Source organism: Pseudomonas sp. TE36184 (assembly GCF_054060055.1).
This window is the reverse complement of record NZ_JBSSCU010000001.1, coordinates 2,060,777-2,116,841: the sequence shown is the minus strand read 5'-3', so window position 1 is coordinate 2,116,841 and position 56,065 is coordinate 2,060,777. Positions and strand designations below refer to the sequence as shown.

Here is a 56,065-nt window from a genome sequence, read left to right as displayed (position 1 = left end):
TTTTTGTCCGTGGTCAGGCAGTGGTCTTCGTGGGCCTGAGGCATTCGATGGAGCGGTCAACCGTGGTTTTGGCGATTTCCAGCAAATGCCACACCGCCAGAATCTTCGCCCGCTCCGGTTTCTCCAGCAGCTCCCCGCAATCCAGCGCCGTCGCCGAAGCGCTGTCCAGCAGACTGGCGGTGTAGAGCAGGGCGTCTTCGAAGCTCAGGTCTTCGTTGACGGCGTGGAAACCTTGGGTGGGCAGGTAATGGTCGATGGCCCGGTTGAAAGCGGCGCGGTCTTTGGCGGGGTCGTGGGGTGGGTCGGGTAGGGCTTTGGTCATGGTGAAACTCCTGTCTGATCAAGGAGACGGCACTCTTCGCGACTAAACGAAGGTGGCGGCTGTACGCAGGTTAGTCGACCGGTCAGAACAGGAACCCGGCGCGCCCGAAGGCGCCCTGCGCACAGCCACCATTGAGCTTCATGGGACCATGCGCCTGTTCTGAATCCGGGCGACTAAACCCGATCACTGATTTGGCAGTGACGGACCGCAGACTAGCCATCGATTCCAACAGGCACAAGGCGGCGCAGATTGTCTAGGAAACGTCCTGCAATTTAAAGCGACCCGACTTGCTGGCCCTTTAAAAACCATGACCAAATGCCACTAACTCCAATCAAATGCGGTCCATGTGGGAGGGGGCTTGCCCCCGATGACGGAGTGGCAGTCACTGCATGAGTGCCTGAACCACCGCTATCGGGAGCAAGCTCCCTCCCACATTTTTTGTGCGTGGTCAGGCAGTGGTCTTCGTGGGCCTGAGGCATTCGATGGAGCGGTCAACCGTGGTTTTGGCGATTTCCAGCAAATGCCACACCGCGAGGATCTTCGCCCGCTCCGGTTTCTCCAGCAGCTCCCCGCAATCCAGCGCCGTCGCCGAAGCGCTGTCCAGCAGACTGGCGGTGTAGAGCAGGGCGTCTTCGAAGCTCAGGTCCTCGTTGACGGCGTGGAAACCTTGGGTGGGCAGGTAATGGTCGATGGCGCGGTTGAAGGCAGCGCGGTCTTTGGTGGGATCGATGGGTGGGTCGGGTAGGGCTTTGGTCATGGTGTAATTCCGTGATGGATTGAGATTCGCCACCCCGCCGCGACTAAACGTAGGGTGGCGGCTGTACGCAGGTTAGTCGACCGGTCATCACGAAAATCCGGCGCACCCGAAGGCGCCCTGCGCACAGCCACCATAAAAACTGATGGAAGACCGTGCACGTGATGAGAGGTCGGGCGACTAAACCCGATCACTGATTTGGCAGTGACGGACCGCAGACTAGCCATCGATTCCAACAGGCACAAGGCGGCGCAGATTGTCTAGGAAACGTCCTGCAATTTAAAGCGACCCGACTTGCTGGCCCTTTAAAAACCATGACCAGATGCCACTAACTCCAATGAAATGCGGTCCATGTGGGAGGGGGCTTGCCCCCGATGACGGAGTGGCAGTCACTGCATGAGTGCCTGAACCACCGCTATCGGGAGCAAGCTCCCTCCCACATTTTTTGTGCGTGGTCAGGCAGTGGTCTTCGTGGGCCTGAGGCATTCGATGGAGCGGTCAACCGTGGTTTTGGCGATTTCCAGCAAATGCCACACCGCGAGGATCTTCGCCCGCTCCGGTTTCTCCAGCAGCTCCCCGCAATCCAGCGCCGTCGCCGAAGCGCTGTCCAGCAGACTGGCGGTGTAGAGCAGGGCGTCTTCGAAGCTCAGGTCTTCGTTGACGGCGTGGAAACCTTGGGTGGGCAGGTAATGGTCGATGGCGCGGTTGAAGGCAGCGCGGTCTTTGGTGGGATCGATGGGTGGGTCGGGTAGGGCTTTGGTCATGGTGTAATTCCGTGATGGATTGAGATTCGCCACCCCGCCGCGACTAAACGTAGGGTGGCGGCTGTACGCAGGTTAGTCGACCGGTCATCACGAAAATCCGGCGCACCCGAAGGCGCCCTGCGCACAGCCACCATAAAAACTGATGGAAGACCGTGCACGTGATGAGAGGTCGGGCGACTAAACCCGATCACTGATTTGGCAGTGACGGACCGCAGACTAGCCATCGATTCCAACAGGCACAAGGCGGCGCAGATTGTCTAGGAAACGTCCTGCAATTTAAAGCGACCCGACTTGCTGGCCCTTTAAAAACCATGACCAGATGCCACTAACTCCAATGAAATGCGGTCCATGTGGGAGGGGGCTTGCCCCCGATGACGGAGTGGCAGTCACTGCATGAGTGCCTGAACCACCGCTATCGGGAGCAAGCTCCCTCCCACATTTTTTGTGCGTGGTCAGGCAGTGGTCTTCGTGGGCCTGAGGCATTCGATGGAGCGGTCAACCGTGGTTTTGGCGATTTCCAGCAAATGCCACACCGCGAGGATCTTCGCCCGCTCCGGTTTCTCCAGCAGCTCCCCGCAATCCAGCGCCGTCGCCGAAGCGCTGTCCAGCAGACTGGCGGTGTAGAGCAGGGCGTCTTCGAAGCTCAGGTCCTCGTTGACGGCGTGGAAACCTTGGGTGGGCAGGTAATGGTCGATGGCGCGGTTGAAGGCAGCGCGGTCTTTGGTGGGATCGATGGGTGGGTCGGGTAGGACTTTATTCATGGTGTAACTCCGAATTTTGAGTAAGGAGCCGAACCGGTCGCGACTAAACGAAGGTGGCGGCTGTACGCAGGTTAGTCGACCGGCCAAAATCGGAAACTCCGGCGCACCCAAAGGCGCCCTGCGCACAGCCACCATAAACTGCATGGACCATTGCGCCGAATTTGGAGTCCGGGCGACTAAACCCGATCACTGATGAGCAGTGACGGACCGCAGACTAGCCATCGATTCCAACAGGCACAAGGCGGCGCAGATTGTCTAGGAAACGTCCTGCAATTTAAAGCGACCCGGCTTGCTGGCCCTTTAAAAACCATGACCAAATGCCACTAACGAACACGTGATGGTTTCTATCTGTAGGAAAGATCTGCCATGACGGAACTTGATGGCAGCGCTGACGACTTTTCGCTTTTTCAGGGTGTAGTGGGCCGAGTTAAATATCGACGCCAACTAACCTCCGTAAAGGATTGCGATGAACATAAACGTCAGTAATTTTCGCCAAGCAGTATCTAAAGTCAGACGTTCCGCAGGTTTGGTCGATGAGTTGCGGGGCGCACAAACTGAACTTCGGGAGCCGCAGCCGATGCCTATCAGTAATCCTGAGGTTCTTGCTCTGATTTACACCGGAGCTAATGTAATAGTTGATTCCTCTTTTTTTTCGGCTTTGCAACGTAATAGTCAGGCTATAGCGGCACGAGACTACAAGACCAAAATCACTTTCAGAAACGCAACAATGATTGACCATTTGGAACGGTTGGCTCAGTCGAAGAGTGCGCCCGGTGCTGTGTATTTCGACTTTTCTTGAGCTTTGTCCTGATGTGGCTTTCAAAGCCCAAGATTGAGAACAAGAGGTCAGACAGAGTGAACCAAACAATCGCAGCCCTTTGGCTTGCTACGCGAACCGTAACGTCCGCGTTTGTCTGAGTAATAGCCCTCTGCGCGGATGCGATTACGTAAATCTGAGCGCTTAGTCAGCTCCAACGCTTCCTCATCGAACACCTCCAGAAAAAGCCGAGCCCTCATGGACAACGCCAACATAGCCATCACCCTGGTCTTGATCTCCGCCTTCATGCACGCCACTTGGAATGCCGTTGTCCGTGCCGGCAGCAGCCGTTTCATGACCTTGGCCATGGTCGATGGCACCGCATTAGTGATCTGCCTGGCGGCGCTGCCGTTGGTCAACGTACCGAGCCTGGAGGTGTGGGGCTATGTGCTGATTTCTGTGATGCTCAATACGGTCTATCGATTGTTCCTAATCAAGGCTTATGAAACAGGCGACTTCGGCCAGGTCTACCCGGTGATGCGTGGCGTGCCGCCGGTGTTGGTTGCGGTGTTTTCCTACTTCCTTTTGCATGAACAGCTGTCGTCCCCGTCGATGGCGGGAGTGCTGCTGATTTGCGCGGGGATCATCAGCCTGACGTTTGTGCGCAGGATGACCGCGCAGATGTTCAAACCAATTCTGATGGCCGTGTGTGCGGGGGTGTTCATCGCGTCCTACACGGTGGTGGATGCCAAAGGTGTAAGAGCCAGTGAGACGGTGCTGCAGTACATCATTTACCTCACGCTGTTCCAGAGCATTCCGATTCCGATGCTGGCGTTTTTCAAGACGCGATCAGCACTCACCCAGGCTGTGCGCGACCACTGGCGGGTAGGTGCAATGGGCGGTGTTTTTTACTTGGCGTCCTACGGTTTGGTCCTGTTTGCGTTGTCGCTGGACGCAGTGGCCAAGGTCTCAGCCCTGCGGGAAACCAGTGTTATTATCGGCGCCATCATTGCTGCGCTGTTCTTCCGGGAGCAGTTCGGCTGGCGACGGATGCTTTCGGCATTCGTCATTGTCTGTGGGATCATCCTGATCAAAGTGAGCACCTGATGGCCCAGCGCCCGCCACCCACTCCCATGCTTCAAGCCTTCGTCAGCGCCGCGCAAACGGGCAGTTTTGCGCGTGCTGCGTTCGAGTTGAACCTCACCGCCAGTGCCATCAGCCATCAAATTGCGGGCCTGGAAGAATGGTGGGGGGTGCAGTTGTTCGAGCGGCATTCGCGGGGGGTCAAACTCACGACAGCGGGGCAGGCCTTGTTGCCAGTGACCGATGGTTTTTTCAAAGAACTGGATACGGTGCTGCATTCGCTCAACCCGAGTAGATCCCAGCCACTTTACCTTTCATGCACCTCCTCTCTTTGTGCAACCTGGCTGATTCCCAGAATGCATGGTGCTCACGCCGAAGCGGCATTCAACCTTGATCTGGTGTTGACCAGCGCGGACATAAGCAGCGCCAGCTTAAGTGCTCACCCGTTCGATGTCGCGGTGGTGATGGGGTATGGCGACTACCCGGATCATCATGCCGAACTGCTGATGCGCGATGCGGTGTTCCCTGTGTGCTCGCCGGAATTCAAACGTGTGAATGGTGATATTGCGCTGGAGGAAATAGCGCGGTACCCGCTGATTCATCGCGTCGACGATCAGGTATGCCCAGGGTGGGAGAGCTGGTTTGCATTTCAAGGGCTAGAGGCACCGCCGTATCACCATGGGCCGCGCTTTCCAGATTCCAGCCTGGCCATCAGTTTGGCAGTGAAAGGCGGTGGGATTGCGCTGGGCAGGACGGCACTGGTGTATGACCAATTGAAAGACGGTGAATTGGTTGCGTTGGAGGCCCCCTTAATGATGTCGCCTGCTGCGTACTACATCATTTGTCGAAACGGACGACAATCAGAGCCCGATATCGCCCGTTTGCTTGATTGGCTCAAGGCCCAAGCGCATCAGTTTATGGGGGAGGTGCAGCGTTCCGGTAAATGACTCACCGGCGACCTGCCCGCGTACTCGCATCCACCCACACCGCCCCTCCCACATGGGAGAGTGGGGTTTATCGCCGACCCGCCCGCGTACTCACATCCACCCACACCGCCAGCACCAAAATGCTGCCCTTCACAATCATCTGCCAGTAACTGTCCACATCCAGCATCGACATGCCGTTATCCAGGCTGGTAATCACCAGCGCCCCGAGCAGCGCGCCATACACCGTGCCCGAGCCGCCGCGCATGGAGGTGCCGCCGATAAAGCAGGCGGCGATGGCGTCGAGTTCACCCATGTTGCCTGCCGACGGTGAACCGGCGGCGAGGCGTGCGGTGTTGACCAGGCCGGCGAGGGCGCACATCACGCCCATGATGCCGAAGATCCACAGTTTGACGGCCTGCACGTTGATGCCCGACAGGCGCGTGGCTTCCATGTTGCTGCCCACCGCATACACGCGGCGGCCGAATACGGTCTGGCTGGTGACGTAGCTGAACACGCCGAGCAACACCAGCAACAGCAGCACCGGCACCGGGATGCCGTCGTAGCTGTTGAGGATGGTGACGAACCCGGCCAGCACCGCGCCGATCACCGCCACGCGCAGCACGTCGCGAGTCAATGAGTGTGAGGCCAAGCCATGCAGTGCACGGTTGCGCCGTTGTTTCCAGGTCAAAAACAGGGTCAGGGCAAACAGCAAAATCCCGAGGCCGATGCCCACCGCATGCGGCAGATAGCCCTGGCCCACGTACACCAGCGACGGCGACACCGGCGCGATGGTGGTGCCGCCGGTGATGCCCAGCAGAATCCCGCGAAACGCCAGCATGCCGCCCAAACCGACGATAAACGACGGGATGCGCAGGTACGCGGTCATGTAGCCGTTGGCCAAACCGATCATCAACCCGCACAGCGCCACCAGGCTCAGGTTGGCCAGCAGCGGCAGGTGATAGACCACGTCCAGAATCGCCGCGAGCCCGCCCAACAAGCCGAGCATCGAGCCCACCGACAAATCGATCTCGCCGCTGATGATCACCAGCACCATGCCGCAGGCCAGAATCCCGGTGATCGACATCTGCCGCAGCAGGTTGGACAGGTTGCGCGGGGTGAGGAAGCCGCCCTCGGTCTGCCAGCTGAAAAACAGCCAGATGAACGCCACGGCGATCACCAACGCGAGCATTTTGTAGCGGGTAAACAGCTGTTTGAGCTGATTCATCTAAGCGGTCTTCCGATCATTATTATTTTGGCTGAGCGCAGCGGCGAGGACCTGTTCCTGGGTGAGGCCTTCGTTGATGAAATCCCCGCGCAACTGGCCGTCGCCGATCACCAGCACGCGGTTGGACACGCCGAGCACCTCGGCCAGTTCCGAGGAGACCATGATGATCGCCACGCCTTCGGCCGCCAGCGCGCCCATCAGTTTGTAAATCTCATACTTGGCGCCCACATCCACCCCGCGCGTGGGCTCGTCGAGGATCAGCACCTTGGGCTTGGCCATGAGCATTTTCGCCAGCACGGCCTTTTGCTGATTGCCGCCGGACAGGCTGGTGATCGGCAAAAACGGGCTGGCGGTCTTGAGGTGCATGCGCGCGATCTGCCGGTCGATGCTGCCCAGTTCGGCCTCGGCGTCGATGCGCGTCAGGTGCGCGTAGGTGTCGAGTACCGCCAGGGTGATGTTCTGGCCCACGCCCAGGTCGGGAATGATGCCCTGGCGCTTGCGGTCCTCGGGCACCATGCACAGCCCGGCGCGGATCGATTTGAGCGGCGTGCGCGTGTCGATCAGTTGGCCATCGAGCCAGACTTCGGCGCTGTAGCGGCCGGGGTAGGCGCCGAACAAGGCCGAGACCAGCTCCGTGCGCCCGGCGCCGACCAGCCCGGCAATGCCGAGGATTTCCCCGCGCCTGAGTACGAAGGAGATGTCGTCCACGCGTTTGCGCTTGGGGTTGTCGACGTCGTAGCAGGTGACATGGCGCGCTTCGAACATCACCTCACCGATCTCATGCGGCTCGGTGGGGTAGAGGTTGCTCATTTCGCGCCCGACCATCTGCGTGATGATCCGGGGGATATCCATGTCGGCCATGGCGCTGGTCGCGATGTGCTGGCCGTCGCGGATCACCGTGATGGTGTCGCACACCGCCGCCACTTCATCGAGCTTGTGGGAGATGTACACGCAGGCCACGCCCTTGGCCTTGAGGCCCTTGATGATCTCCAGCAGCACCTCGATTTCCGAGCGGGTCAGGGCCGAGGAGGGCTCGTCGAGGATCAGCAGGCGCGCCTGTTTATTCAGGGCCTTGGCGATTTCCACCAGTTGCTGGTAGCCGCCGCCATACTGCGACACCGGCAGCGCGACGTTCATGTCCGGCACCTTCAGCTCGCGCATCAACGCTTCGGCGCGGTGCAGCATCGCCGGGTAGTTCATGCGCCCGCCGGGCAGGGTCAGCTCGTGACCCATGAAGATGTTCTCGGCCACCGACAGGTCCGGCACCAGGGTCAGTTCCTGGTGAATGATGACGATGCCGGCCGCCTCGGTTTCGCTGATCGACTGGGCCCTGAGCGGCTGGCCATCCCAGAGGAATTTCGCCGTCCCAGGTGCCATGGGGATAGACCGCCGACAGCACCTTCATCAAGGTGGATTTACCGGCACCGTTCTCGCCGCACAGGCCGACACATTCCCCCGGCCGTACCTTGATATCGATGCCGTTGAGCGCGTTGACACCGCCAAAGCGTTTGACGATGCCGTTCATTTGCAGCAGGTAGTGCGACATGGCGATGGCTCACACAAAAGGCCGAAGAAACGCGGTTTCCCGTAGGAGCGAGCTTGCTCGCGAAGAACCCTCAGGCAACGCGCACATCCAGGATGCCCGCGTCATCGTTGACGTTTTTCGCGGGCAAGCCCGCTCCTACAGGCCGATCTGCTCTTTGGTGTAGAAGCCGTCCTTCTCCAACAGGTCGATATTGGCCTTGGTCAGCGGGGTCGGGGTGAGCAGGATGGTGTCGACTTTCTTGCTGCCGTTGTCGTATTGCGAGCTGTAGGTGGGCTTTTCGTTGCGCGCCAGTTGCACCGAGAGCTTGGCGGCTTCGGTGGCGATCAGTTTGAGCGGCTTGTACACGGTCATGGTCTGGGTGCCGTCGATCACGCGCTTGACGGCGGCGAGGTCGGCGTCTTGCCCGGAGATCGGCACCTTGCCCGCCAGTTTCTGCGCGGCCAGGGCCTGGATCGCACCGCCGGCGGTGGCGTCGTTGGAGGCGACGATGGCGTCGATCTTATTGTTGTTCCGGGTCAGGGCATTTTCGACGATGCTCAGGGCTTCGGTCGGGTTCCATTCCTTGACCCACTGCTGGCCGACAATCTTGATGTCGCCCTTGTCGATGGCCGGTTGCAGCACCTTCATCTGGCCTTCGCGCAGGACCTTGGCATTGTTGTCGGTGGGCGCGCCGCCGAGCAGGAAATAGTTGCCCTTGGGCGCCGCCTGCAGCACGCCATTGGCCTGCATCTCGCCGACCTTTTCGTTATCGAAGGAGATGTAGGCGTCGATATCCGCGTTGAGGATCAGGCGGTCATACGACACCACCTTGATCCCGGCCTTCTTGGCTTCGGCGATGGCGTTGGTCAGCACGGTGGCGTTGAACGGCACGATCACGATCACGTCGACGCCGCGGGAGATCAGGTTTTCGATCTGGGAAATCTGCTTCTGCTCGTTGGCATCGGCCGACTGCACAAACACCTTGGCATCGAGTTTTTCCGCCGCCGCGACGAAGTAGTCACGATCGCGGGACCAGCGTTCCAGGCGCAGGTCGTCGATGGAAAAACCGATTTTCGGATGGGCCGGATCGGCCATGACCGGCAGGGCGAGCAGGGCCAGGGCAGAGGCGAGCAGGGTGCGTTTAAATGACTTCATGGTGGTGCGTCCTTTTATTGTTGTTGGAAAGACACAGCGTGATGCGGGTAGAACTGTAGAGCGTCCCTCGACGCTCTGTGCGTAGATTTGTCGCGCAAATGTCACCGCCGCCCCCTGTGTAGGAGCGAGCTTGCTCGCGAAAATCGCGAACTCGACACGTTTATCCAGGCATCACGCGTCATCGTTGACGTTTTTCGCGAGCAAGCTCGCTCCTACGCAGAGGGCTGCGTGATCAGGTGTAGATAAATCGATTCACGATGCCCTCCAGCATCTCCTGCCGACCACTCACGGCCTGCGGGTTGAGTTCGTGGGCAAACGCATGTTCGGCCAGGGATTCCAGGCTGAATTCGCCGGCCAGTACCGCCTGGCCCAACGGTTGCTGCCAGCCGGCATAGCGCTGGTCCTTGAACTGCTGCAACCGATCGTTCTGCACCATCGCCGCCGCGCGTTCCAGCGCCAGGGCGAGCACATCCATGGCGGCGACGTGGCCGTGGAACAGGTCGATCTCGTCCAGGCTCTGGCGGCGCACCTTGGAATCGAAGTTGTAGCCGCCATTCTTGAAGCCGCCGGCCTTGAGGATTTCATACGTCGCGAGGGTCATCTCCTCGACGCTGTTGGGGAACTGGTCGGTGTCCCAGCCGTTCTGCGGGTCGCCGCGGTTGGCGTCGATGCTGCCGAAGATCCCGAGGGACACGGCGGTGGCGATCTCATGATGAAAGCTGTGCCCGGCCAGGGTCGCGTGGTTGGCCTCGATATTCACCTTGATCTCGTGTTCCAGGCCGTATTCATGCAGGAAGCCGAACACCGTGGCGCTGTCGTAATCGTATTGGTGCTTGGTCGGCTCCTGGGGCTTGGGTTCGATCAGCAGGTCGCCCTTGAAGCCGATCTTGTGCTTGTGCTCCACCACCATGTGCATAAAGCGCCCGAGCTGTTCGCGCTCGCGCTTGAGGTCGGTATTGAGCAGGGTTTCGTAACCTTCGCGGCCGCCCCACAGCACATAATTGGCGCCCTTGAGCCGCAGCGTGGCATTCATCGCGCTGCACACCTGGGCGGCGGCGTAGGCGAACACCTCCGGGTCCGGGTTACTCGCGGCGCCGGCGGCAAAGCGCGGGTTGCTGAAGCAATTGGCGGTGCCCCACAGCAGTTTGACGCCGGTCTGTTCCTGGTGGCGTTCGAGGTGATCGACCATCTGCGCGAAGTGGTTGCGGTATTCCTTGAGCGAGCTGCCTTCCGGCGCCACGTCGGTGTCGTGAAAACTGTAGTAGTCGATGCCCAGCTTGGAGAAAAACTCAAAGGCCGCCTCGGCCTTGCCGATCGCCACTTCCATCGGCTCGCCGCTGCGCTGCCACGGGCGCTTGAAGGTGCCCATGCCAAACATATCCGCGCCGGGCCAGACGAAGGTGTGCCAATAACAGGCGGCCATGCGCAGGTGTTCGCGCATCGGTTTGCCGAGGATCAGTTTGTTGGCGTCGTAGTGGCGAAAGGCGAGGGGGGCGTCGCTGGCGGGGCCTTCGAAGCGAACCTTCTCGACACCGGGGAAGTACGTCATGGCGTGTTCCTTATTGTTCTTGGCGGTGTCTGGATACTAGCAACGGCACTGGGCCCGGCGATTATGAAAATCGTCAAGGTGTAGTGCGATTTTGAGTGGCGGGGTCTAACCTGTGGCGACCGGCCTCAGGACAAAAACAATGAAAACCCTACCGCCCGTCCACCGCATCGCCTTGCTGTTCAACGGCAGCAAAATCTATGACCGCGGCATCATCACCGGCATCGGCAATTACCTGAGCAGCACCCGCGCGTCCTGGGATTTGTTCCTGGAGGAAGATTTTTTGTGCCGCCTCAAAGGCATCGAGCGCTGGCAGGGCGACGGCATCATTGCCGACTTCGACGACCCGCTGATCGGCGAGGCACTGGCCGATATCAAGCTGCCGGTGGTGGCGGTGGGCGGTTCCTATGAGGATGCGCGTGCCTACCCCAGGGGCATCCCCTACGTGGCCACCGACAACCATGCGCTGATGAAGCTGGCGTATGAGCATTTGATCGAGGCCGGACTGACCCGGTTTGCCTGTTTCAGCCTGCCGCCAGCCCAGGCCAATCGCTGGGCCCAGGAGCGCGAAAAGGCCTTCAAGCGCCTGCTGCAACGTGATGGTTTGCCGGTGGAGGTGTACCGCGGCCTGGGCACCAGCGCGCCGTTGTGGGACAGCGCGGTGGAGCAGCAGATCGCCTGGCTGCAAAGCCTGCCCAAGCCCATCGGCATCATCGCCGTCACCGACGCCCGCGCCCGGCAATTGCTGCAGGCCTGCCTCACTGCCGGTATCGCCGTGCCGGAGGAGGTGGCGCTGATCGGCATCGACAACGACCCGCTGACCCGCACCCTCACGCGGGTGCCGCTGAGTTCGGTGATCCAGGGCACGGAAACCATGGGCCGCACGGCCGCCGCGCTGCTGCATCAGATGCTGCACGGCAAACCCTGCACCGGCACGCAGATCCTGGTGCCGCCGGATGCAATCAATGTGCAGGCTTCCAGCTTGCATCAGCCGTTGGGCAATCCGTATGTGATGCAGGCGCTGCTGTTCATCCGCCAGTACGCCTGCCAGGGCATCAAGACCGCCCAGGTCGCGGCGTATGTCGGTGTATCGCGTTCATCCCTGGAATTGCACTTTCGCAAGACACGCGGGTGCAGCGTGCATGACGAGATCCTGCGCTTCAAACTCGCCGCCGCCGCCAAGGGCCTGGAAAACCACGCCCTGGCGATTGCCGATGTGGCGCAGCAGTGTGGCTTCAAGTCGGCGCAGTACCTGCATACGGTGTTTCGCCGTGAGTTTGGCTGTACGCCGCGGGAATACCAGCAAGGCGCGGCCTAGAAAAAAGCCGCTTGCTCCGTGAAGAGGCAAGCGGCTTGGTTATTCACCGATCAACGAAACGCTGGCACGACCTGCTCGATAAACAGCGCCAGGGACTTTTTCTTCTCGGCATGGGGCAGGCTGTTGTCGCACCAGAAGCTGAACTCATCCACGCCCAGTTCCTGGTAGTACTTGATGCGCGGGATGATTTCTGCGGCGGTGCCGATCATCGCGGTCTTGTGCAGGCTGTCCAGCTCGAACTCCGGGCGGCCGGCGAATTTTTCTTCTGGGCTTGGCGCCAGGAAGCCATTGACCGGCACTTCCTTGTTGCCGAACCAGGCATCGAAGGTGCGATAGAACTTGGAGATCGCCTTGGCCCCGACTTTCCAGCCTTCCGGGTCGTCGGCGGCGTGTACGTGGGTGTGGCGCAGCACCATCAATTGCGGGCGTGGCACGCCGGGGTTGTTGTCGAGGGCGGTCTGGAATTTGTTTTTCAGGTCCAGGACTTCTTCATCGCCCTTCATCAGCGGCGTGACCATCACGTTGCAGCCGTTGGCCACTGCGAAGTTGTGGGAGTCCGGGTCGCGGGCGGCGATCCACATCGGCGGGTTGGGCTTCTGTACGGGCTTGGGCACGCTGGTGGAGGTGGGGAATTTCCAGATGTCGCCGTCGTGGGCGTAGTCGCCTTGCCACAACGCGCGCACCACCGGGACCATTTCGCGCAGCGCCTGGCCGCCGCTGGAAGCGGGCATGCCGCCGGCCATGCGGTCGAACTCAACCTGGTAGGCGCCACGGGCCAGGCCGACTTCCATGCGGCCGTTGCTGATCACGTCGAGCAAGGCGCATTCACCCGCCACCCGCAGCGGGTGCCAGAACGGCGCGATGATGGTGCCGGCGCCCAGGTGAATGGTGGTGGTCTTGGCCGCGAGGTAAGCCAGCAACGGCATCGGGCTTGGCGAGATGGTGTATTCCATGGCGTGGTGTTCGCCAATCCATACGGTGCTGAAGCCACCGGCTTCGGCCATCAGGGTCAATTCGGTCAAGTCTTCGAACAACTGGCGGTGGCTGATGCTCTCGTCCCAACGTTCCATGTGTACGAACAGGGAAAACTTCATGACGCGTACCTCGGATCTATTGTGATCGGCCTGTCGACCGCGGGCCCTTAAGTGCTCTCGCCGTTGTAACGCTTGCCGGGGATAACGGCTGTTCGGCGGATTGATTGTTGGTATACCATAATATGGAATATCCACAAAACTTTTCTCTCCAACGGTTGCACCCCCACCTCACAAGGAAGGCGAGCCCGATGAACATAAAACAAAAACTGATCCTGGCCTTTGCGGTGATTGCCAGCCTACCGGTGATTCTGGTGGCTGTGCTGATCATCCTCAACGTGCATGAGGTTCTTCACCGAGCCGACCATGATCGCGTGGTCTCACGCCACTGGGAGGGGCTGACACCCCGCAATCAAACTGTGGGAGGGGGCTTGCCCCCGATGGCGGAGGAACAGCCAGCTTATCTGTAGCTGACCCACCGCTATCGGGGGCAAGCCCCCTCCCACAAAGTTTTGTGTGTGGCTTAAGCCGGCATGGGCAATGCGCCCATCTTGCCGTGGCAATACACCAGTGGCGCGGCGTTCTGCTGGGGCACGATGAGGTTCTTCACCGAGCCGACCATGATCGCGTGGTCGCCGCCTTCGTACTCGCGCCACAGCTCGCATTCGATCACCGCCGTGGCATTCGCCAGGATCGGATTGCCCCGCTCGCTGAGCGTCCATTCGAGGCCTTGGGCCTTGTCTTTGCCCTTGCGCGCAAAGGCATACGCTTCGGTTTGCTGGCCGCCGGAGAGCACATGGATGGCAAAGCGTTTGTTCTTGATCAACACCGGGTACGAGTCGGAGCTGTAGTTGGGGCAGAACAGCACCAGCGCCGGGTCCATCGACAACGAGCTGAAAGCACTGGCGGTCAGCCCGACGATTTGCCCGTCGTCATCGAGCGTGGTGATCACGGTGACCCCGGACGGAAACGAACCCATCACTTGTTTGTAGATAGCGGCATCGATCATGGGACGGTCCTCGGCGGTGGGGCGGTTTTTATAGGTTTGTAGGTATTATGGTATACCGTAATACAAAGCATGCAACTGCTTTTTCAAGCGCCCGATGAACGTCAATTCTTGGTCTTGTAACCAATAAATACTGGGGTAAAGGAGATAAATGGCTATTGGCTATGCGGCACATTAGCCGATCAGATTAGCGCCAGAGCTACGGATCAGTCGTGTGAAAAACTGGGGGCGTGTGACGCTGTCGGGCGTGATCCTCATCGGTTGCTGCCTGGCGACGCGTCAGCACACGCAGGCGGTCAGGGCGGGGCGGTTGGGATATACCGACTGAACAGGTTTTTCTGGCGAGAGCGCGGCGTTAATCCTGGCTTACCACGTCATCGTTAACGATCCTCGCGGGCAAGCTCCGCTCCTACGACGACGGGGTCATCTGTAGGAGCGAGCTTGCTCGCGAAAAACCCGAGAACGCCACGTTGACCCCGGCTTACCGCGTCATCGTTAACGATCCTCGCGGGCAAGCTCCGCTCCTACGGCGACGGGGTCATCTGTAGGAGCGAGCTTGCTCGCGAAAAACCCGAGAGCGCCACGTTGACCCTGGCTAACCGCGTCATCGTTAACGACCCTCGCGGGCAAGCTCCGCTCCTACGGCGACGGGGTCATCTGTAGGAGCGAGCTTGCTCGCGAAAAACCCGAGAACGCCACGTTGACCCTGGCTTACCGCGTCATCGTTAACGATCCTCGCGGGCAAGCTCCGCTCCTACGGTGACGGGGTCATCTGTAGGAGCGAGCTTGCTCGCGAAAAACCCGAGAGCGCCACGTTGACCCTGGCTTACCGCGTCATCGTTAACGACCCTCGCGGGCAAGCTCCGCTCCTACGGCGACGGAGTCATCTGTAGGAGCGAGCTTGCTCGCGAAAAACCTGAGGCCGCTGCGTTAATCCTGGCTTACCACGTCATCGTTAACGATCCTCGCGGGCAAGCTCCGCTCCTACGGCGACGGGGTCATCTGTAGGAGCGAGCTTGCTCGCGAAAAACCTGAGGCCGCTGCGTTAATCCTGGCTTACCGCGTCATCGTTAACGACCCTCGCGGGCAAGCTCCGCTCCTACGGCTACGGGGTCATCTGTAGGAGCGAGCTTGCTCGCGAAAACCCCGAGAGCGCCGCGTTGACCCTGGTTTTACGTGCGATCGGCAAGCCCCACCCCGCCAAACTCCTCCAACGCATCCCGCAACGCGCCGTCGAAGTAGTCCTTCGAGGCGCGGTCCCAGAGGATGTGGAACGCTGGCGCGTCCACGCTTCCCGAGTGGATGACGATCACATTGATCCGTGCCGCCGCCGTCTGCGCCACCGCCCCCGGCTTGAAGGCCGGAAAACTGAGATCGACGCCGCACAGCTTGGCCATCACCTGGGCAATCACCGCGCCGCTGAGCAGCACGCAAGCATGACTGTCCTGGCGCGGCAGCAGGTAGTGGGCGCGGTGGTCGAGTTCCCAGCGCGCTTCTTCATCGGCGATGCGCTGGCCTTGATCCGCCGGGCTGCCCAGCAGCAGGTATTCGTTCTGTGACAGGCGCGCCACCCAGCTGCCGTCCGCCTGCGCGGTCGCTCGGTTGGGCGCGTCGGGCAGGGTGAAACCGCGGGCCGTGAGGTACTCGGCGCTGTGTGCGCCGCGAAAGCCGACCCGGGGCAGGTCGGTCTGGTCGATCAGGCGGCAGGGCGGCGTGAGCAATTCGTGGGCTTTCAGACTGGTCATGGCTTAACCCTCCTGGCGTTGGTTGGTGGGGTCGAAGAACGGTAGCTGCACCACTTCGGCCTGGACGACGATGCCGCCTTCGACGCGAATCGGAATGCATTGCCCCGGTGTGCTCTGGTCGATCCCGGCGTAGGCCAGGCCGATGATCCGGCCCAGGCTGGCGGAGTATTCACACGAGGTGACGTTGCCGCTGATGTCCGGGCCGTTGAGCACCAGGTGGCCTTCCAGCGGCTGCACGCTGCCCTTGGGCAAGCTGAAGCCGACCAGTTTGCGTTTCAGCGGCTGGGCTTCAAGGATGTCCACCGAGCGGCGGCCGACGAAGAACGGTTTGTTGCGGCTGACCGCCCAGCCCATGTCGATTTCCGCCGGGTGGGTCATGCCGTCGGTGTCCTGGCTGATGATCACGTGGCCTTTTTCCAGGCGCAGCAGGCGCTGGGTTTCGACGCCGAAGGGGCGAATGTCGAAGGCTTTGCCGGCGGCCATCAACGCATCCCACAATGCCAGGCCATGACGTGCGGCAACGTGGATTTCATAACCCAGTTCGCCGACGAAACCGACCCGCAGCAGCCGCGCCTTGATCCCGGCCACCGTGCCCTGGCGCACGCCGAGGTAAGGGAAACCCTCGGCGCTCAGGTCGAGGTCGCTGCACAACTGTTCCAGCACTTTGCGCGAATCCGGCCCGGCCACGTTCACCGCACAGATCGCGGCGGTGACGTTGGTCACATCCACGTCCAGGCGCCATTGCGCGTTCCACTTGAGCATCTGCTGGTAGATGCGGTCGACGCCGCTGGTGGTGGCGGTGACGTAGAAGTGCTTGTCGGCCAGCCGCGCGCACACGCCGTCGTCGATCACCACCCCGTGTTCATTGGTCATCAGCGCATAACGCGAACGGCCCACCGGCTGCTTGAGAAACGCGAAGGTGTACATCCGGTTGAGCAGTTCGGCGGCATCCGGGCCGCGCACGTCCAGGCCGCCGAGGGTGGACACATCGATCAGCCCGACCTTGTTGCGCACATGCAGGGCCTCGGCCTGCATGCACGCGTCGCGGTCCTCGGCCTTGCCGTAATAGGCCGGGCGCTGCCAGATGCCGGCGGGCATCATCTTCGCCCCGGCCTGCAGGTGCCGCGCATGCATCGGCGTTTGCCGGTAGGGGGCGAAGGCGCGCCCGGCGACGTGGGCGAGTTTCTCCGCCACGAACGGCGGCCGTGCGGTGGTGACCCCGGTTTCGCTGATATTGCGCTGGGTCGCCCAGGCCACCAGGCGCGCGGTCGGCAACGCCGAGTGGCGGCCCTGGGACGGGCCCATGCCGACGGTGGAGTAGCGTTTCACCAACTGCACATCGCGGTAGCCGATGCGGGTGGCGTTGACGATATCCGCCACTTGCAGGTCTTCGTCGAAGTCGACGAAATCCTTGCCCTTGGGGTGCGGGAAGATCGGCCAGTTGAAGTTGACCTGGGCTTCGCTACGCAGCGGGGTACGCGCTGCGGCAGGGCTCAAGCCGAGGGCGAAGGCGATGTCGTGGGCGGCGTTGCTCGCGTCCGCCAGCACATTGTCCAGTTGGTGCCGACCGTGGACCGAACCGGCCACATTCAGGTTCTGCGGCAGGCCGCTGAGGCTGAACTCCGCACGCGAGTCCTCATAGGCCAATTTGCCGCCGGCCTGGCACAGCAGTTGGTACACCGGCATATAGCCGGCCGACATGCACAGCAGGTCGCAGTCGATCACCTGCCCCTTGTCGCTGACCTGGCCCTGAGCGGTGATCTGGCGCACATCGACACCCTTCACATGGCGCAGGCCTTTTTCATGCAAGGCCTCGAACACCGTGCTGTTAGTCAGGCAACGGATCTTGCGCTGCGCCAGCGCGCCGGCCAGGGCCTGGTCGGCGGGGGCGTGGCGCAGGTCGATCAGGGCGGCGACGTCCACGCCCTGGTCATGCAGGTCGAGGGCAGCGAGGTAACCGTCATCGTTGCCGGTGAGCACCACCGCGCGTTTGCCGGGCTTGACGGCGTAGAGCTTGATCAGGCGTTGCGCGGCACTGGTCAGCATCACCCCCGGCAGGTCGTTGTTGCGAAAGATCACCGGCTGGTCGAACGAGCCGCTGCACACCAGGCACTGCTGCGCGCGCACCTTGTACAGGCGCTTGCCCTGGATCACCGGCAGGTAGTTGTCGGTGAACCAGGCGTTGCAGGTGGCCTCGGTGAGCACCTGGATATTCGCGTGTTGCTGCACCGCGCTGAGCAATTCGCGGCGCAGGTTGTCGGCGCGGGTGCCGGCGATATCGAAACGCGCATAAGTGAGCGAACCGCCGAGGATCGGCTGCTGCTCGATCAGCAGCACCTTCGCCCCGGCATTCGCGGCGGTCAGCGCCGCCTGCAAGCCGGCGGGGCCGGCGCCGATGACGGCGAGGTCGGTGAACAGGTAGGCCTTGTCGTAGTACTCGGGCTGGAAGTTCAGGTCGAGCACGCCCAGGCCGGCTTTTTTACGGATGATCGGCTCCCACACTTTCCACATGCCCTTGGGCTTGTAGAACGAGCGGTAGTAGAAACCCACCGGCATGAATTTGGAGAACTTGCCCATATAGGCATCGCGGTCGTGGTCCAGCGTGCCGTTGACGTTCTGCGCGGTCACCGCCAGGCCGTTGCTCAGCGCGTGGGCATCGGCCAGCACATTGGGTTCCTGGGGCAATTGCACCAGGCTGTTGGCGTCCTGGCCGGCCATGCTCAGCGGCCCGCGTGGGCGGTGGTATTTGAACGAGCGCGACATCAGAAAGCGCCCGTTGGCGAGCAGGGCGCTGGCGATGCTGTCGCCCTGCAGGCCCTGGTAGGGGTGGCCGTCGAAACTGAAATCGAGTGGCTGATCGCGTTGGATCAGCAGGCCCATGGGGGCGGGGAGGCGGTTCATCCGGCGATCTCCTGGGGGGTGTTGAAGTCGACGCGGTGGGTGAACAGTTCCTTGGGATCGAAGGTGCGCAGGATCTCGTCGGTGACGGTGTGGCGCTCGGCGAGGAACCAGTAGCTGGACGGCGTGTGCATCCACCATTCACGCACTACACCGGCGAGGTTGTCGGTGTTGAACACGTAGTCGGCCCATTCGGCGTCGCTGCAGTTGACCGGATCGGGCATGGGCTTGAACTCGCCGCCGTAGGTGAACTCGCTGATATTGCGCGGCCCGTTGAGCGGGCACATCATGATTTTCATAGTCCGCTCTCCATCAGTGACTGGCCGCCGTGGCGCCCATCTCATTGACTTGCTGGAAGGTCGAGAAACGTTCGAGGCCAAAGGGTTTGATCAGCTCCGGCACCTTGCCGCCGCTGGCGACCAACTCGGCCATGGTCTTGCCGCAGATCGGCGTGGCCTTGAAACCCCAGGTGCCCCAACCGGCGTCGAGGTAGTAATTCTTCACCGGCGACAGGCCCATGATCGGGCTGTAGTCCGGGGTCATGTCGGTGATCCCGGCCCACTGGCGCATCAACTTGGCGTTGGCCAGGAACGGGAACATTTCGATGGCATGGGCCAGCAGGCTTTCCTTGAGGTCCAGGGTCGAGCGTGTGTTGAACAGCGGGTAGGGGTCGGAACCGCCGCCGAACACCACTTCGCCGCGACTGGTTTGCTGCACGTAGCAGTGCAGGGCCGAGGAACTCACCAGCGGGTCGAGGAACGGCTTGAACGGCTGGGTGACCATGGCCTGCAGCGGGAAGGTCTGGATCGGCGAGCGGATGCCGGCCTTGGCCATCAACAGTGAGCTGTGCCCGGCAATCGCCTGCACCGCGCAGCCGCACCGGATGGTGCCGCGATTGGTTTTCACCGCGGTGATGGCGCCGTTTTCAATGATCAGGTCTTGCACTTCGGTGAGCTGATGGATTTCCACGCCGCGCTTGGCCGCCTGCTTGGCGTAGCCCCAGGCCACGGCATCGTGGCGCGCGGTGGCGCCGTCGATGTGCCAGAGCCCGGCGAGCACCGGCAGGTGGCCGGGGTCGAGGTTGAGGCTGGGCACCAGTTCGCGGATCTGCTGGCGGTCGATCATCTCGGTGCGTCCGCCGAAGTGCTTGTTGACCTCGGCGCGCTGGCGGAACGAACGCACGGTGGCGTCCGTGTGGGCCAGGGTCAGTTGGCCGCGCTCGGAATACATGATGTTGAAATCGAATTCGTTGGACAGCGCCTGGAACATCTTCACTGACTCGGCGTAGAAGCGCACCCCTTCGCTGGTCAGGTAGTTGGAGCGGATCACCGCTGTGTTACGCGCGGTGTTGCCGCCGCCCAGATAGGACTTTTCCAGCACGGCAATGTTGCTGATGCCGTGGTACTTGGCCAGGTAGTAGGCGGTCGCCAGGCCGTGGCCGCCGGCGCCGATGATCACCACGTCGTAACTCGACTTGAGTTCTTTGGGCGGCGGCAGATCCACCTCCACCGGGTACTCCGAACTCAGCCCGTATTTCAATAGATTGAATGGCATACGGCCTCCGATTGGCTGCGTAGGGCGTGATGTTGCGCAAGGGCGGCGGTCACGGTGTTTTTCATCAGGAAGGCAATGGTCATCGGGCCGACACCGCCGGGGACCGGGGTGATGGCGGCGACGTGGGGCAGGGCGGCGTCGAAGTCGACATCGCCCACCAGGCGGCTGCGGCCGTCGTCATCGATACGGTTGATGCCGACGTCGATCACCACCGCGCCGGGTTTGAGCCAGCTGGCATCGATCAAGCGTGGGCGGCCCACGGCGGCGATCACGATGTCGGCCTGGCGGCACAGGGCCTGGGCGTTGTGGCTGCGCGAATGCAGCACCGTCACCGAGCAATCGGCCTTGAGCAGCAGCGCCGCCATGGGCTTGCCGACGATGTTCGAGCGGCCGACCACCACCGCGTGTTTACCGCGCAGGTCGCCACAGGTTTGCTCCAGCAGGTACAGGCAACCGCTGGGAGTGCAGGGCGTGAGCACGGCGCGCCCCTGGCTGAGGCCGCCGACGTTCTGGCTGTGGAAACCGTCCACGTCTTTCTGCGGCGCGATGGCTTCCAGGGCGCGCAGTTCGTCCATCTGCTTGGGCAGCGGCAATTGCAGGAGAATGCCGTGGATCGCCGGGTCGGCATTCAACTGGGCGATCAGGATCAACAGTTGTTCGGTGCTGGTGTCGCTGGGCAGCCGATGCTCCACGGAGCGGATGCCCACTTCTTCGGCGCGCAGGATCTTGTTGCGCACATACACCTGGCTGGCGGCGTCGTTGCCCACCAGGATCACCGCCAGGGCCGGTTGAATGGCTTGCTCGTGCAGGCGCGCCACGTCTTCGCGCACTTGCAGCAGTACCCGTGCGGCGGCGGCTTTGCCGTCGATCAGTTTGGGCGCGCTCACCGGAACACCACCGTTCTGTCCTGGTTGAGGAACACCCGATGCTCCAGGTGGTACTTGACCGCCTTGGACAGGGCCACGGTTTCGGTGTCGCGGCCGATGGCGACGAGGTCGTCGGGCTTGTACACGTGGTCCACGCGCTGCACTTCCTGCTCGATGATCGGGCCCTCATCCAGGTCGCTGGTCACATAATGCGCGGTGGCGCCGATCAACTTCACGCCACGCTGATAGGCCTGGTGATAGGGCTTGGCACCTTTGAAACCGGGCAGGAACGAATGGTGGATATTGATCGCGCGCCCCGACAGTTGCCGGCACAGGTCGTCGGAGAGGATCTGCATGTAGCGCGCCAACACCACCAGTTCGGTGCGGGTGTCGTCGACGATCTTCATCAGCTCGGCTTCCTGCGCGGCCTTGGTGTCCTTGGTCACGGGCAGGTAGATAAAGCGGATGCCCTCGCGCTCGGCCATGGGCCGCAGGTCGAGGTGGTTGGAGACGATGGCGGTGATGGTCATGTCCATCTCGCCCTTGTGGTAGCGGTAGAGCAGGTCGGTGAGGCAGTGGTCGAACTTGCTCACCATCAGCAGCACGCGCATCGGCTCGCGGGTGTCGTACAGCGCCCACTGCATGTCGAAGGCCTGGGCGACGTCGGCGAAACCGGCACGGATCTGTTCCAGGTCGCCGGCGTGCCCATCGTTGAAACGGAACACGGCACGCATGAAGAAGCGACCGCTGAAGTCATCATCGAACTGCGCCATCTCCCCGATGTAGCACGCGTTGTCCGCCAGGTACGTGGTGACGGCAGCGACAATGCCGGACACCGCGGGACAAGTGACCTTGATGATGAAATGGTTTTTTTCGTGTTGCATGACACGTCCTCGGGATGATGGCGGCAGCTCATCGCATAGCGAAAAAACGTCAGAGGACAGCAGGCTCATTCCGTGAGCGCATTTTCTTGTGAGGAATAAAATATTCCTGAAGTGGCTTTATAGGGGAATGGACGCGGGGCGTCTAGGGGTTTTGGGAAAGTTTTTTAACTGAGGGGAAATTTTCTACAGGCCCAGCGGCATCGAACGCTGTTGAAAATGTGGGAGGGGGCTTGCCCCCCTCCCACAATTGGATCTCTGTGCTTCAGGTGTATCGCGAGTCCGGATTATTCTTTGTCGTTGCCGTAATTCATGATCGACAGCAGGCGAATCGGCACCCGCACCAATTCTTCCGGCCCATGGGGAATCTCGCCCTCGAACGTCAGGCTGTCGCCGGCTTCCATCCGATACAGCTGATTCCCATGCCGATAAATCAGCTCCCCTTCCAACAAGTGCAGAAACTCGGTCCCAGGGTGGGCAAAGGTCGGGAACTCCTCGCTGGCGTCATCCATGCTGACCATGTACGCCTCGAAGCTCTTCTTCGGCCCCCGGGTATGGTTGAGCAGATGGTAGGTATGCCCCTTTTCCGTCCCCCGGCGCACCACTTCCATGCCTTGGTCGGCCTTGACCAGCAAGGCACTGCCGTCCTGTTGATCGTATTCGGCGAACAATTTCGACAACGGCAGCCCGAGCACATCGCACAGGCGGCTGAGGGTGTCGAGGCTGGTGGAGACCTGGGCGTTTTCGATCTTGCTCAACATGCCCTGGCTGATATCGGCAATCTTCGCCACGTCGGACAGCTTCAGGTCCTGGGCCTGGCGCTGGCGTTTGATCTGCAAACCCAGGTATTGCTCGAGTTTGAGGCGGGGGGCGGTTTCGGTGGACATAGTCATCAGATCCTGCACGCTTTCCGTTCAGTAATATTAGTTTCGCACTAGGAAAGTGCAAGCAGCGGTGCTTGGCGGCCATGCCCAGGCACGTATTCCCACGGGGAAAACAATTTTCCCATATATACAGCACAAAAGCGCTTTCACCGGCACTTCAATCGGCCGCTCGCGAATCTGGCAAGGGTATTGCATTCCTGTGGAGAAACTAACTTTCTTTTTAGGAATAAAAAGACAGTCCAGGCCCACCCACACGGTTTTGCCTTTCGCGAGGAGTGACACGCAATGTTGCCAGCAGAAACCCAGCGCATCATCGACAAGTACGGCATCAAGTACGTGCTTGCGCAGTTTGTGGATATACACGGTGCGGCCAAGACCAAGTCGGTGCCGATTTGCGGGCTCAAGACGGTGGCCGAAGAGGGCGCCGGGTTTGCCGGGTTTGCCATCAGCGGCATGGGCATGGAACCCCACGGCCCGGACTTCATGGCGCGGGGTGACCTGTCCACGCTGACCCCGGTGCCCTGGCAGCCGGGTTACGGGCGCGTGGTGTGCGTCGGGCATGTCGACGGCAAGCCCCATCCCTTTGATAGCCGCTACGTGCTGCAGCAGCAGGTGCAGCGCCTGCAGGACAAGGGCTGGACGCTGAACACCGGCCTGGAACCCGAATTCAACCTGATGCGCCGCGACGAGCAGGGCAAGCTGCAACTGGTCGACCCCAGCGACAACCTCGACAAGCCCTGCTACGACTACAAGGGCCTGTCGCGCTCGCGGGTATTCCTGGAGCGCCTGACCGAAGCCTTGCAGGCGGTGGATTTCGAGGTCTATCAGATCGACCACGAAGACGCCAACGGCCAGTTCGAGATCAACTACACCTACAGCGACGCCCTGACCTCGGCCGACCGTTTCACCTTCTTCCGCATGGCTGCCGGCGAGATCGCCAATGACCTGGGCATGATCTGTTCCTTCATGCCCAAGCCCGACCCGAAACGCGCCGGCAACGGCATGCACTTTCACCTGTCGATCAGCAGCGCCGAGAACAAGAACCTGTTCCACGACGCCAGCGACCCGAGCGGCATGGGCCTGTCGAAGCTGGCCTATCACTTCGCCGCCGGCCTGCTCGCCCATGGCCCGGCGCTGTGTGCGTTCGCCGCGCCCACCGTCAACTCCTACAAGCGCCTGGTGGTGGGCCACTCGCTGTCCGGCGCCACCTGGGCCCCGGCCTTTATCGCGTTTGGCGCCAACAACCGTTCGGCCATGGTGCGCGTGCCTTACGGCCGCCTGGAGTTCCGCCTGCCGGATGCCGGCTGCAACCCTTACCTGGTCAGCGCCGCAATCATCGCGGCGGGCCTGGACGGTATCGATCGCCAGCTGGAAATCGACCACGTCTGCAATGAAAACCTCTACAGCCTGAGCCTGGAACAAATCGCCGAGCGCGGCATCAAGACCTTGCCGCAATCCCTCAAGGAAGCCTGCGACGCGCTGGAAGCCGACCCGCTGTTCGCCGAGGTGCTCGGCCCGCAGATCGTGGGTGAGTTCATCAAACTCAAGCGCATGGAGTGGGTGGAATACAGCCGCCATGTGAGCGACTGGGAAGTCCAGCGCTATACCGAATTTTTCTGACACCGTGTGACGGAGACTTGATATGTGTGGAATCGTAGGTCTGTACCTGAAAAACCCCCGGCTGGAACCCCAGCTCGGCCAGCTGTTTGAACCGATGTTGCAGGCTATGACCGACCGTGGCCCGGACAGTGCGGGCTTTGCCATCTACGGTGATGAAGTCGCTGACGGCTGGGTCAAGCTGACCCTGCAAGCAACCACCGAGGCCTTCGACTGGAAAGCCCTGATGGGCGAGCTGGAAGGGCGGCTGGGCTGTTCGCTGGACTGGTTTCAGAACGCCAGCGCCGCCGTGTTGAAGGTCCACGCCGACGAAGCCCCGGTACGCCTGGCCCTGGCCGAACTGGCGCCGAGCGTGCGGGTCATGAGCGCCGGGCAGAGCATCGAGATCCTCAAGGGCATGGGCCTGCCCCAGGAGATTTCCCAGCGCTTCGGCCTGGCGAGCATGCAGGGCAGCCACATCATCGGCCACACCCGCATGGCCACCGAAAGCGCGGTGACCATGGAAGGCAGCCACCCGTTTTCCACCGGTGCCGACCTGTGCCTGGTGCATAACGGTTCGCTGTCGAACCACTTCCGCCTGCGCCAGGAACTCAAGCGCGAAGGCATCCATTTCGAAACCGACAACGACACCGAAGTCGCCGCCGGCTACCTGACCTGGCGCCTGCAACAGGGCGACTCGCTCAAAGACGCGCTGGACCACGCCCTGGAAGACCTCGACGGCTTCTTCACCTTCGCCATCGGCACGCGCAACGGTTTTGCGGTGATCCGCGATCCGATCGCGTGCAAGCCGGCGATCCTCGCCGAGACCGACGACTACGTCGCCATGGCCTCCGAGTACCAGGCGCTGTCGAGCCTGCCAGGCATCGAGAATGCCCGCATCTGGGAGCCCGCACCGGCCACTTTGTACATCTGGGAACGCCAGTCAGCTTAAGGAGCGCACACATGAAAACCATCGACCTTTCCACCGCCACCGTGCGTGACCTCAACCAGGCGCTGCACGCCCAGGCCATCGACAACGAGTGGCGCGTCACCCACTCCAACGGCAAGCACAACCTTGCGGTGGGGGTGAATCAGGCGGTGTCCATCGATATCGAAGGCCACGCCGGCTACTACTGCGCGGGCATGAACCAACAGGCGTCGATCACCGTACACGGTAACGTCGGCGTGGGCTGCGCCGAGAACATGATGTCCGGTTCGGTGCGCGTCAAAGGCAGCGCGTCCCAGGCGGCCGGGGCCACGGCCCATGGCGGCTTGCTGGTGATCGAAGGCGACGCGGGGGCGCGTTGCGGGATTTCCATGAAAGGCATCGACATCGTGGTCGGCGGCAGCATCGGCCACATGAGCTGCTTCATGGGCCAGGCCGGGCGTCTGGTCGTCTGCGGCGATGCCGGCGATGCGCTGGGCGATTCGCTGTACGAGACCCACATCTACGTGAAGGGCACGGTCGAGTCGCTGGGCTCCGATTGCGTCGAAAAAGAGATGCGCAGCGAGCACCTGCAAGAGCTGCAGGAGCTGCTCGATCGCGCCGGTTTCGCCCACCGCGCGGCGGATTTCAAGCGCTACGGCTCGGCCCGCCAGCTGTACAACTTCAAAGTCGACAACGCCTCCGCGTACTGAACCAGGAGCTACACCATGAGTGAAAAAACCCCTCCAGTGTTGCGCGAGTCGGCCACCTTCGACCGCCTGACCATCCAGGAAATCCAGCGTGCCGCCGAAACCGGCATCTACGACATTCGCGGCGGCGGTACCAAGCGCAAGTTGCCGCACTTCGATGACTTGCTGCTGCTGGGCGCCAGCGTGTCGCGTTACCCGCTGGAAGGCTATCGCGAGAAGTGCGGCACCGATGTGATCCTCGGCAACCGCTTCGCCAAGAAGCCGATCCACCTGAAGATCCCGGTGACCATCGCCGGCATGAGTTTCGGTGCGTTGTCGGCCAACGCCAAGGAAGCCCTGGGTCGTGGCGCGAGCATCGCCGGCACCAGCACCACCACCGGTGACGGCGGCATGACCCCGGAAGAGCGCGGCCAGTCGCGGCACCTGGTGTACCAGTACCTGCCGTCGCGCTACGGCATGAACCCCGATGACCTGCGCAAGGCCGACGCCATCGAGATCGTCCTCGGCCAGGGCGCCAAGCCCGGCGGTGGCGGCATGTTGCTGGGCATGAAGGTCACCGAACGCGTGGCCGGCATGCGTACCTTGCCGATCGGCGTGGACCAGCGCAGCGCCTGCCGCCACCCGGACTGGACCGGCCCGGACGACCTGGCGATCAAGATTGCCGAGTTGCGCGAAATCACCGATTGGGAAAAACCGATCTACGTGAAAATCGGCGCCAGCCGGCCGTATTACGACGTGAAGCTGGCGGTCAAGGCCGGTGCCGATGTGATCGTGCTCGACGGCATGCAGGGTGGCACCGCGGCGACCCAGGAAGTGTTTATCGAACACGTCGGCATCCCGATTTTGTCGGCGATCCCGCAAGCGGTACAGGCTTTGCAAGAGATGGGCATGCACCGCAAGGTCCAGTTGATTGTGTCGGGCGGGATTCGCAACGGCGCCGATGTGGCCAAGGCCATGGCGATGGGCGCGGATGCGGTGGCCATCGGCACGGCGGCGCTGATTGCCCTGGGCGACAACCACCCACGGCTGGACGCGGAACTGAAAAAGATCGGCTCGGCCGCCGGCTTCTACGACGACTGGCAGAACGGCCGCGACCCGGCCGGCATCACCACCCAGGACCCGGAGCTGTCGAAACGCCTGGACCCGGTGGAAGGCGGGCGTCGTTTGGCCAACTACCTGCGGGTGATGGTGTTGGAAGCCCAGACCATGGCCCGTGCGTGCGGCAAGTCGCACCTGCACAACCTCGACCCCGAGGACCTGGTGGCGCTGACGGTGGAGTCGGCCGCCATGGCCCGGGTGCCGTTGGCGGGGACCCGTTGGATACCGGGTTCCGGTTACTGAGTGACGAGCCGGCTTGCCGGCTGCTACGGCGTTCCACCCCTGTAGGAGCGAGCCTGCTCGCGAAGGTCGTTAACGATAACGCGGGCATCCTGGATGACCGCGTTGCCTGGACGTTTTTCGCGAGCAAGAACTAGGCGTCCCCCTCGCTCCTACATGCATCTCCCCTATCTTTTGCAGGAGCTTTGAACATGATCAATCGTCTTCTCGGCAAATCCCTCTTCGGCTTATTGGCCGCCTGTGCCTTCGCCCCCTTGGCCCAGGCCGCCGATGCGCCCACCTTGAACACCGGCAGCACCGCCTGGATGGTCACCGCCGCGGTGCTGGTGCTGTTCATGTGCCTGCCGGGGCTCGCGCTGTTCTACGGCGGGCTGGTTCGGGCGAAAAACATGCTCTCGCTGTTCACCCAGTGTTTTGGCGTCGCCGGGCTGGTGGGCGTGCTGTGGGTGATCTACGGCTACAGCATGGTGGTGGATACCACGGGCATGGTCGAAGGGCAGGTGACCTTCAACAGTTTTGTCGGCGGCCTGAGCCGCGCGTTCCTGGCGGGGATGACCCCCGAGAGCCTGGTGGGGGATATTCCGGAAGGCGTGTTCGTGACCTTCCAGATGACCTTCGCAATCATCACCCCGGCGCTGATCGCCGGCGCCTTCGCCGAACGCATGAAGTTCTCGGCGGCGCTGCTGTTCATGGCCATCTGGTTCACCCTGGTGTATGCCCCGGTGGCGCATATGGTCTGGGGCGGTTCGGGGGCCTTGATGCATAACTGGGGCGTGCTCGACTTTGCCGGTGGCACCGCCGTACACATCAACGCCGGTGTGGCCGCGCTCGCCGCATGCCTGATCCTCGGCAAGCGCAAGGGCTACCAGAACACGCCGATGCCCGCGCATAACCTGAGCCTGACCATGGCCGGTGCGGCGATGCTCTGGGTCGGCTGGTTCGGCTTCAATATCGGCTCCGGCGGCGGCCTCAACGGCACCTCGGGGATTGTCATGCTCAACACCCAACTGGGCGCGTGTGCGGGGATTCTCGGCTGGATGTTCACCGAGTGGTTCAAGGTCGGCAAACCCAGCGCCCTGGGCCTGGCCAGCGGTGCATTGGCCGGTCTGGTGGGGATCACCCCGGCGTGCGCCTATGTCGGCGTCGGCGGCGCGTTGGCCATCGGCTTGCTGTGCGGGGTGTTCTGCTACTTGAGCGTGACCGTGTTGAAGCGGCGCTTCGGCTACGACGACAGCCTCGACGTATTCGGCCTGCACGGCATCGGCGGCATGATCGGCGCGGTGCTCACCGGGGTGTTCTGCGTGCCGTCCATGGGCGGCCTGGTGGAAGGCGTGACCATGGGCGGCCAAGTCGTCGCCCAGATCAAGGGGGTGTTGCTGACCACGGTGTACTGCTTCGTGGTCAGCTGGATCATCCTCAAGGTGGTCAATGCCCTGGTCGGCCTGCGTGCCCATGAGTCGGTGGAAGAGATGGGCCTGGACCTGGCCGAGCACAACGAGCGCGCCTACAACCACTAACGGCCCACTGCAGGAGCGAGCTTGCTCGCGAAGGTCGTTAACGATAACGCGGGCATCCTGGATGACCGCGTTGCCTGGACGTTTTTCGCGAGCAAGCTCGCTCCTACAAGTGCAGCGCCAGCGCTCGGGGCAGGGCTTTGCGTTGTAACTAGCTTGCCACCAGGGTGTTCTTCAGCCTGCGAGCCCATGAGTCGGGACCTGGCCGCCTACAACCCCTGAGAACCCTGTAGGAGCGAGCTTGCTCGCGAAGGTCGTTAACGATAACGCGGGCATCCTGGATGACCGCGTTGCCTGGACGGTTTTCGCGAGCAAGCTCGCTCCTACAGGTGCGGCGCTAGTGCCCGGGGCAGGGCTTTGCGTTGCAACTGGCTCGCCACCAGAGTGTTCTTCAGCCTGCGAGCCCATGAGTCGGGACCTGGCCGCCTACAACCCCTGAGAACCCTGTAGGAGCGAGCTTGCTCGCGAAGATCGTTAACGATAACGCGGGCACCCTGGATGACCGCGTTGTCTGGACGGTTTTCGCGAGCAAGCTCGCTCCTACAGGTACAGCGCCAGCGCTCGGGGCAGGGCTTTGCGTTGCAACTGGCTCGCCACCAGGGTGTTCTTCAGCCTGCGTGCCCGTGAGTCGGGACCTGGCCGCCTACAACCCCTGAGAACCCTGTAGGAGCGAGCTTGCTCGCGAAGATCGTTAACGATAACGCGGGCATCCTGGATGGCCGCGTTGCCTGGGCGTTTTTCGCGAGCAAGCTCGCTCCTACAGGTGCGGCGCCAGCGTCTGGGGCAGGGCTTTGCGTTGCAACTGGCTCGCCACCAGGGTGTTCTTCAGCCTGCGTGCCCGTGAGTCGGGACCTGGCCGCCTACAACCCCTGAAAACCCTGTAGGAGCGAGCTTGCTCGCGAAGGTCGTTAACGATAACGCGGGCATCCTGGATGACCGCGTTGCCTGGACGTTTTTCGCGAGCAAGCTCGCTCCTACAGGTACAGCGCCAGCGCCCGGGGCAGGGCTTTGCGTTGTAACTAGCTTGCCACCAGGGTGTTCTTCAGCCTGCGAGCCCATGAATCGGGACCTGGCCGCCTACAACCCCTGAAAACCCTGTAGGAGCGAGCTTGCTCGCGAAGGTCGTTAACGATAACGCGGGCATCCTGGATGACCGCGTTGCCTGGACGGTTTTCGCGAGCAAGCTCGCTCCTACAGGTGCGGCGCTAGTGCCCGGGGCAGGGCTTTGCGTTGCAACTGGCTCGCCACCAGGGTGTTCTTCAGCCTGCGAGCCCATGAGTCGGGACCTGGCCGCCTACAACCCCTGAAAACCCTGTAGGAGCGAGCTTGCTCGCGAAGGTCGTTAACGATAACGCGGGCATCCTGGATGACCGCGTTGCCTGGGCGTTTTTCGCGAGCAAGCTCGCTCCTACAGGTGCAGCGCCAGCGCTCGGGGCAGGGCTTTGCGTTGTAACTGGCTTGCCACCAGGGTGTTTTTCAGCAGGTAGGCAATCGTCATCGGCCCCACACCACCCGGCACCGGCGTAATCGCGCTGGCCACGGTGCGTGCGCTGGCGTAGTCCACATCGCCCACCAACCGCGTACCGGTCTCGGTGCTGATGCGGTTGATCCCCACATCGATCACCACCGCGCCAGGCTTGAGCCAGCTGGCATCGATCAACTGCGGCCGCCCGACCGCGGCAACGACGATATCGGCCAAGCGGCACAATGCCTGAGCATCGACGCTGCGTGAATGCACCACGGTGACCGAGCAGTTGGCCTGCAACAGCAGGGTCGCCATCGGTTTGCCGACGATGTTCGAGCGGCCAATCACCACCGCGTGCAAGCCACTCAAATCGCCGCAGGTTTCATGCAGCAGGCGCATGCAGCCGCTGGGCGTGCAAGGCGTGAGCACCTCGATGCCTTGCACCAGGCCGCCGACGTTCTCACGGTGGAAACCGTCCACGTCCTTGATCGGGTCAATCGCATGGATCACGGCCGCCTCGTCGATATGCGCCGGCAACGGCAACTGCACCAGCACGCCATTGACCGAAACGTCGGCGTTCAACTGGGCCAGCAGATCGAGCACTTGCGCCTGGCTGGCGTCATCCGGCAGCCGGTATTCAAGGGAGCGAATCCCGACTTCCTTGGCCCGCAGCAGTTTGTTGCGCACATACACTTCGCTGGCCGGATCGTCGCCCACCAGCACGACAGCCAGGGCCGGGAAGATTTTTTGCGCGGCAAGCAGCAGGACCTCTTCGCGAACCTCGTCGAGAACCTGGGCAGAAATGGCCTTGCCGTCGATATCGCGGGCAAGGGAAGGGAGAGTGCTGGTCAAAAGCGTCACCGTTGTCTGGAGAAATAGGGGCGCTGAGGGATAAATCCCTCAGCAATAGGCAGCCCAGGGCATTCAGGCTACCAGTTGATGGCAGGCATACACCACCAGCACACCGGCGATCAGTGTGGCGTAGGGCAGCCAGCCGGCGCGGCGTTGGCCGTCATCGGCCTGGATATACAAGTCACTGAGCATGGCCGCGGGGAAGCGACCTTTGTCCTGCACATAGTGGCGGTAGCAGAACACCGGCAGGATCAACAGCGCCAGCAGCAAGCCGGTGACCAGCGTGCCTGCGCCCCAGATATCCGCACCCAGGCCCATGCACGCCAGGTTGACGAAGCTCAGCACGCCGCCGGCCGCCAGCAGCACGGTGGGGGCCTTGTACGGGCGCACCCAGTCGGGGCGGTCGAGGCGGTGGATCCAGCCGGCGTTGAGGTTGAGGAAGTTGAAAATGATGTAGCTGACGTTGGACGCCGCCAGCACGAACACATAGTCCGACATCAGCAACAACAGCAGGTTGAACGACAGGTCGGTCCACATCGCCGCCGTGGGCGCACCGTGTTCGTTGGTGCGCCCCAGGTATTTGGGCAGCCAGCCGTCCACCGACGCCTGATACAGGGTGCGCGACGAGCCGGACATCGAAGTCATGATCGCCAGCAACGTGGCGAGCACCAGCATGATCAGCACGATATTGGCGACCACCTTGCCGCCGCCGATGCTGTCGGCCATCACCTGGCCAACGCCCATGCCGCTGTAGATCGCCGGCGACAGCAGGCCGCTGTACACCGCCGGAGTCACTACCGCGCCGCTGGCGTCGAGCACCGCCGGGGTCACCAGTTGGCCCAGCCCCAGGCTGCCTTGAAACGCCAGCGGCACCAAGGTGAACACCAGGATGCACAGCAGGCCGGCGTAGAAGATCGCCTTGAAGGTGTCACGCTTGGGGTCCTTGAACTCGCGGGTGTAGCACACCGCCGTTTCGAACCCATAGGTGGACCACGCGGCCATGAACAGTCCGCCGGCCATCAGCGACCAGCCGGACATATCCCACGGGCCGTCGATGACTTGCCCGGCTGCGTCATGGGCCAGCGGGTACAGCGGCAGGAAGTTGGCTTGGGTCGCGTCCCCGGTGAACAACGGCACCACGCCCACCAGCAACAGCGGGATCAGCGAGGTGACCCCGAGCACCAGCGTCAGGCGCGCCGAGCGCAGGATGCCGCCATGCTGCACGGCAAACACCGTGAGCAGAATCAACAGGCCAATGGCGAACGTCGCGTTGATGCGCAACGACAGGCCGCTCTTGACCCAACCCAGGTCAAGTAGGGTCAGTTGCCAGGTGTTGATCAGCGCATCGGCGGGAAACAGCGCGGTGAGGATATACCCCGCCGCCAGCCCCGAACCGATGGACAGCACCGGCGACCAGGCCAGCCAGTTGCACCACACCGACACCGGCGCGATCAACTTGCTGTAGCGCACCCAGGCCACCGCGCCGTACACCGAGGCGCCGCCGGACTTGTGCGGGAACAGCCCGGCGATCTCGGCATAGGTGAAGGCCTGGATAAACCCGAACAGGATCGACACGATCCACACGATCCAGGCCGGTTTGCCCACCGTGGCGGCAATCGCGCCGATGGAGAACAGCACCAGCGCGGGCACGCCACTGGCGACCCAGAATGCACCGCGCCAATCGATCTTGCGGTGCAGGCTGCCCACTGAGCTGGCAGCCTGCGGTACAGCCTCGAACGTCGTCGCTTCCATCTTCGTATTCCCATGTCTGAGTAGCGGTTAAGAAGGGCAATCAAAGTGGGCAGTCAAAGTGGGGTGGCACACATCGGTATCGGGACGATCAGCTACGCACGCGGCTCTTGTCCGGGTCATAGAAAATCGCTGCGCTGACCGTGGCGCTGATGCGCTTCTGTAGGCCATCGACTTTGCCAATCTCAAGCAGGGTGCCGGGCTCGGCGCAGCTCACGTCGACCCGGCACAGCGCGATATTGCTGGCCAGCAACGGTGAGCGGCAGGCGCTGGTGATGACCCCGACCTGGGCGCGGCCGTGGTACACCGGGTCGCCGTGGTGGGCCGCCTCGTTGCCGCCGAGGTGCAGACCGACCAGCTTGTGGCTGGGATGGGCGCTGCGCCGTAACAGGGCGTCGCGGCCGATAAAGTCATCGGTCTTGCTCTTGAGTGGCACGCTGAAGCCGATGCCGGCCTCGAACGGGTCGGTCTGGTCGCTGAACTCGTAGCCGGCAAAAATCAGCCCGGCTTCGATGCGCAACAGGTCCAGCGCTTCCAGGCCGAGGGGCACCAGGCCCAAGGGTTGGCCGAGTTGCCAGATGCGGTCCCACACCCGTTCGGCGTCTTCGGGCTGGCACCACACCTCAAAGCCCAGTTCGCCGGTGTAGCCGGTGCGCGAAATCATCAACGGGCAGCCCTCGAAACCGTCCAGCCGGCCGACCAGGAAGCGGAACCAGCCGAGACTGTCCACACTCGGTTGGGTGGGCGGCGTCCAGACCATCTGCTTGAGCAGCTCGCGGCTGAGCGGCCCTTGCACCGCCAGGTTGTGAATCTGCTCGCTGGCGGACTTGACCCACACCTTCATCCCCAGTTTGTGGGCCTGCTCGCGCAGCCACACACCGGCGTAGTCTTCGCCGCAGATCCAGCGGAAGTTGTCCGGGCCCAGGCGCAGCAGGGTGCCGTCGTCGAGCATGCCGCCGTGTTCGTGGCACATCGCCGAATAGACCACTTGGCCCACCGCCAGACGCCGCACGTCGCGGGTCAGGCAGTATTGCAACAGGGCTTCGGCGTCGGGGCCGATGATCTCGAATTTGCGCAGGGCGGTCAGGTCCATCACGGCCACGCGTTCGCGGCAGCCGAGGTATTCCTCGGTGGCGCCATAACCGTCGTAGCGCAACGGCAGCCACCAGTTGCGGTAGTCGATGAAGCTGCCGGTGAGGGCGCTGGTGCGTGAGTGGAACGCGGTCTCACGGGTCAGTATCGGGTCGGCATCGGCCGTGGTTCGAGTGCTCATGGCGATGGAAAAACGCTCCTTCTCGCGGTAGATACGGACATGGATATCGGTCGGGTTCCAGCCATTGGCCGGGTCGATGTCATCCGGGCACGAGGTACTGCCGCACACCAGCTCGGTCATGGCCCGCAGCAGTACGTAGTCGCCGGGCCGCGACCACGGCTCATCCAGGGTCATCTGCTGGTGTGCATCAATGCCGGTGTTGAAGAAGAAATTGATCGCCGGCCAGCCGTTGCGCGCTTGCACGCCGTAGGGCGCGAGTACGCGGCTGAGGTTGTCGCTGCAGTTGTCGTGCCCGAAATAGCCATGGGATTCGTAGTAGCGCGCCGCGCAGGCCAGGGCGAAGGCGTCGTGGCGCCCGACGGTGTCCTGCACCACCTCCAGCATCGGCTGCATCCGGCGGTCGAAAAACTTCGAGAACAGCCCCGGCGCCGGGTAGGCGCTGCCGTTCAGCGTGCGCGTCACGGTCTGGTCGAGGTCCAGCTCCACGCCGCGATCCAGGGCGCGGCGGTCGAGGGCGACGAAGTCCGAACACTGGCGGCCGGCGACGTCCAGCACCTGCACGTACTGGCCCTTGGCGACGCTGTAGCCGTGGGCCGTGCCCGCGCGCACGGTGAACTCGTCCAGCACCTCGCCCAATGGCTCGGGCAGGGCAGGCACCAGCAGGGGCGACGGGTTGGCCCGTGTCACCAGCAGGCGCAGTTCGCTGGGCCGGTATTGCCGGTCTACGGCGGTGGGCCCGGCGGGAGCGGCGACGATCACCAGCAGGCGGTCATGGGCGACAAACTGCCGAGTGTGACCGGGCGGGCTGGCGTCGTCCCACAGCGCGGCGGCCAGGGGCAATGCCTGCGCGTCGATGCCGCGCCGCTTGAGCGCCTGGCCGACACGCGGTGGCACGCGGCAGGCGCTCGAGCCGCTCAGCCCCCAGCTCGCCAGGGCGCTGCGGCCGCTGGCGTCGAGGGCCAGCAGTTCGCAGATTTGCCGGCCTTCGAGGTCGATCACCTGCAGGCCGTCGCCGGGCTGCAGGTCGACCAGGGTCACACCGCCGGCGGCCACGCGGTAGCGTTCGAGGTTCGGCGCCCGGGCAAACAGCCCGGGTTCTCGCGGGTGGGAAACACGCGGAGCATTCATCATGGGCACCCGCTCAGCCGACTGATTTGATGGGCGTCACGGGCTCGCCCAGGTACGCCGCCATCGAGTCGTCCAGGGCCAGCAGCCACGGGGTGTGGTGCGGCGGCGACTGGGTGCCGGTCATCAGCGAGCGGTAGGACTTGTCGCGATAGCCCATGATGTTTTCGGCCTTGTCGTGCTTCCAGTGCAGAAAGGTCTCGTTGACGGCGGCGATGTCGAAATCCGGGTAGTCGGTGGCGTCCACCAGGTGCTGGATGTAGGCGCCCTGGAACTCGAACATCTGCTGGTTGGTTTCCAGGGTCAGTTCCCGTGCCTGCCATTGCTGGCTGTCGGCGATCATCGCGGCCTGGCTGGGCAATGGAATACGCCCCAGGATCACATCGCGGGCATACCAGGCCTGGGCGTCGAACATGTTGAACGAGTACCACTGGTCCTGCATGCCGAGGTAGATCAGGCGCGGGTTGGGTTCCCAGAACACGCCCTTGTAGAGGTTCATCGGCCACAGGCGGTTGTCGGTCCTGAGGCTCAGCTCATCCGGCAGGAACGGGAAGTGGTGCTTGTAGCCGGTACACAGGATCACCGCGTCGATGTGCTTGCTGCTGCCATCGGCAAAGAACGCACGGTTGTTTTCCAGGCGCTGCAGCAGCGGTTTTTCTTCCCAGTTGTCCGGCCACGCATAGCCCATGGGCGTGGTGCGGTAGCAACTGGTGATGCTGCGCGCGCCATATTTGTAGCATTGCGAGCCGATGTCCTCGGCCGAATAGCTGCTGCCGATGATCAGCAGGTCCTTGTCCTTGAATTCCAGCGCCTCGCGAAAGTCATGGGCATGCAGGATGCGCCCGGCGAACTGCTCGAAGCCTTCGAAGTGCGGCACCTTGGGCGTGGAGAAGTGGCCGCAGGCGTTGATCACATAGTCGAATTCTTCACAGGTCAAGGTGTCGTGGGTGTAGTCGTGGGCGTACACGGTGAAGCGCTGTGTCTGTTCGTCGAAGGTGACCTGACGCACCACATTGTTGAAGCGGATGTAGTCGCGCACGCCGGCCTTTTCCACCCGGCCCTTGATGTAGTCCCACAACACTTCGCGGGGCGGATAGGAGGCGATGGGCCGGCCGAAATGTTCTTCAAAGGTGTAATCGGCGAACTCCAGGCATTCCTTGGGGCCGTTGGACCACAGGTAGCGGTACATGCTGCCATGCACCGGCTCGCCGTTTTCGTCCAGGCCGGTGCGCCAGGTGTAGTTCCACATGCCGCCCCAGTCCTGCTGTTTCTCGAAGCACACCAGTTCGGGAATGGCGGCGCCCTTGTCGCGGGCCGACTGGAAGGCGCGAAGTTGTGCCAGGCCGCATGGGCCGGCGCCGATGATTGCTACACGTAGAGTCATGAGCGTGCCTCCTGAAGGGTTTCAGCGAAAGATCACTGTCTTGTCGTGGTTGATGAACACCCGGTGTTCCAGGTGGTATTTCAGGGCTTTGGAAAGGGCGACGGTTTCGGTGTCGCGGCCGATGGCGACCAGTGAATCGGGCAAGTGGGTATGGTCGACGCGCTGGATTTCCTGCTCGATGATCGGGCCCTCGTCGAGGTCGCTGGTGACGTAGTGGGCGGTGGCGCCGATCAGCTTCACCCCCCGGTCATAGGCCTGGTGATACGGCTTGGCGCCCTTGAAACCGGGCAGGAACGAGTGGTGGATGTTGATCGCCCGCCCCGACAGTTGCTGGCACAGGCCGTCGGACAGGATCTGCATGTAGCGCGCGAGCACTACCAGATCGGTCTGGGTGTCTTCGACGATACGCATCAGTTCGGCTTCCTGGCCGGCCTTGGTGTCCTTGGTGATGGGCAGGTAGATGAAGCGGATGCCCTCACGCTCGGCCATCGCCCGCAGGTCCAGGTGGTTGGAGACCACGGCGGTGATGGTCATGTCCATTTCACCTTTGCGGTGGCGGTAGAGCAGGTCGGTGAGGCAATGGTCGAACTTGCTGACCATCAGCAGCACGCGGGTCGGCTGGCGTGAGCTGAACAACTGCCACTGCATGTCGAAGCCGCCGGCGAGCTCGCCCAGGCCTTTGCGCAGGTTGCCGATATCACCGCTGACGCCCTTGTTGAAGCGGAACACCGCGCGCATGAAAAACTGCCCGGTGAACTCGTCGTCGAATTGCGCCAACTCGCTGATGTAGCACTGCTGCCGGGCCAGGCAGGCGCTGATCGCGGCGACGATCCCGGACGCCGCCGGGCAGGTGATCTTGAGAATGTAATGTTCGCTTGAGGCGTCCATCGAAGGCTCCTGAATGCGGTGAAGGAAGGCTCAGCCCTTGGCCGTGCGCTTGGTTTTTTGCGGGTCGTCGAAGGGCAGGGCGTGGGTGGTGGCGGCGCCTTCGAAGCTGCCGCGCACCTGCAGCGCGATGCCGGGTGCGGCGCAGGCGACGCTCATGCGCGCGATGGCCATCGAGCGTTTGCTCAGGCGCGAATACATGCCGCAGGTGATCACGCCGACTTGCTGGTTGCCCTGCCACAAGGTGTCGCCAGCCTCGGCCGGGCGCACGCCGTCGAGCAGCACGCCGGTGATCTTGAAGCGCTCCTGGCCGCGCAGGCGCAGGTGTTCCTCGGCGCCTCGGAACGCTTGTTTGCCGGGCGAAACCGTGAAGTCCAGGCCCATTTCCCACAGGGTGTCGCCGGCCTTCTGGTCGGCGAAGGGGTACATCTGCGAGTTGTCGTAGGGGAAAAACATCAGCGAGCTTTCCACTCGAAGCCAGTCCAGGGCGGTGAAGGCGCAGGGAATGATTCCCAGGCTCGCGCCCTGTTCGAGGATGCTGTCCCACAGGAACGGGGCGTCCGCGGCCTTGCAGAAAATCTCGTAGCCGCGCTCGCCGGTGTAGCCGGTGCGGGAGATCATCACCGGGCGCTCGAACAGGCGCGTTTGCAGGTGATGGAAGTACGGCAGCTGGCGGATGCCAGGCACGTGCTCGGCGAGAAAATCCACCGCCAGCGGGCCTTGTAGCGACAGGTCGTGCAGATCGTCGTCGAACAGCACCGCCACTTGCCGGCCCTGGGCCGAGCGCACCAGCATTTCATGCCCGGTGCCGGCGCCATGCACGACCATGAACGCATTGGGCCCGGTGCGGTAGACGATGCAGTCATCGACGAATTTGCCGTCCTCGTCGAGCATCGACGCATACACCGATTTGCCGGGATAGAGCTTGGCGATGTCGCGGGTGGTGGCCCACTGCAACAGGCTTTCGGCGTGCGGGCCGACGTAGTGGACTTTTTTCAGGCCCGATACATCCATCAGGCCGGCGCGGGTGCGGATCGCTTCGTGGTGGTCGGCCAGCGCGCTGCGGTAGGTCCAGGCGGTGCCCATGCCGTTCCAGTCTTCGAGGTTCGAGCCGAGCGCGCGGTGCCGCTCAGCCAATGCAGAAATACGCCAGGAGTGGGTCATGTGAGATTCCTTGCTGTGAAAAAGAGCACCGGGAAATGGTTCAGGCGAGTGGATCGAACTGGCTCAGCCACTCGACCAGGGTTTGTCGATAGCGGGTCATGCCCTTGTAGTCGGCGATGGCATCGGGCAGGTCGCGCAGCACGCGGTGCAGGCGGCAGCCCCAGCCGGGGTGGCTGACCAGTTCGTCCAGGCTGATCAGGTAGGTGCGAATGCTGAACATCACTGCGTTGCTGCGCGGCAGGCGCGCCATCACTTGCAGTTCGACCCGCAGATGCACCTGTTGCCCGACGTTCTGCGCGGTGATCCGGCCGCGGTCGGCGCCCCATTGATGGAAGGTTTCCGGCGACGAATCCAGGCGCGGGTTGATGGTCAGGGTCCAGTTCAGGCGCCGGACCGGCTGGCCGGCCTGCAGGTTGAGCAGGTACTTCAGCGCGCGCTCGAACACGCCCATCTGGTGGGCCATGGGCACCGGTGCATGCCACTGCTTGAAACTCATCCCGGCATCGAACGCCAGTGACCAGTCGGCCGGGCTGGTGACCAGGCCGGCGTCCATGTACAGGTCGCCGTCGCGCTGGTCGAGCAGGGCGAAATCCCCTTGCACCTGGCGGCCGATGTATTCCAGCGGTGCGCAGGGCAGGCTGGCGGCATCGCCGAAGATGAACGGTTGATCGATCTGCAGCAGGTGGTTGCGCCAGTGCCAGCGGTCGCCGTCACGCACCAGGCTGAACCACTGCGGGTAGTCGACGGCGAGGTTTTCCATGAGCATTTGCAGCGCATCCCAGGCCGCCGCTTGCATGTGCGGCATCACCAGGTAGCGGCGCGGGTCGTTGTCCAGGATCAGGGCGCGTTCGGCCATTTCCGAGCGGTAGTGTTCGTCGATGTCGAAGGCGTGCTCGTAGACGGAACCCGGGTCGCGGGAGGTGGCCGGTTCGATGTTCACCGAGTACAAGTAGCTGTCCTCGATAAACGGGAACGGGAAGCGACGGATCGCCGCCGGGCTGTTGCGAAAGCTGAAATCGTCGCGATAGCTCAGCACAGGGCTCGATTGCAGGGGCATGGCACTCACTCCTATAGGTCCAGCGAAACGCAGGGGCCGCTGCCGCGTGAGACGCAGGGCATCAGAAATTCGGCCTGCTCGGCCGGGCTGAGGAAACTGTCGCGGTGTTCGATGGCACCGCCTTGATGGCGCGTGATGCACTGGCCGCAGACCCCGCCACGGCACAGGTTGGGCACCTGCAACCCCGCGTGCTCCAAGGCTTCGAGCAGGCTCTGCTCGGCCTCCACGCGCAGGGTGCGGCCACTGCGCAGCAGTTGCAGGTCGAACGGCTGGCCCGGTTGCGCGCCTTTGAACGCCTCGGCATGCAGCCGATTGCGCGGCCAACCGAGGCGATCGGCGTGTTGCTCGACCGCCTCGATCAAGGGTTGCGGGCCACAGGTGTAGACGTGGCTGCCCAGCGGCCGGTTGGCGAGGATGCGGCTCAGGTCCGGGCGGCGGTCGTAGGCGTGCAGGCGCGGGCCGAGGCGCTGTTGCAATTCATCGAGGTAGGCATCGCTGAGGCCTGGCCGGAACAGGTAATGCAGTTCGAAGTCGGCCTGCTGTTGTTCCATCGTGGCGATATAGGCCATGAACGGCGTGATACCGATGCCGGCGGCGATCAGGATGTGCCGGCGTGCGGTGCCATGGGGCGCGAACAGATTGGCCGGCGGCGAAATCCGCAAGGTGTCGCCGACCTGCACCTGGCGATGCAAGTACTGCGAACCGCCGCGAGACGCGTCCTGCAGGCGCACGGCGATGCGGTAGTGGCGCGTGTGCGCCGGGTCGCTGGTCAACGAGTAGGCATTACGCACCGTGCCCTCGGCCAGCGGCAGATGCACCTGTACGTGGCTGCCGGGCGAGAAAGCGGGCAGGGCACCGTCGCAGGCAGTCAGGGTGAACTCGCGCACCACGGGGGTGAGCATTCTGGCCGCACTGACCTGAACCTTGAGGGCGGCGCTCATGGCTGGAACCCCGCGTAGGGCTGGTCGGGGTTGATGCACACGCCGAGGTAAGCCCCCAGACGCCGGGAAAAGTGTGCGCGCACTTCCAGCCCGACGTTGCAGCCGATGCAGTTCAACACCGGCTCTGGGCCTGCGGTCTGGGTCAGCCCGCAATGGGCGCAATACACCTGGCGCAGGCCGGGCATCGTGCAGGTCACGCTGATCTCGTCGTCTTCCAGGCCGGCGGCGCGGGCCTCGGCGTGAATGCGCCAGACAAAGGCCTCATCGCCCAACAGGTAGAGCCGACAACCCACGGTTGCGCTGGCCAATGCCTGTTGTAAACGCCGGCTGAAGTCGGGTTGTTCGCCGCTCAGCAGCAAAGGCTTGTGCAGGTCGGCGGCAACCGCCATGCCGGCGGTTGCCGATTGCATCACCACGATGGGGCGGTTGTGGGTGTGCGTCATGCGGGCTCTCCAAGGTGCGTTTTGTTTCCTGTTGGGAGAGATACTTTCCTATGAGGAAAATCTTCTCAATCTGGAAAAAGGGCTATGCCTTTGGAGATAAGCCTTGTCGCACTGGCGTTCGGGGCATGGAAGTTGCTGGTCTTGCACTAATGCTCAGCAACCGGACGGGGAGTTATCGAAGAGTGCGAACGCGACCGAAGAGCTGGCCGCTCTGGTTGGGGCCTGTGCGCCCCGAACAGGCGCGCAGCGTGCGCAGGCTGTTGGCCGGGTTGCCCCTGCACGCTGACGGTGCCTTGTCGGGTTTTCTGGACCGTTTCGACGCACTGCTGCCCGCCGCCAGGCTCAACCTGATCCTGGGCGGCGAAGACCTGGGCCCGACGCGACGTGGCTTGATCGAGGGCTGCCAGAACGTGGCGCGCTGCCCCTGGCGCGACGCGAGTGCGATGGACACGCCCCAGGCCTGCGGCCCTTGCCGGCAGCGTGGGGTACACCGATTGGTGTGCGCCTTGCCCGAGGGTGAAAAAGGCGCGTTACTGCTCGACACCCCCAGACGGGCCGGTGCCAGTTGGCGCCAGTTGCTGGAGGAAGCAGCGCAAGCCGTGGCGGTCAGCGTGCGTCTGCGCAGCGACAACCGTGAGCAGCAGCGCAGACAGGCAACGTCGCGCCACGGCGCGCTGGCCCGTGAGCTGCACGATTCGGTGGCGCAACAGTTGGGTTACCTGGCGTTCCAGGCCCACGGCTTGCAGTCACAGCTGGGCGCGCCTGCCCTGCAGGACCTGTGCGCCGGCCTCAGCCAGTTGCAACGCCAGGTGCGCGAGCTGATCACCAGCGCACGCCTGACCATGGACGGACGCTCGCTGCGCCAGGCCCTGGCCGACTCCGTCGCGGAGTTTTCGCGGCGTTGCATCATCGTGTTCGAGTTGGATAACCGCCTGGCCGACGATGCCCTGAGCCCGGAAACCGAATTGCAGATCCTGCAGATCGTTCGCGAGGCCCTGGCCAATGCGGTGCGCCATTCCCACGCACGGCATGTGCGTATCGAACTGCGCCAGACCCAGGACGGCGATGCCTCGGTGTCGGTGGAGGACGATGGCATCGGCTTGAGCCCGGCTTGCGATGAGCATAACCATTTCGGCCTGGCGATTATCCGCGAGCGCGCCGCCAGCATCGGCGCGCGGCTGAGCATTGAAGCGATCCGCCCGCACGGCGTGCGCGTGCATCTTGGCCTGCGCCGCCACCACGACCTGCCACACGGGAGTCTCGATGGACTGCACGACCTTATTACTGATCGATGATCACCCACTGTTTCGCAAAGGCCTGGCGCAACTGTTCGATGCCAGCGACGACTTTGAAGTGGTGGGGCAGGCGGCCAGTGGCCGGGAGGGCATCAACCTGGCCGTGAGCCTGACGCCGCAGCAGGTGTTGCTGGATCTGCACATGCCTGGCCTCAGCGGCCTGCAGGTGCTGGACGAACTGCGCCAATTGCGCCTGGACTGCCAGGTGGTGGTGCTCACCGCTTCGATGGACCGCGCCGAACTGCTCAGCGCCCTGCGCCTGGGCGCCAGCGGTTATGTGCTCAAGGAAACCGAGCCCGAGGCGTTGCTGGCGTATATGCGCAACTGCCACAAGGGCGCGATCATGCTCGACTCAACCCTGATCGCCTTGCTCGCCGACCCGGCCGAGCCCAGGCCACACGGTGAGACGCCGGGCGGTGAAAACCTCACCGAACGCGAAGGCCAGACCCTGGCGCTGATCGCCGCCGGCATGAGCAATAAACAGATCGGCAGGGAGCTGGGGATCAGCGACGGCACGGTGAAAATCTATGTGCGCAGCCTGTTGCAGAAACTCAACCTGCATTCGCGCCTGGAGCTGGCAGCCCGGGTACACAGCGGCGCCTTGCTCAAACACGAGGAGCGTCACTAGATGAGGGAAAGCTCTGACGCTTGGGTGCAGACATCGCCCGCGCACCTGATGGATTGTTTTCCCGCCGCCTTGCTGCACCTGCGCGACAACGGCCAGATCGCCCACTTCAACCTGGCCTGGGCCGAGTTGATGGGCGCGCCGGGCGCGGAACGCAACGTCGTCGACTACGTCCACCAGGAAGACCGCCCGCTGTGGCGCCAGGCCTTGCATGAGCTGCGCCGGCGTCCCGAGACCTCGTTCAACCAACGCCTGCGCTTCGTGCATCCGTGCGGCGAGCTGCGCTGGTTCGAGGTCAGTCTCAAGCGCGGCCCGCAGGGCTTCTACTTGGTAGCCGGAGATATCACCGCGCACAAGCGCCGCGAAATCGCCCTGCAGGCCAGCCAACGCAGCAGCATGAGCTTGCTCGACAGCATGCCTGGGCTGATCTATCGCGGCCGTAACAACCGCGACTGGACCATGGAATTCGTCAGTGCCGGCTGCCTGCAATTGACCGGCTACCCCGCCGAGCGGTTGGTGGACAACCATGAGTTCACCTACAACAGCCTGATCCTCGCCGAGGATGCCGACTACGTATGGCGCGAGGTGCAATATGCGTTGTCGCGCCAGGAGCCGTTCGAACTCAATTACCAGATTCGTTGCGCCGACCAGTCGATCAAGCACGTATGGGAGAAGGGCGTGGGGATCTATGCCGATACCTGCGAGGTGCTGGGCATCGAGGGCGCGATTTTCGAGCGCAGAGTTCTGTAGGAGCCGGCTCGCCGGCGATGGTCGTCAACGATGACGCGGGAAGCCTGGATGCCCGCGGTGGCTGTGGTTTTTTCGCTGGCAAGCCAGCTCCTACCATGGGGCATAACCCTGTAGGAGCCGGCTTGCCGGCGATGGTCGTCAACGATGACGCGGGAAGCCTGGATGCCCGCGGCGGCGGTGGGTTTTTCGCTGGCAAGCCAGCTCCTACAGTGGGGGCATAACCCTGTAGGAGCCGGCTTGCCGGCGAGGGTCGTTAACGATGACGCGGGAAGCCTGGATGCCCGCGGTGGCTGTGGTTTTTTCGCTGGCAAGCCAGCTCCTACAGTGGGGGCATAACCCTGTAGGAGCCGGCTTGCCGGCGAGGGTCGTCAACGATGACGCGGGAAGCCTGGATGCCCGCGGTGGTTGTGGGTTTTTCGCTGGCAAGCCAGCTCCTACCATGGGGCATAACCCTGTAGGAGCCGGCTTGCCGGCGAGGGTCGTCAGCGATGACGCGGGAAGCCTGGATGCCCGCGGTGGCTGTGGGTTTTTCGCTGGCAAGCCAGCTCCTACCGTGGGGGCATAACCCTGTAGGAGCCGGCTTGCCGGCGAGGGTCGTCAACGATGACGGGGGAAGCCTGGATGCCCGCGGTGGTTGTGGGTTTTTCGCTGGCAAGCCAGCTCCTACCGTGGGGGCATAACCCTGTAGGAGCCGGCTTGCCGGCGATGGTCGTTAACGATGACGCGGGAAGCCTGGATGCCCGCGGTGGTTGTGGGTTTTTCGCTGGCAAGCCAGCTCCTACCGTGGGGGCATAACCCTGTAGGAGCCGGCTTGCCGGCGAGGGTCGTTAACGATGACGGGGGAAGCCTGGATGCCCGCGGCGGCTGTGGGTTTTTCGCTGGCAAGCCAGCTCCTACCGTGGGGGCATAACCCTGTAGGAGCCGGCTTGCCGGCGAGGGTCGTTAACGATGACGCGGGAAGCCTGGATGCCCGCGGTGGCTGTGGTTTTTTCGCTGGCAAGCCAGCTCCTACCGTGGGGGCATAACCCTGTAGGAGCCGGCTTGCCGGCGAGGGTCGTCAACGATGACGCGGGAAGCCTGGATGCCCGCGGCGGCTGTGGTTTTTTCGCTGGCAAGCCAGCTCCTACCGTGGGGGCATAACCCTGTAGGAGCCGGCTTGCCGGCGATGGTCGTTAACGATGACGCGGGAAGCCTGGATGCCCGCGGTGGCTGTGGGTTTTTCGCTGGCAAGCCAGCTCCTACCGTGAGGGCATAACCCTGTAGGAGCCGGCTTGCCGGCGATGGTCGTTAACGATGACGCGGGAAGCCTGGATGCCCGCGGTGGTTGTGGGTTTTTCGCTGGCAAGCCAGCTCCTACAGGGGATGGTTCAGCTTTTTGTTTGGCTTAATGGGCACCGGCGGCCTTGTTCAGATCGCTTTCGGCCCATTCGGTGTACACGCAGGCATCCGCCGTGGCCCAGCGCACGCGCACCGGGTCGCCGGCCTTGAGCGGCATGCCGGCGGCGGACAATGCCTTGACCGTCATCGAGGTGCCGCCCAGGGTTTTCACGCTGCAGGTCTGGCTTTCACCGAGGAACAGCACTTCGCCGACGATGGCCGACACTTCGTTCCAGCCTGCGGCCAATGGTTGCCCGGCGGCCTGTTCGACGCTCAGCGCGAGGGCTTTTTCCGGGCGCACCATCAGCAGCACGTCCTGCTCGCTGCGCAGGCCGCCGGTCAGGCGGATCGACAGCGATTGGCCTTCGAACGACGCCGCCGCGTTGCCCTGGGCCTTTAGCTTGAGGAAGTTGGAGTTGCCCAGGAATGAGGCGACAAACGCATTCGGCGGGTTCTGGTACAGGTCGAAACCGCTGCCCAGGCCGACGATCTTGCCGTGGCTGAAAATCGCGATGCGCTGGGACAGGCGCATGGCTTCTTCCTGGTCGTGGGTCACGTAGACAATGGTGATGCCCAGGCGCCGATGCAACTGGCGCAGCTCGTCCTGCAAGTCTTCACGCAGCTTCTTGTCGAGGGCGCCGAGCGGTTCGTCCATCAGCAGGATACGCGGCTCGTACACCAGCGCCCGGGCGATGGCGACGCGCTGTTGCTGGCCGCCAGACAGTTGCGACGGGCGGCGATGGGCGAACTGTTCCAGTTGCACCAGCTTGAGCATGGCGTCGACGCGCTTCTCGCGCTCGGCACTGGCCAGTTTGCGGATCGCCAGGGGGAAGGCGATGTTGTCGCGTACCGACAGGTGCGGGAACAGCGAGTAGCGTTGGAACACCATGCCGATGTCGCGCTTGTGCGGCGGTACGTTGACCAGCGATTGGCCGCTCACCAGGATCTCGCCGCTGCTCGGCGTTTCAAAGCCGGCGAGCATCGACAGGGTGGTGCTTTTGCCCGAGCCGCTGGAGCCGAGGAAGGTGAGGAACTCGCCGTCCTTGATGTCCAGCGAGATGTTGTCCACGGCGGCGAATTCGCCATAGAACTTGTTCAGGTTGCGCAGGCTGACCAGGGGTTGGCCAGGGTTCTGCGCGGCATCTTGGATCACTGCACTCATGTTCTGCTCCTGGGCGCTCAAGCGCGGGTTTCTGTGCGCCGGCGAACGGCGGCGGCGATGACCATGACCAGCACCGAGAGGCCGATCAGCAGCGTCGAGGCGACGGCGATCACGGGTGTCAGGTCCTGACGCAGGGTGGTCCACATTTTCACGGGAAGGGTTTGCAGGGTCGGGCTGGCCATCATCACGCTGAGCACCACTTCGTCCCATGACACGAGAAAGGCGAACAGCGCACCGGCCACCATCCCCGGGCGAATCGCCGGGAAGGTCACCTTGAACACCGCCTGCAGGCGCGACGCGCCGCAGATCACCGCGGCGTCTTCAATCGACTGATCGAACAGTTTCAGCGAGTTGATGATCGAGATGATGGTGAACGGCAACGCGACAATCACGTGGCTGACCACAAAGGCGAACATCGTGCCGGTGTAGCCGAGCTTGAGGAACAGCGCGTACACCGCCACGGCGATGATCACCAGTGGCACGATCATCGGCAGGGTGAACAGGCCATAGAGCAGTTCGCGGCCGGGGAAGCGCCCGCGCACCAGGGCAAATGCGCTGGGCAGGCCCAGCGCCACGGCGAACACGGTGGTCAGCACGGCGACCTTGAGGCTGGCCAGCGCCGCGTTCATCCAGTCGGCGTTGGAGAAGAACTGGCCGTACCATTTCAGCGTCCAGCCCGGTGGCGGGAACACCAGCCATTGCGACGAGCCGAACGACAGCAGCACGATAAACACGATCGGCAGCAGCAGGAACAGCCCAATCAAACCGGTGGTGGCGTAGAGGCCCAGACGCATCCTGCGGCTCATGGCATTCGGAGTCAGCAGCATGACGGCTTACCTCGCATGGCTGGCGCCAACCGGGGATTCCGGCTGAAGCTTCAGGTAGAAGTAGAACAGCACCAGCGTGATGAAGATCAGCAACGCGGCACCGGCACTGGCCAGGCCCCAATTGAGGAACGACTGCACCTGCTGGATGATGAACTCGGGCAGCATCATGTTCTGCGCACCGCCGAGCAGCGCCGGGGTGACGTAGTAACCGAGGGACATCACGAACACCATCAACCCGCCGGAAAACAACCCCGGCCGGCACAGCGGCAGGAACACCCGGAAGAAGTTGGTCCACGGGCTCGCGCCGCAGATGGAGCCAGCCTGCAGGATCATCGGGTCGATGGCCTGCATGGTCGCCTGCAACGGCAGCACGATGAACGGGATCATGATGTAGCTCATGCCGATCACCACGCCCGTCAGGTTGTGCACCATCTCCAGGGGCACATCGATGATGCCCATGGCCAGCAGCGCCTTGTTGATCACCCCCGAGGCTTGCAGCAGCACCAGCCAGGAATAGGTGCGGGCCAGCAGGCTGGTCCACATCGACAGCAGCACGATATTCAGCATCCAGCGGCCCCAGCCGCGTGGCACCAGGGTAATCGCCCAGGCCAGCGGGAAGCCCAGCAACAGGCTGAACAGGGTCACCAGGCCCGCCACCGAAAAGGTGTTGAGCAGCACGCGGGCGTAGGCCGAGTTGGCGAACAGCTGTCCATAGTTGCCCAGGCCCGGCACGGGCTCCAGCACGCCGCGCAGCAACAGCCCGATCAGCGGTGCGAGGAAGAACAGGCCGAGGAACAGCAGGGCCGGGATCAGGTTGCCCGCCCCGCGCCAGCGCTGGGCCAGGGGCGGCGATACGGCTTTGCTGCAAACCGCGCCGGCAGCGCCGAGGGCGCTCCCGGTCGGTGTGGTTGCCGTCATTTTCATTTGACTAGCCATTCATTCCACCGTGTCGCAATGGCCGGACCGTTCTTGGCCCAGTAGGCGAAATCGAGGGTGATCTGGTCCTTGGCATACGCCGTCGGCAGGTTGGGCGCCAGGACTGAATCCAGGCGCTGCACGCTGTCGATATTCACCGGTGCATAGGCGGTCAGGTTGGAGAAATCGGCCTGGCCCTTGGCGCTGCTGGCACTGGCCAGGAACTTCATCGCGGCGGCTTTGTTTTTGGTGCCCTTAGGCACGACGAGGATGTCGGCCATGACCAGGTTCTGCTTCCAGCTGACGCCCACCGGTGCGCCATCTTCCTGCAGGGCGTGGATGCGACCGTTCCAGAACTGGCCCATGCTGACTTCGCCGGAGGCCAGCAGTTGTTGCGATTGCGCGCCGCCGCCCCACCAGACGATGTCTTTTTTGATGGTGTCGAGTTTCTTGAAGGCGCGGTCCAGGTCCAGGGGGTAGAGCTTGTCGGCCGCGACGCCGTCGGCCAACAGGGCCAGTTCGAGCACGCCAGGGCTGGGCCATTTGTAGAGGGCGCGTTTGCCGGGGTAGGTCTTGGTGTCGAACAGCGCGGTCCAATCCTGGGGCTTGGCGGCGCCGAGCTTGCCTTCGTTGTAGCCGAGCACGAAGGAGAAGAAGAACGAACCGACGCCATGGTCGGAGACAAAGCGCGGGTCGATCTTGTCGCGCTGGATCACCGAGAAATCCAGGGGTTCGAGCAGGCCTTCGGCGGCGGCGCGCAAGGCGAAGTCGGCCTCGACGTCTACCACGTCCCACTGCACGTTGCCGCTTTCGACCATGGCCTTGAGCTTGCCGTAGTCGGTCGGGCCGTCTTGCACCACGGTGATGCCGCTGGCCTTGCTGAAAGGGTCGGCCCACGCCTGCTTCTGCGCATCCTGGGTGCTACCGCCCCAGCTCACGAAATTCACGCTTTCAGCCGCCAGGGCCGCGTGAGTGACCGTAGCCAATAAACCCGCGAACAGCACTGCGGTTGCACGTTTGTTCAACACCATTTTCACGCCCTCATTTGTTGTGTTTTTGAGCGGGCTTGGTAATGCCCGCCTATCGGGAGCAGTAGGTCCATCGGAGCCTCTAATCGAGGCCCAAAAGGCGACCGTGCCAAGGGCTGTTATTGGTGCTGTCCCTGGCGGGCGCACTTGGCGAAAGCGTTCGGTCTATGGAATATCATATTATGGTATTCCAAACTTTGTGCAAGCATTTTGCCTTACCGGTTATCCGTCACTCGGTGAAGGGAATGCTCTCGACCACCTCCAGGTCGTAGCCAGTCAGCCCGGCGTATTTCAGGGGCGGGCCGAGGTGACGCAGCTTGCCGACGCCCAGGTCCTGCAATATCTGCGCCCCGGTGCCGACTTCCGAATAAATCCGCGATTGTGAACGGTTGAACTGGCGCGGCGCCTGGGTCAGTTGCGGTACGCGCTCCAGCAACGCCTGGGACGATTCATGATTGGCCAGCACCACCACCACGCCACGACCTTCGGCCGCGACGCGTTGCAGGGCGGCCCACAGCGTCCAGTTGGACGGACCGCTGTAGTCGGCGCCGACCAGGTCGCGCAGCGGGTCGATCACGTGCACGCGCACCAGCGTAGGTTCATCGCGGCGCAACGGGCCCATCACCATGGCCATGTGTACACCACCGTCGATGCGGTCTTCAAAGGTGATCAGGCGGAACGTGCCATGCACCGTGGGCAGGTCGCGTTCGCCAATGCGCGCCACGGTGCGTTCGGTGCTGAGGCGGTAGTGAATCAGGTCGGCGATAGTGCCGATCTTGATCCCGTGCTTGCGCGCGAAGATCTCCAGCTCAGGTCGGCGGGCCATGGTGCCATCGTCGTTCATCACTTCGACGATCACCGAGGCTGGCGTATGCCCGGCCAGGCGTGCCAGGTCACAGCCGGCTTCGGTGTGGCCGGCGCGGGTCAGCACGCCGCCGTCTTTGGCGCGCAACGGAAAGATGTGCCCGGGCTGCACGATATCGGCCGGCCCGGCATTCACGTCCACGGCTGCCGCCACCGTGCGTGCGCGGTCGGCGGCAGAGATACCGGTGGTCACACCGCTGGCCGCTTCGATGGACACGGTAAACGCGGTGCTGAACGCGCTGCCATTGCTCGGTACCATCTGCTCCAGGCCCAGGCGCTGGCAGTGTTCGTCGGTGAGGGTCAGGCAGATCAGACCACGGGCTTCACGGGCCATGAAACTGATAGCCTCGGCACTGCAGCACGCCGCAGGCAGCAGCAGGTCGCCTTCGTTTTCCCGGTCTTCGTCGTCTACCAGGAGCACCATCTTGCCTTGGCGGTAGTCTTCGATGATGTCTGCGATGCTGTTGAAGGACATGTTGGGTGCTCGATTTGTTGGTTGTATGTATTATGGTATACCACAAAAACCAAGCAAGAGGATGTCGTGATGAAGGCCTACTGGATTGCCCATGTAGATGTGTCCGATGCAGAGCAGTACACGCAGTACACCCAACGCGCGCCGGCGGCGTTTGCGCAGTTTGGCGGGCGGTTTCTGGCCAGGGGCGGGCGCAGCGAAGCGATGGAGGGCGGGCCGGCACGGCAGCGTAATGTGGTGATTGAGTTCGATAGCTATGAGCAGGCGGTGGCGTGTTACGAATCTGCAGAGTATCAGGCGGCGAAGGCCCACCGCGAGGGGGTAGGGCAGGCGCAGATCATCATCGTGGAAGGGCTGGCGCCTTAGGTATATCAGTCCAAGTATTGTTCCAAATGTGGGAGGGGGCTTGCTCCCGATGGCAGTGGTTCAGTCACCTCATTCAGTGGCTGACACACCGCTATCGGGGGCAAGCCCCCTCCCACATTGGGTTCGGTGGTGTGGAATAGGATGCGTTGCAGCGCCCTGGTTTCGACGATGAGCAGGGCTGATTCACGCGCTTCAAACTGTGGGAGGGGGCTTGCCCCCGATAACGGTGTGTCAGCCAACGAAGATGTTGAATATGCCACTGCCATCGGGAGCAAGCCCCCTCCCACATTTGAACCGAGTTCAGCTTGAAGATCAGCGGATGAAGTGGATCTTGCCGCTGTCGTCATTCCCGATGTAGATGCCATACACCCCGGCCTGGCGTTCCTCGATGTAGCGTTCGAGGATCTGCCGGATCGCCGGGTAGTAGATGCTGTCCCAGGGAATGTCCTCGGGCGCGAAGAATTGATAGTCGAGGGTCTCCGGCCCGAACTGGCCGGTGATCTCCAGCGCGATGGCGCGGAAGATGATGTACACCTCGCTGATCTTCGGCACGCTGAAGATCGAGTAGGGCGAGACGATCTCGGCGCGCACGCCGCTTTCTTCCCAGACTTCGCGCAACGCGGCCTGCTCGGTGGTCTCGCCGCCCTCCATGAAACCGGCCGGCAGGGTCCAGGTGCCGGGGCGCGGTGGGATCGCCCGTTGGCACAGCAGGTACTTGCCGTCCTGCTCAATGATGCAGCCGGCGATGATCTTGGGATTGATGTAGTGGATATAGCCGCAACCGCGGCACATCAGGCGCTCATGCGTATCGCCCGGTGGCAGCTGGTGACCGAGGTCACTGCCGCCGCATTTGGGGCAAAAGCTTGGCCTGAACACGGTCAGTGACCTATACGCGGTTCTTTGAGGGCGATGGGCAGGGTGATCTCGGGGATCTTGCCGGTCTCTTCCTGTTTGCGCTTGAGGTAATCCAGGGCCACGGCCGCCGCCGCGCGCACGTGGTCGACGCAGGCCTGGTGGGCGGCGAGCGGGTCGCCGCTCTTGATCGCCTGGACCATGCGTTCCATTTCCTGATTGCTGGTGCCGCGACGGTTTTCCTGGGACACCGACGTCGCGCGCAGGTAGCTGATACGCGCCTGCAACTGACGCAGTTGGGTGGCGGCCACATGGTTGCCGGAGCCTTCGAGCAACACGTCGTAGAAACCCTGTACCGAATCGATGACCTGTTGCAGTTCGCCGTCCTTGAGGGCCTTGCGGTTTTCCTCCAGGGCTTTTTCCAGGGCCTTGATGTCCTTGGCCTTGGCGCGCAGGGTGAACAGCTGCACGATCAAACCTTCGAGCACACAACGCAGTTCATAGATGTCGACGGCATCGGCCAGGGTGATGATCGCCACCTGGGGCCCCTTGGCATCGGCGAATTCCACCAGGCCTTCGGACTCCAGGTGACGCAAGGCTTCGCGCACCGAGGTACGGCTGACGCCGAGGCGGTCGCACAGGTCGCGTTCCACCAGGCGATCACCCGGCAGCAGCTGGAAGTTCATGATGGCGCTGCGCAGTTTCTCCAGCACGATTTCGCGCAGGGTGACCGGGTTGTGATTGACCTTGAAGCTGTCGTCGAGGGGCAGGCGTTTCATGGGGGCTGCTCTGAATGGGGCGGTTAACGGGATGCCTCGGCATCGGCTTCGGCGAAGGCTTCCCGGGCCAGCCGGAAGCTGTCCACGGCGGCGGGAACCCCGCAATAGATGCCGACCTGAAGCAGAATTTCGCGTATTTGTTCACGACTCAGGCCGTTACGCAAGGCGCCGCGCACATGCAGCTTGAGCTCGTGAGGCCGATTGAGGGCCGAAATCATTGCCAAGTTTATCATGCTGCGTTCTTTAAGCGACAAACCCTCCCGGCCCCACACATGGCCCCAGCAGTATTCGGTGACCATCTCTTGCAAGGGGCGGGTGAAGTCGTCGGCGTTCTCGATCGAGCGCTGCACATAGGCTTCGCCCAGCACCTGGGTGCGGATCTTCAGGCCCTGCTCATACTTTTCGTTGCTCATTGCACACAGCTCCTCAAGCCAGGGTGGGCAGCGGGCCCAGCTTGCCTTTGTGATAGATCATCGGCGTGACCGGTTGCTCGGGCAGGATCAGGTTCTTCACGGCGCCGACGATGATCGCGTGATCGCCGCCGTCGTATTCGCGCCACAGCTCGCACTCGATGATCGCCGTGGCCTTGGCCAGCAGCGGGTTGCCCAATTCGCTCAGGTGCCACTCGATACCCTTGGCTTTTTCCTTGCCTTTGCTGGCGAAGGCATAGGCTTCGGCGGTCTGGTCGGCGGACAGCAAGTGGATCGCAAAGCGCTTGCTGTCACGCAGGATCGGGTAGGTGTCCGACGCATAGTTGGGGCAGAACAGCACCAGGGCCGGGTCGATCGACAGCGCGCTGAACGCGCTGGCGGTGATGCCGACGATGCCGCCGTCCGGGTCGAGGGTGGTGACCACCGTGACCCCGGACGGGAACGAGCTCATGACGTCTTTGTAAATGCCGGGTTCGATCATGGTTGTGGACTCTTAACGCATCACAAAAGGATCAGGCATGGGCGCCTGGGAGAGGTTGATCCACACCGTCTTCAGCTCGGTGTAGGCCAGCACCGAATCGATGCCGCTTTCGCGTCCGTAGCCGCTGTTCTTGAAGCCGCCGATGGGGGCCATGGCCGAGACCGCGCGGTAGGTGTTGACCCAGATGATCCCCGAGCGCACATCGCGCGCCAGGCGGTGGGCGCGCCCGAGGTCGCGGGTCCAGATACCGGCAGCGAGGCCGAACTGCGAGTCGTTGGCGATGGCCAGTGCTTCGGCTTCGTCCTTGAAACGGATGACCGAGGCCACCGGCCCGAATACTTCCTCTTGCATGATCTTCATCGAGTTGCGGTCGCACTCGAACAGCGTCGGCTCATAGAACCAGCCTTCGCCAAGGTTCTGCGGGCGCTTGCCGCCGGTGCGCAGGCGTGCCCCTTCGGCGATGGCGTCCGCCACCAGGCCTTCGACCACGGCCAGTTGCTGCGCGGTGGCCATGGGGCCCATTTCGCTGGCGTCGTCTTGCGGGTTGCCGATGCGGATGCGTTGGGCGCGCGCTACCAGGCGCTCGACGAATTCGTCGTAGATAGCGTCCTGCACCAGCAGGCGCGAACCGGAGACGCAACTCTGCCCGGACGCCGCGTAGATGCCGGCGATTGCACCATTGATGGCGCTGTCGAGGTCGGCGTCGGCAAAAATGATATTCGGCGACTTGCCGCCCAGTTCCAGGGAGAGTTTGGCGAAGTTCTCCGCGCTGCTGCGCACCACATGCCTTGCCGTGGCCGCGCCGCCGGTAAAGGCGATCTTGCGCACCAGCGGGTGGCGGGTGAGGGCGGCGCCAGTGCTGGGGCCAAAGCCTGTGACCACGTTGACCACGCCCGCTGGAATGCCGGCTTCGAGGGCCAGGCGCGCCAGTTCCAGGACGGTCGCCGAGGCATGTTCCGACGGCTTGATCACGATGGTATTGCCCGCCGCCAGGGCCGGCGCGAGTTTGATCGCGGTCAGGTACAGCGGGCTGTTCCACGGAATGATCGCAGCGACTACGCCCATGGCTTCATGCACGGTGTAGGCGAACAGGTCGGGCTTGTCCAACGGCAGGGTGCCGCCTTCGAGCTTGTCCGCCAGGCCGGCGGTATAGTGGAAAAACTCCGGCAGGTAGCTGACCTGGCCACGGGTTTCGCGGATCAGCTTGCCGTTGTCGCGGCTTTCCAGCTGGGCCAGGTGTTCCTTGTTCGCGGCGATCAGGTCACCCAGGCGGCGCAGCAGTTTGCCCCGCGCGGTGGCGGTGAGGCCGCGCCAGGCCGGGCTGTCGAAGGCGCTTTGCGCGGCCTGCACGGCGCGCTCCACGTCGGCTTCGTCGGCGTCGGGCAATTGCGCCCAGGGTTCGGCCAGGGCCGGGTTGAGGCTGTCGAAGGTTTTGCCGGAGAGGGCATCGACCCATTCACCGCCGATGCACATCTGGAAGCGTGCGAGTGTCATGCAACGATCCCCTTGATTGGATTGTTTTGGGCGTACACCGTGTCGAGGAACCCCAGCAGCAACTGGTTGACCAGGCGCGGCGATTCTACCGGCATCATATGCCGTTGCTCGGCCAGCACCGCAACGCTGGCGCCGGGAATGCGATCTGCCAGTTGCCGGGCCATTTCCGGGGTCGAGCCAGGGTCGAGTTCGCCGGTGGCGACCAGGGTCGGTGCGCGCAACCCCGGGAGGTCGTCGGCACGGTACATGTCCTGGGTCGCAAACAGTTCATAGGTGGTCAGGTAACCCTGGGGGTCGTTGCCCGCCAGGGTTTCACGCAGCGCGGCGATCTGCGCCGGGTTGGCCGCCTGGTATTCACGGCTGAACCAGCGCGACAGTGCGGCTTCGGCATTCGCGTCGGGGCCGTGTTCGGCGGCCTGGGCGGTACGTGCGATGACTCCGGCACGCTGTTCAGGGCTGCGGTTGAACACACTGTTGAGCACCACCAGGCCCTTCAGGCGCTCGGGGTAATGCAAGGCAAACGCCCGCGCGACCAGGCCGCCCATGGAAAACCCGATCACCGTGGCCTGGGGCAGTTGCAGGTGGTCGAGCAGTTCCAGCAACTGGTCGGCATAGCCGAGCAGCGGGGTGTCGGCGGCCGGGCGCGGGCTGGCGCCATGGCCGAGCATGTCATAGGTGATCACGCGGTAGTTCGTGGCCAGGCCAACGACTTGCCCGCCCCACATTTCTTTATTCAGGCCCACGCCGTGGATCAAAACCACAGGCTGGCCTTGGCCGGTCGCCAGATAACTGGTGCCAGCCGGGGTGCGTTCAGCGGTGAGCCGAATCATGGAGCGCTCCTGCATGCTTTTTGTTGGGGTGGCCGGTCTTGCTTACTGGGCTTTTTCAGCCGCCAGCTCTTCCAGGTCGATATAACGGTTGCCGA

Annotated in this window: 51 protein-coding genes and 1 pseudogene (1 of these 52 only partly in view); 14 read left to right on the top strand and 38 right to left on the bottom strand. The window is 62.9% G+C overall.

Annotation, left to right across the window (positions count from 1 at the left end; translation table 11 throughout):
- Positions 1-13: 13 nt before the first annotated feature.
- The 4 genes from ACVWZP_RS09195 to ACVWZP_RS09180 all read right to left on the bottom strand — a co-directional run bounded on the left by ACVWZP_RS09195 (position 14) and on the right by ACVWZP_RS09180 (position 2,601).
- Entirely contained in the window at positions 14-322 is a 309-nt protein-coding gene (locus ACVWZP_RS09195; protein ID WP_017847907.1) for a DUF6124 family protein, read from the bottom strand.
- Positions 323-770: 448 nt separating this feature from the next.
- A complete protein-coding gene (locus ACVWZP_RS09190; RefSeq protein WP_017847906.1) occupies positions 771-1,079 on the bottom strand; it encodes a DUF6124 family protein in 309 nt (102 codons plus the stop codon).
- A gap of 452 nt (positions 1,080-1,531) precedes the next feature.
- On the bottom strand, positions 1,532-1,840 hold the full coding sequence (locus ACVWZP_RS09185) for a DUF6124 family protein (RefSeq protein ID WP_017847906.1): 309 nt from the start codon (positions 1,838-1,840) through the stop codon (positions 1,532-1,534).
- A 452-nt stretch (positions 1,841-2,292) separates the two neighbouring features.
- Positions 2,293-2,601, bottom strand: a complete 309-nt coding sequence (locus ACVWZP_RS09180; protein ID WP_079443517.1) for a DUF6124 family protein — start codon at positions 2,599-2,601, stop codon at positions 2,293-2,295.
- Between the two features lie 466 nt (positions 2,602-3,067).
- On the opposite strand from ACVWZP_RS09180, the gene ACVWZP_RS09175 reads away from it, so the two are divergent.
- The 3 genes from ACVWZP_RS09175 to ACVWZP_RS09165 all read left to right on the top strand — a co-directional run bounded on the left by ACVWZP_RS09175 (position 3,068) and on the right by ACVWZP_RS09165 (position 5,388).
- Positions 3,068-3,400, top strand: a complete 333-nt coding sequence (locus ACVWZP_RS09175; RefSeq protein ID WP_177029951.1) for a hypothetical protein — start codon at positions 3,068-3,070, stop codon at positions 3,398-3,400.
- Between the two features lie 216 nt (positions 3,401-3,616).
- Positions 3,617-4,465, top strand: coding sequence for an EamA family transporter (locus tag ACVWZP_RS09170; RefSeq protein WP_046383932.1), 849 nt, complete (start codon positions 3,617-3,619; stop codon positions 4,463-4,465).
- Positions 4,465-5,388: a LysR substrate-binding domain-containing protein gene (locus ACVWZP_RS09165; RefSeq protein WP_017847903.1), complete on the top strand. Its 924-nt coding sequence runs from the start codon at positions 4,465-4,467 to the stop codon at positions 5,386-5,388. The genes ACVWZP_RS09170 and ACVWZP_RS09165 overlap by 1 nt, the downstream gene beginning before the upstream one ends.
- Positions 5,389-5,455: 67 nt before the next feature.
- Here ACVWZP_RS09165 and ACVWZP_RS09160 read toward each other — a convergent pair whose 3' ends face one another.
- The 4 genes and pseudogenes from ACVWZP_RS09160 to xylA form a co-directional block, all read right to left on the bottom strand.
- Positions 5,456-6,592, bottom strand: a complete 1,137-nt coding sequence (locus ACVWZP_RS09160) for a sugar ABC transporter permease (RefSeq protein WP_057005910.1) — start codon at positions 6,590-6,592, stop codon at positions 5,456-5,458.
- A pseudogene (gene xylG, locus ACVWZP_RS09155) lies at positions 6,593-8,138 on the bottom strand (D-xylose ABC transporter ATP-binding protein). It abuts the gene before it with no gap.
- Between the two features lie 135 nt (positions 8,139-8,273).
- Positions 8,274-9,272, bottom strand: coding sequence for a D-xylose ABC transporter substrate-binding protein (xylF, locus tag ACVWZP_RS09150; RefSeq protein ID WP_017847900.1), 999 nt, complete (start codon positions 9,270-9,272; stop codon positions 8,274-8,276).
- 232 nt (positions 9,273-9,504) lie between these two features.
- Positions 9,505-10,821 (bottom strand): xylose isomerase, encoded by a 1,317-nt coding sequence (gene xylA, locus ACVWZP_RS09145; protein ID WP_017847899.1) that lies wholly within the window; start codon positions 10,819-10,821, stop codon positions 9,505-9,507.
- A gap of 139 nt (positions 10,822-10,960) precedes the next feature.
- On the opposite strand from xylA, the gene ACVWZP_RS09140 reads away from it, so the two are divergent.
- On the top strand, positions 10,961-12,136 hold the full coding sequence (locus tag ACVWZP_RS09140; RefSeq protein ID WP_324746022.1) for a XylR family transcriptional regulator: 1,176 nt from the start codon (positions 10,961-10,963) through the stop codon (positions 12,134-12,136).
- Positions 12,137-12,186: 50 nt separating this feature from the next.
- Here the strand turns inward: ACVWZP_RS09140 and ACVWZP_RS09135 are convergent, their stop codons facing one another.
- The gene (locus ACVWZP_RS09135; protein WP_046383926.1) at positions 12,187-13,230 is read right to left on the bottom strand and encodes an LLM class flavin-dependent oxidoreductase; all 1,044 of its coding nucleotides are present in this window, start codon (positions 13,228-13,230) and stop codon (positions 12,187-12,189) included.
- Between the two features lie 188 nt (positions 13,231-13,418).
- On the opposite strand from ACVWZP_RS09135, the gene ACVWZP_RS09130 reads away from it, so the two are divergent.
- Positions 13,419-13,637, top strand: coding sequence for a hypothetical protein (locus tag ACVWZP_RS09130; RefSeq protein ID WP_046383925.1), 219 nt, complete (start codon positions 13,419-13,421; stop codon positions 13,635-13,637).
- Positions 13,638-13,690: 53 nt separating this feature from the next.
- Here ACVWZP_RS09130 and ACVWZP_RS09125 read toward each other — a convergent pair whose 3' ends face one another.
- From ACVWZP_RS09125 to ACVWZP_RS09090, 8 genes are all read right to left on the bottom strand, one after another.
- Complete coding sequence (locus ACVWZP_RS09125; RefSeq protein ID WP_057005908.1) at positions 13,691-14,176, bottom strand: flavin reductase family protein; 486 nt, start codon at positions 14,174-14,176, stop codon at positions 13,691-13,693.
- Positions 14,177-15,345: 1,169 nt separating this feature from the next.
- Positions 15,346-15,918: a sarcosine oxidase subunit gamma gene (locus ACVWZP_RS09120; RefSeq protein WP_457369688.1), complete on the bottom strand. Its 573-nt coding sequence runs from the start codon at positions 15,916-15,918 to the stop codon at positions 15,346-15,348.
- A gap of 3 nt (positions 15,919-15,921) precedes the next feature.
- Positions 15,922-18,819, bottom strand: coding sequence for a 2Fe-2S iron-sulfur cluster-binding protein (locus ACVWZP_RS09115; protein ID WP_457369687.1), 2,898 nt, complete (start codon positions 18,817-18,819; stop codon positions 15,922-15,924).
- Positions 18,816-19,115, bottom strand: a complete 300-nt coding sequence (locus tag ACVWZP_RS09110) for a sarcosine oxidase subunit delta (RefSeq protein ID WP_057005905.1) — start codon at positions 19,113-19,115, stop codon at positions 18,816-18,818. Before ACVWZP_RS09110 ends, ACVWZP_RS09115 begins: the two co-directional genes overlap by 4 nt.
- Positions 19,116-19,128: 13 nt before the next feature.
- Positions 19,129-20,370: an FAD-dependent oxidoreductase gene (locus ACVWZP_RS09105; protein WP_046383920.1), complete on the bottom strand. Its 1,242-nt coding sequence runs from the start codon at positions 20,368-20,370 to the stop codon at positions 19,129-19,131.
- Positions 20,352-21,257 carry a bifunctional methylenetetrahydrofolate dehydrogenase/methenyltetrahydrofolate cyclohydrolase FolD gene (gene folD / locus ACVWZP_RS09100; RefSeq protein WP_079443521.1) on the bottom strand — a complete coding sequence of 302 codons (906 nt, stop codon included), beginning with the start codon at positions 21,255-21,257 and terminating at the stop codon, positions 20,352-20,354. Before folD (ACVWZP_RS09100) ends, ACVWZP_RS09105 begins: the two co-directional genes overlap by 19 nt.
- Positions 21,254-22,120 carry a formyltetrahydrofolate deformylase gene (gene purU, locus ACVWZP_RS09095; protein ID WP_046383918.1) on the bottom strand — a complete coding sequence of 289 codons (867 nt, stop codon included), beginning with the start codon at positions 22,118-22,120 and terminating at the stop codon, positions 21,254-21,256. Before purU (ACVWZP_RS09095) ends, folD (ACVWZP_RS09100) begins: the two co-directional genes overlap by 4 nt.
- Before the next feature lie 284 nt (positions 22,121-22,404).
- Complete coding sequence (locus ACVWZP_RS09090; RefSeq protein WP_046383917.1) at positions 22,405-23,004, bottom strand: helix-turn-helix domain-containing protein; 600 nt, start codon at positions 23,002-23,004, stop codon at positions 22,405-22,407.
- 282 nt (positions 23,005-23,286) lie between these two features.
- Here ACVWZP_RS09090 and glnT point away from each other — a divergent pair, with 282 nt between their 5' ends.
- From glnT to ACVWZP_RS09065, 5 genes are all read left to right on the top strand, one after another.
- On the top strand, positions 23,287-24,621 hold the full coding sequence (gene glnT, locus ACVWZP_RS09085; protein WP_057005902.1) for a type III glutamate--ammonia ligase: 1,335 nt from the start codon (positions 23,287-23,289) through the stop codon (positions 24,619-24,621).
- Between the two features lie 22 nt (positions 24,622-24,643).
- Complete coding sequence (locus ACVWZP_RS09080; protein WP_046383915.1) at positions 24,644-25,549, top strand: class II glutamine amidotransferase; 906 nt, start codon at positions 24,644-24,646, stop codon at positions 25,547-25,549.
- 11 nt (positions 25,550-25,560) lie between these two features.
- Positions 25,561-26,235 (top strand): GltB/FmdC/FwdC-like GXGXG domain-containing protein, encoded by a 675-nt coding sequence (locus tag ACVWZP_RS09075; RefSeq protein ID WP_046383914.1) that lies wholly within the window; start codon positions 25,561-25,563, stop codon positions 26,233-26,235.
- Between the two features lie 15 nt (positions 26,236-26,250).
- Complete coding sequence (locus ACVWZP_RS09070) at positions 26,251-27,573, top strand: FMN-binding glutamate synthase family protein (RefSeq protein ID WP_046383913.1); 1,323 nt, start codon at positions 26,251-26,253, stop codon at positions 27,571-27,573.
- 188 nt (positions 27,574-27,761) lie between these two features.
- Positions 27,762-29,087, top strand: a complete 1,326-nt coding sequence (locus ACVWZP_RS09065) for an ammonium transporter (protein WP_046383912.1) — start codon at positions 27,762-27,764, stop codon at positions 29,085-29,087.
- Positions 29,088-30,492: 1,405 nt separating this feature from the next.
- On the opposite strand, the gene folD (ACVWZP_RS09060) is transcribed toward ACVWZP_RS09065, so the two are convergent.
- The 9 genes from folD (ACVWZP_RS09060) to ACVWZP_RS09020 form a co-directional block, all read right to left on the bottom strand.
- On the bottom strand, positions 30,493-31,410 hold the full coding sequence (folD, locus tag ACVWZP_RS09060) for a bifunctional methylenetetrahydrofolate dehydrogenase/methenyltetrahydrofolate cyclohydrolase FolD (RefSeq protein ID WP_082643919.1): 918 nt from the start codon (positions 31,408-31,410) through the stop codon (positions 30,493-30,495).
- 63 nt (positions 31,411-31,473) lie between these two features.
- On the bottom strand, positions 31,474-33,153 hold the full coding sequence (locus ACVWZP_RS09055) for an APC family permease (protein WP_046383910.1): 1,680 nt from the start codon (positions 33,151-33,153) through the stop codon (positions 31,474-31,476).
- 88 nt (positions 33,154-33,241) lie between these two features.
- Positions 33,242-35,551: a DUF1989 domain-containing protein gene (locus tag ACVWZP_RS09050; RefSeq protein WP_079445009.1), complete on the bottom strand. Its 2,310-nt coding sequence runs from the start codon at positions 35,549-35,551 to the stop codon at positions 33,242-33,244.
- Positions 35,552-35,564: 13 nt separating this feature from the next.
- Positions 35,565-36,932 (bottom strand): NAD(P)-binding domain-containing protein, encoded by a 1,368-nt coding sequence (locus tag ACVWZP_RS09045; protein WP_201022142.1) that lies wholly within the window; start codon positions 36,930-36,932, stop codon positions 35,565-35,567.
- A gap of 21 nt (positions 36,933-36,953) precedes the next feature.
- Complete coding sequence (gene purU / locus ACVWZP_RS09040; RefSeq protein ID WP_457369686.1) at positions 36,954-37,820, bottom strand: formyltetrahydrofolate deformylase; 867 nt, start codon at positions 37,818-37,820, stop codon at positions 36,954-36,956.
- Positions 37,821-37,850: 30 nt separating this feature from the next.
- Complete coding sequence (locus ACVWZP_RS09035) at positions 37,851-38,981, bottom strand: aminomethyltransferase family protein (RefSeq protein WP_457369685.1); 1,131 nt, start codon at positions 38,979-38,981, stop codon at positions 37,851-37,853.
- Between the two features lie 40 nt (positions 38,982-39,021).
- Entirely contained in the window at positions 39,022-40,038 is a 1,017-nt protein-coding gene (locus tag ACVWZP_RS09030) for a heme-dependent oxidative N-demethylase family protein (RefSeq protein WP_102618264.1), read from the bottom strand.
- An 11-nt stretch (positions 40,039-40,049) separates the two neighbouring features.
- Positions 40,050-40,979, bottom strand: coding sequence for a PDR/VanB family oxidoreductase (locus ACVWZP_RS09025; protein ID WP_046383905.1), 930 nt, complete (start codon positions 40,977-40,979; stop codon positions 40,050-40,052).
- Positions 40,976-41,422, bottom strand: a complete 447-nt coding sequence (locus ACVWZP_RS09020) for a dimethylamine monooxygenase subunit DmmA family protein (RefSeq protein ID WP_046383904.1) — start codon at positions 41,420-41,422, stop codon at positions 40,976-40,978. The genes ACVWZP_RS09025 and ACVWZP_RS09020 overlap by 4 nt, the downstream gene beginning before the upstream one ends.
- Before the next feature lie 248 nt (positions 41,423-41,670).
- Here ACVWZP_RS09020 and ACVWZP_RS09015 point away from each other — a divergent pair, with 248 nt between their 5' ends.
- Genes ACVWZP_RS09015 through ACVWZP_RS09005 form a run of 3 tightly spaced genes read left to right on the top strand, consistent with a single transcriptional unit; the run spans position 41,671 to position 44,092 of the window.
- Positions 41,671-42,717, top strand: a complete 1,047-nt coding sequence (locus ACVWZP_RS09015; RefSeq protein WP_046385319.1) for a sensor histidine kinase — start codon at positions 41,671-41,673, stop codon at positions 42,715-42,717.
- Positions 42,686-43,345 (top strand): response regulator, encoded by a 660-nt coding sequence (locus ACVWZP_RS09010; RefSeq protein ID WP_046383903.1) that lies wholly within the window; start codon positions 42,686-42,688, stop codon positions 43,343-43,345. The genes ACVWZP_RS09015 and ACVWZP_RS09010 overlap by 32 nt, the downstream gene beginning before the upstream one ends.
- Entirely contained in the window at positions 43,346-44,092 is a 747-nt protein-coding gene (locus ACVWZP_RS09005; protein ID WP_057006014.1) for a PAS domain-containing protein, read from the top strand.
- A 1,384-nt stretch (positions 44,093-45,476) separates the two neighbouring features.
- Here the strand turns inward: ACVWZP_RS09005 and ACVWZP_RS09000 are convergent.
- The 5 genes from ACVWZP_RS09000 to ribBA all read right to left on the bottom strand — a co-directional run bounded on the left by ACVWZP_RS09000 (position 45,477) and on the right by ribBA (position 50,740).
- Positions 45,477-46,631: an ABC transporter ATP-binding protein gene (locus ACVWZP_RS09000; protein ID WP_079443539.1), complete on the bottom strand. Its 1,155-nt coding sequence runs from the start codon at positions 46,629-46,631 to the stop codon at positions 45,477-45,479.
- Positions 46,632-46,648: 17 nt separating this feature from the next.
- Positions 46,649-47,458: an ABC transporter permease gene (locus ACVWZP_RS08995; RefSeq protein ID WP_046383898.1), complete on the bottom strand. Its 810-nt coding sequence runs from the start codon at positions 47,456-47,458 to the stop codon at positions 46,649-46,651.
- 6 nt (positions 47,459-47,464) lie between these two features.
- Positions 47,465-48,382 (bottom strand): ABC transporter permease, encoded by a 918-nt coding sequence (locus tag ACVWZP_RS08990; RefSeq protein WP_457369684.1) that lies wholly within the window; start codon positions 48,380-48,382, stop codon positions 47,465-47,467.
- The gene (locus ACVWZP_RS08985; protein WP_108526656.1) at positions 48,379-49,404 is read right to left on the bottom strand and encodes an ABC transporter substrate-binding protein; all 1,026 of its coding nucleotides are present in this window, start codon (positions 49,402-49,404) and stop codon (positions 48,379-48,381) included. The genes ACVWZP_RS08990 and ACVWZP_RS08985 overlap by 4 nt, the downstream gene beginning before the upstream one ends.
- A gap of 226 nt (positions 49,405-49,630) precedes the next feature.
- The gene (gene ribBA, locus ACVWZP_RS08980) at positions 49,631-50,740 is read right to left on the bottom strand and encodes a bifunctional 3,4-dihydroxy-2-butanone-4-phosphate synthase/GTP cyclohydrolase II (RefSeq protein ID WP_079443541.1); all 1,110 of its coding nucleotides are present in this window, start codon (positions 50,738-50,740) and stop codon (positions 49,631-49,633) included.
- Between the two features lie 69 nt (positions 50,741-50,809).
- Here ribBA and ACVWZP_RS08975 point away from each other — a divergent pair, with 69 nt between their 5' ends.
- The gene (locus ACVWZP_RS08975) at positions 50,810-51,103 is read left to right on the top strand and encodes a DUF1330 domain-containing protein (RefSeq protein ID WP_046383894.1); all 294 of its coding nucleotides are present in this window, start codon (positions 50,810-50,812) and stop codon (positions 51,101-51,103) included.
- Between the two features lie 312 nt (positions 51,104-51,415).
- On the opposite strand, the gene ACVWZP_RS08970 is transcribed toward ACVWZP_RS08975, so the two are convergent.
- The 7 genes in view from ACVWZP_RS08970 to ACVWZP_RS08940 are tightly spaced (at most 42 nt apart) and all read right to left on the bottom strand, a layout consistent with a single transcriptional unit that may run on beyond the window.
- On the bottom strand, positions 51,416-51,979 hold the full coding sequence (locus ACVWZP_RS08970; protein ID WP_046383893.1) for an NUDIX hydrolase: 564 nt from the start codon (positions 51,977-51,979) through the stop codon (positions 51,416-51,418).
- 2 nt (positions 51,980-51,981) lie between these two features.
- Positions 51,982-52,734, bottom strand: a complete 753-nt coding sequence (locus tag ACVWZP_RS08965; protein WP_010567342.1) for a GntR family transcriptional regulator — start codon at positions 52,732-52,734, stop codon at positions 51,982-51,984.
- A 23-nt stretch (positions 52,735-52,757) separates the two neighbouring features.
- Entirely contained in the window at positions 52,758-53,147 is a 390-nt protein-coding gene (locus tag ACVWZP_RS08960) for a carboxymuconolactone decarboxylase family protein (protein ID WP_046383892.1), read from the bottom strand.
- A gap of 13 nt (positions 53,148-53,160) precedes the next feature.
- Positions 53,161-53,646 carry a flavin reductase family protein gene (locus tag ACVWZP_RS08955; RefSeq protein ID WP_010567340.1) on the bottom strand — a complete coding sequence of 162 codons (486 nt, stop codon included), beginning with the start codon at positions 53,644-53,646 and terminating at the stop codon, positions 53,161-53,163.
- A 12-nt stretch (positions 53,647-53,658) separates the two neighbouring features.
- Positions 53,659-55,140, bottom strand: coding sequence for an aldehyde dehydrogenase (locus tag ACVWZP_RS08950; protein ID WP_046383891.1), 1,482 nt, complete (start codon positions 55,138-55,140; stop codon positions 53,659-53,661).
- Positions 55,137-55,970 carry an alpha/beta fold hydrolase gene (locus ACVWZP_RS08945; protein WP_198865906.1) on the bottom strand — a complete coding sequence of 278 codons (834 nt, stop codon included), beginning with the start codon at positions 55,968-55,970 and terminating at the stop codon, positions 55,137-55,139. The genes ACVWZP_RS08950 and ACVWZP_RS08945 overlap by 4 nt, the downstream gene beginning before the upstream one ends.
- 42 nt (positions 55,971-56,012) lie before the next feature.
- A protein-coding gene (locus ACVWZP_RS08940; protein WP_046383889.1) for an amino acid synthesis family protein crosses the window boundary here: on the bottom strand, positions 56,013-56,065 show its end. 538 nt of this gene lie beyond the right edge of the window; the window shows 53 of its 591 coding nt (coding positions 539-591); its start codon lies beyond the right edge, outside the window; it ends in the stop codon at positions 56,013-56,015.

What these genes read in the sequence shown, in the direction of transcription:
- ACVWZP_RS08955 (WP_010567340.1), bottom strand. Translation starts at nt 53,646, where the DNA reads ATGATCGAACCCGGCATTTACAAAGACGTCATGAGCTCGTTCCCGTCC.
- ACVWZP_RS08975 (WP_046383894.1), top strand. Translation starts at nt 50,810, where the DNA reads ATGAAGGCCTACTGGATTGCCCATGTAGATGTGTCCGATGCAGAGCAG.
- glnT (WP_057005902.1), top strand. Translation starts at nt 23,287, where the DNA reads ATGTTGCCAGCAGAAACCCAGCGCATCATCGACAAGTACGGCATCAAG.
- ACVWZP_RS09185 (WP_017847906.1), bottom strand. Translation starts at nt 1,840, where the DNA reads ATGACCAAAGCCCTACCCGACCCACCCATCGATCCCACCAAAGACCGC.
- purU (WP_457369686.1), bottom strand. Translation starts at nt 37,820, where the DNA reads ATGGACGCCTCAAGCGAACATTACATTCTCAAGATCACCTGCCCGGCG.
- ACVWZP_RS08995 (WP_046383898.1), bottom strand. Translation starts at nt 47,458, where the DNA reads ATGCTGCTGACTCCGAATGCCATGAGCCGCAGGATGCGTCTGGGCCTC.
- ACVWZP_RS09160 (WP_057005910.1), bottom strand. Translation starts at nt 6,592, where the DNA reads ATGAATCAGCTCAAACAGCTGTTTACCCGCTACAAAATGCTCGCGTTG.
- ACVWZP_RS09075 (WP_046383914.1), top strand. Translation starts at nt 25,561, where the DNA reads ATGAAAACCATCGACCTTTCCACCGCCACCGTGCGTGACCTCAACCAG.
- ACVWZP_RS09135 (WP_046383926.1), bottom strand. Translation starts at nt 13,230, where the DNA reads ATGAAGTTTTCCCTGTTCGTACACATGGAACGTTGGGACGAGAGCATC.
- ACVWZP_RS09190 (WP_017847906.1), bottom strand. Translation starts at nt 1,079, where the DNA reads ATGACCAAAGCCCTACCCGACCCACCCATCGATCCCACCAAAGACCGC.
- ACVWZP_RS09010 (WP_046383903.1), top strand. Translation starts at nt 42,686, where the DNA reads ATGGACTGCACGACCTTATTACTGATCGATGATCACCCACTGTTTCGC.
- ACVWZP_RS09000 (WP_079443539.1), bottom strand. Translation starts at nt 46,631, where the DNA reads ATGAGTGCAGTGATCCAAGATGCCGCGCAGAACCCTGGCCAACCCCTG.
- ACVWZP_RS08950 (WP_046383891.1), bottom strand. Translation starts at nt 55,140, where the DNA reads ATGACACTCGCACGCTTCCAGATGTGCATCGGCGGTGAATGGGTCGAT.
- ACVWZP_RS08945 (WP_198865906.1), bottom strand. Translation starts at nt 55,970, where the DNA reads ATGATTCGGCTCACCGCTGAACGCACCCCGGCTGGCACCAGTTATCTG.
- ACVWZP_RS09080 (WP_046383915.1), top strand. Translation starts at nt 24,644, where the DNA reads ATGTGTGGAATCGTAGGTCTGTACCTGAAAAACCCCCGGCTGGAACCC.
- ACVWZP_RS09005 (WP_057006014.1), top strand. Translation starts at nt 43,346, where the DNA reads ATGAGGGAAAGCTCTGACGCTTGGGTGCAGACATCGCCCGCGCACCTG.
- ACVWZP_RS09115 (WP_457369687.1), bottom strand. Translation starts at nt 18,819, where the DNA reads ATGAACCGCCTCCCCGCCCCCATGGGCCTGCTGATCCAACGCGATCAG.
- ACVWZP_RS09035 (WP_457369685.1), bottom strand. Translation starts at nt 38,981, where the DNA reads ATGACCCACTCCTGGCGTATTTCTGCATTGGCTGAGCGGCACCGCGCG.
- ACVWZP_RS09165 (WP_017847903.1), top strand. Translation starts at nt 4,465, where the DNA reads ATGGCCCAGCGCCCGCCACCCACTCCCATGCTTCAAGCCTTCGTCAGC.
- ACVWZP_RS09180 (WP_079443517.1), bottom strand. Translation starts at nt 2,601, where the DNA reads ATGAATAAAGTCCTACCCGACCCACCCATCGATCCCACCAAAGACCGC.
- ACVWZP_RS09025 (WP_046383905.1), bottom strand. Translation starts at nt 40,979, where the DNA reads ATGAGCGCCGCCCTCAAGGTTCAGGTCAGTGCGGCCAGAATGCTCACC.
- ACVWZP_RS09130 (WP_046383925.1), top strand. Translation starts at nt 13,419, where the DNA reads ATGAACATAAAACAAAAACTGATCCTGGCCTTTGCGGTGATTGCCAGC.
- ACVWZP_RS09030 (WP_102618264.1), bottom strand. Translation starts at nt 40,038, where the DNA reads ATGCCCCTGCAATCGAGCCCTGTGCTGAGCTATCGCGACGATTTCAGC.
- ACVWZP_RS09120 (WP_457369688.1), bottom strand. Translation starts at nt 15,918, where the DNA reads ATGACCAGTCTGAAAGCCCACGAATTGCTCACGCCGCCCTGCCGCCTG.
- ACVWZP_RS08990 (WP_457369684.1), bottom strand. Translation starts at nt 48,382, where the DNA reads ATGAAAATGACGGCAACCACACCGACCGGGAGCGCCCTCGGCGCTGCC.
- ACVWZP_RS09125 (WP_057005908.1), bottom strand. Translation starts at nt 14,176, where the DNA reads ATGATCGATGCCGCTATCTACAAACAAGTGATGGGTTCGTTTCCGTCC.
- ACVWZP_RS09110 (WP_057005905.1), bottom strand. Translation starts at nt 19,115, where the DNA reads ATGAAAATCATGATGTGCCCGCTCAACGGGCCGCGCAATATCAGCGAG.
- purU (WP_046383918.1), bottom strand. Translation starts at nt 22,120, where the DNA reads ATGCAACACGAAAAAAACCATTTCATCATCAAGGTCACTTGTCCCGCG.
- ACVWZP_RS09020 (WP_046383904.1), bottom strand. Translation starts at nt 41,422, where the DNA reads ATGACGCACACCCACAACCGCCCCATCGTGGTGATGCAATCGGCAACC.
- ACVWZP_RS09105 (WP_046383920.1), bottom strand. Translation starts at nt 20,370, where the DNA reads ATGCCATTCAATCTATTGAAATACGGGCTGAGTTCGGAGTACCCGGTG.
- ACVWZP_RS09170 (WP_046383932.1), top strand. Translation starts at nt 3,617, where the DNA reads ATGGACAACGCCAACATAGCCATCACCCTGGTCTTGATCTCCGCCTTC.
- ACVWZP_RS09045 (WP_201022142.1), bottom strand. Translation starts at nt 36,932, where the DNA reads ATGACTCTACGTGTAGCAATCATCGGCGCCGGCCCATGCGGCCTGGCA.
- ACVWZP_RS08985 (WP_108526656.1), bottom strand. Translation starts at nt 49,404, where the DNA reads ATGGTGTTGAACAAACGTGCAACCGCAGTGCTGTTCGCGGGTTTATTG.
- ACVWZP_RS08960 (WP_046383892.1), bottom strand. Translation starts at nt 53,147, where the DNA reads ATGAGCAACGAAAAGTATGAGCAGGGCCTGAAGATCCGCACCCAGGTG.
- ACVWZP_RS08965 (WP_010567342.1), bottom strand. Translation starts at nt 52,734, where the DNA reads ATGAAACGCCTGCCCCTCGACGACAGCTTCAAGGTCAATCACAACCCG.
- ACVWZP_RS09140 (WP_324746022.1), top strand. Translation starts at nt 10,961, where the DNA reads ATGAAAACCCTACCGCCCGTCCACCGCATCGCCTTGCTGTTCAACGGC.
- ACVWZP_RS09050 (WP_079445009.1), bottom strand. Translation starts at nt 35,551, where the DNA reads ATGAATGCTCCGCGTGTTTCCCACCCGCGAGAACCCGGGCTGTTTGCC.
- ACVWZP_RS09070 (WP_046383913.1), top strand. Translation starts at nt 26,251, where the DNA reads ATGAGTGAAAAAACCCCTCCAGTGTTGCGCGAGTCGGCCACCTTCGAC.
- ACVWZP_RS09175 (WP_177029951.1), top strand. Translation starts at nt 3,068, where the DNA reads ATGAACATAAACGTCAGTAATTTTCGCCAAGCAGTATCTAAAGTCAGA.
- xylA (WP_017847899.1), bottom strand. Translation starts at nt 10,821, where the DNA reads ATGACGTACTTCCCCGGTGTCGAGAAGGTTCGCTTCGAAGGCCCCGCC.
- ACVWZP_RS09065 (WP_046383912.1), top strand. Translation starts at nt 27,762, where the DNA reads ATGATCAATCGTCTTCTCGGCAAATCCCTCTTCGGCTTATTGGCCGCC.
- ACVWZP_RS09090 (WP_046383917.1), bottom strand. Translation starts at nt 23,004, where the DNA reads ATGTCCACCGAAACCGCCCCCCGCCTCAAACTCGAGCAATACCTGGGT.
- xylF (WP_017847900.1), bottom strand. Translation starts at nt 9,272, where the DNA reads ATGAAGTCATTTAAACGCACCCTGCTCGCCTCTGCCCTGGCCCTGCTC.
- ACVWZP_RS09195 (WP_017847907.1), bottom strand. Translation starts at nt 322, where the DNA reads ATGACCAAAGCCCTACCCGACCCACCCCACGACCCCGCCAAAGACCGC.
- ACVWZP_RS09055 (WP_046383910.1), bottom strand. Translation starts at nt 33,153, where the DNA reads ATGGAAGCGACGACGTTCGAGGCTGTACCGCAGGCTGCCAGCTCAGTG.
- ribBA (WP_079443541.1), bottom strand. Translation starts at nt 50,740, where the DNA reads ATGTCCTTCAACAGCATCGCAGACATCATCGAAGACTACCGCCAAGGC.